Here is a 57,671-nt window from a genome sequence, read left to right on the forward strand (position 1 = left end):
GAAACGCCCAATTTGCTGGCCAAAGGCCCGGACCAGACGCCCGCAGTGACAATGGCAGTGTCACAAGCAATTGTCTCACCAGCGGTCCGCACGCCGGTGACCTTGCCGTTATCGTGTACGACATCTTCAACAGCAGCACGGATGACCCTGCCGCCGTTGACCTCAACATGTGCGGCGAGGTCTTTCACGTACCGCCCGGGATCGGTAATGTGTCCGTGATCGGAAAGTTTGGCAGCAAACCCGATATCTTTGCTGTAGATCGGGTCGTAGGCGTGGAACGCGGCACCCTCTAGTTCTTCCCACTTGAACCCGTGCTTGCGCCGAACACCCCAACCAAAGGCATCGCTTTCGAAATGCTGGCGGTTTTCGTAGAGGAACAGGTAGTCGGATGGCACAATCCATTTCTCGGCCCCCGTACCCTGAGCCAGGGCCTGATGATCGTTTAGGCTGTCTCCGACAATGGGGGTTAGCGCGGCTGCTATACGTTTAACGTCGCTTGCGTTTGCGTGTTTCAGATAGCGTGTCAACCACGGTAAGAGCTTGGGTACATAGCCCCATTTCATGAACAAAGGCTGCGACGGGTCAAACAGCATCCTGGGCGCTTTTTTCAAAAGCCCCGGCACCGTGACCGGAATAATCGAGCAAGAGGCCAGCACACCACCATTGCCATGCGAGGTGCCCTCTCCGGGGCCAGCCTTGTCGATCAGGATGACATCATGTCCGTCACGTTGCAGCCAGACGGCGGTTGAGACACCAACGATACCGGCACCTATAATGGCAATTGTCTTTTTCTCGCTCATGCCGCCACCGCTTTGGAAACAGCATAGTGGTTCAGCTTTGCCTCGTCCGGCTTCCCTCCAAGACCAGGTGTGTCGGGGACTATGACCTTGCCCCTTTTCACTTCGAAAGGCTCCTCAAGAATGTCTTCTGCCAAGAAGTAAGAGGCCTGATAAAACTCGCAGCCCAGCGTGATTTCCGGTGTGGCGGCGATCATGTGAGTGCCTGCCAGATGCGCCAGACCTGCCTCGAACATATCTCCGCCATAAGCACTCAGGCCGTGTGCGGCGGCCATGCGAGCGACTGTTTGCCCGCGCGTCAGTCCTCCGGACTTCATGATTTTGACCGAGACACCGTCGCAGATCCCTTCCCTTGCAACGCGTTCCATATCCTCGGGGCCAAAAACGCTTTCATCGGCCAGTAGCGGCACATCCGTCATTTGCCGTAGCTTCGCCATCATACCGTAGTGATGCGCGCGCACCGGCTGTTCGATGAAATCAGGATTGAACGATGCCACGTCCCGCACCTGCGCCGGTGCGTCCTCGATTGACAGACCTTGATTGTAATCCACCCGCACAGAGAACTGTGGGTAATGCTTCGCCAAATACTCAAGCCGCATGATATCGAAAGCATGATCCTTGAACCCAGTCTTCAACTTCACGATCCGCACGCCGTCATCCTGCAAACGCGCCAGCAGATCGATATCCTGCGCAAAATCGGGGTTAGCGATAGAGCAACTGAGCGGGATCGCGTCGCGGCATTTCCCTCCCAACAAGGCCCAGACCGGAACGGCGCTGATCCTGCCCGTCAAGTCAAGCAATGCTGCTTCCAGCGCCGCTTTAGCCTCGGTGCAATGCGCAACCGCATATACAGCCCGCGCCATGATAGCGGCTCTATCAGCAACCCTCGCCCCCACCACCAACGGACGCAGATACCTATTCAATGCTGCGTAAGTCGCTTCGGGCGTTCCGGTGAATACGGACCAGGGTGAGGCTTCGCCATATCCCTGGCTACCATCCTCGGACGTCAGGCGCAGGACAACGACCTCGCACACGCCTTCGACAGATCCAATACCGTGGTCCCGGCGGGATGTGACGGGCAGTTCAAGGTGCCACAGGTCGTAGCCGATGATTTGTTGTGACAGATCGCCCATTCGTCCTCCCCAGCGGTAGGTGGAAGCCTGCCTTGACCTACATATCATTTCAAATACTATGTTTTCATAAGTCCATCATAAGAAATGATAGGTTAAGCTATGTCTCTGCGCTTTCGTCAGTTGCAGGCGTTCCACGCCATCATGGAAACGGGTACCGTAACAGGGGCCGCGTCGGTTCTGGGAATCTCGCAACCGGGTATCAGCAATCTGTTGGCCCAGCTGGAACGCGAGGCCCGGCTGCCCTTGTTCGAACGCAACAAAGGACGTCTTTTGCCGACGCCAGAGGCAGAGCTTTTGTATCGAGAGGTCGATACCGTGGTCCGCGGGCTGGACCATGTCGCGCAGGCCGTATCGGACCTGCAGAACAAGCATCCCGGGCAATTGCAGGTTGCTGCTCCCCATCTTCTTTCATTTGGTTTCATGCCGCGAGAGATTGCCCGTTTTGCCAAATCGCGCCCCAATCTGTCCGTCAGCTTTCAGTCTCAGTATTCTTCGAAAATACAGGAGTGGGTAACCTCGGGCTTGTTCGAGATCGGCATCGTCGAGATGCCAATACTCCATGACACGCTGAACTTTCAGGTCTTCCAATTTGAAACGATGGCTACGTTCCCCGAGGGTAGCCATTTGGCGACCCATGACGTTCTGACACCAGAGCTGTTGGAGAATGAGCCGTTCATCGTCATGGGCCCCGAACACCAAACCCATCGCAGAACCCGTGACATTTTTCAGACTGCAGAGCGTACCTGGCAGACGCGAATACACACGCATTTGTCGGAAAACCTGCTGAGCTTTGTCAAACAGGGTATGGGCGTCGCGATGATTGATCCGTTCACAGTGACCTTCGATGAAGAGGGCGGATATCAAACCCGCCCTTTCACACCGGCAGTCACGCTGGATCTTGCAATAATCACCGCCAAAGGACGCCCTTTATCGATGATTGCGCAAGAGTTTCTGGCCCAACTGACCCCGTCCATCGCGTCCTATGCCACCCATTCCGACACCGGTGCCGCAGCTTCGTGAAGCTGTTGTGAGTGAATGTCGACCAGCGTTGGGCCATCATGCTCGACAGCTTGTTTCAACACTTTGCGCAAATCGTCCGGGTCCTTCACCGTCCACGATTTGACCCCAAACGCCGAAGCAACAGCGGCGTGATCGGTCCGATTGAAGTCGACGTTGTAGTAACGCTGCCCAAAGCCTGCATCCTGACCCGCTTTGATCCAGCCAAATACCGAGTTCGAGAATACGATCGAGGTAATCGGCATCTTGTGCCGCACCATCGTTTCAAACTCACCGCAAGTGAATCCAAACGACCCATCCCCCATAACGGACAGTGTCTTGACCGATGGCCGACCCACATGCGCCCCCATGGCGGCACCCAATGAATACCCTAGCGCGCCATGCGCCCGGTTGGTGATGAAGTGCCGCCCCGGTTTGCGCCAGCGGTAATGGGCGCTGAAGTAGGGGCATGGGGTGCCCGGATCGGCGACGACAATCGCATCATCGTCCAGAATGTCTGCAAGAGCGGCCATAACGGCTTCGGGCCGGATCGGAGTTTCACGACTTGCCGCAAGCGGAGCGAACGCTTGCAACTTGGCCTCCCAGGCGGCACGGGCTTGGGCCGCTCCACCAAAGTCTGGCAGATCGTGTCGCGCTTTCAGCGACCGCGCCAAAGCCTCTAACGCCAAACGGGCATCGGCACAAATGGCGACTTCGGTCTGATAATTTGCACCGATCACCATTGGGTCGCTGTCTATTTGGATGATAGTGGCATCCCGCCCGGGGCTGCGCCAGCGTTCGGTCGTGACAGATCCCGCGCGGCATCCGACAAACACAACGACATCTGCCTGATCCACAACGGCGCGCGTGGCCGGAATACCACCGTTCGAGCCAACAACCCCCAAGGCCAGCGGGTCCGTTTCGGCAATGGAGCCCTGACCGGAAACTGTTGTGGCAACTGGGATATCCAGCAAGGTGGCAACACGGTGCAATGCCTTTTCGGCCCCGGAAAGAACCGGCCCACCGCCGCAAACGATGACTGCTGATTTGGCTTTGGCCAGGATATCCGCGGCCGCTTCAATGGCATCCAGATCCGGTCCAGCCCGTTCGGCGGGATAGCTGCGGTGGCGTGCATCCGCCCAAACCTCAGCTTCGTCCACCGGACTTTTCTGCGTATCAAAGGGCAGCGCCAGATGTGTGGCGCCTGGCGTTCCGGTCGTCATGGCACGAAACGCAGCCCGCACCATCGCAGGTAAACGCGAGGCGTCGTCCAGTGACGCATTCCACTTTGCCAGTGGCTTGAACAGTGCAGCCTGATCCAATTCGGTCAACGGGTATTTCCCGCGGCTTGTGGTTGCCACGTCAGAAGTGATCGCCAGAATGGGAACCGAGCTTTCGCTGGCCTCGACTACACCCGGCAGTATGTAGGTCGCCCCGCCTCCGGACGGGCCTTCGCAGACGCCCGGCTTGCCAGTAACGCGCGCATATCCGTCGGCCATGTAGGCGGCGTGACGTTCGTCCCGGGTTAGAATGTGCTGAATGCCATGATCCATCCGCGCCAAAGCGTCATAGAATGGCAGCGTTGTATCACCGCACAGGCCGAACATGTGTTTCACGCCGTGTGCTTCCAGCATGCGCACCATCGCCTCAGCACCTGTCAGATAGTTCGTCCCGGTCATCGCTGGTTTCCTTTGATTTCGATCTGCATGCAGAACTGTATACAGTTTTGTATATTGATTTCAAGAGCAGCCTGTGGCACGCCTTGGCAAACGGAAAAAGGCAGTACTTATGGCGGGTCCACGCGTTGACGACATCTATGATCAGGTAAAGGCGATGGCCGTCTCGTTTCACCTTCGGCCAGGTGATCGATTGAATGAAGTGGCACTATCGAAAAAATTGGGTGTCAGCCGAACCCCCCTGCGCGAAGCTTTAAACCGATTGGTGGCGGAGCGCTTATTCGACTTTCGCCCCGGTCAGGGGTTTTTCTGCCGCCCGCTCGACGCCCAGAGCGTGTTTGATCTGTTCGAATTGCGCCAAATCATCGAATCTGCTGCCGCGCGCAGTGCCTGCGACAAAGCGTCAGCCGCAGATCTACAAACAATTCGGGATGAGCTTTACGCGACCGGCATCGACATCACCGGCCTGACCGTCGAAGAAGCTGTCAGCAGAGACGAAGATTTTCATCTGGGCATTGCCAGGCTATCGGGCAACAACGAACTGGTGCAAACCCTGACCCGGATCAATGAACGCATCCGATATATCCGCTGGGTTTCCATGAGCTTGGATCGGGTTCAAAGCTCGAAAGACGAACATAAACGGGTCATGCAGGCCTTGCTGGATCGCGACGCGGATGAGGCCGCGCGCGTACTGGGTGCCCATATTTCCAAACGAATGGATCAGGTGCAGGACGCCGTGCGCCACGGGATATCCAGCATCTACATGGAAGGGTCCGAAGACATCTCGGCCCGCATTATCGAGGAGGCGCACGGATGATCGCCCAAGGTGGTAAATCCATTTACGGAGCGTCGGTGGGCATACTGATGCTGGACGCCCAATTCCCACGCATCCCCGGTGATATGGGAAATGCGCTGACATGGCCTTTTCCGGTGCTCTATCGCATTGTTCGGGATGCCTCGCCGGACCTGGTCGTTCGGCACCGGGCCGAGGGCATGTTGGACGCGTTCATTGATGCCGCGCGAGAACTGGTCAAGGACGGCGCAGACGGCATTACTACCAATTGCGGGTTTCTGTCCCTGTTTCAGAAAGAGCTGTCCGAGGCTGTACCGGTTCCGGTTGTGACCTCATCTTTGATGCAGGTGCAGATGGTGAACGGTATCCTTCCGGCCGGAAAACGCGTGGGAGTTCTGACCATTTCTGCCTCCACTTTGACCCGTGATCATCTGCGCTGTGCTCAGGTACCAGAAGACACACCCATCGGTTCCACCGAAGGTGGGCGCGAGTTTACCCGTGCGATACTGGGGAACGAACTTAGCCTGGATGTCGATAAGGCCCGTGCCGATAACATTGAAGCCGCCCTTGCCTTGCAATCCGAAAACCCTGACCTCGGCGCGATTGTGCTGGAATGCACGAATATGTGCCCATACGCGGCAGATATTCAGCGCGCTACCGGTTTGCCCGTCTTCTCGATTGTGACATTGGTCAGTTGGTTTCAAGCCGGACTTGTGCCGCCGCGCTTTCCCAATCCCTAAAGGGCGCGGCGGTCAGGCCTAAGGTCTCTTTTGCCCACCAATTCGTGCATTGCGCTTACCGGAAAAAGACCGTAAGCGATCCCGCCCGCCGGTCGCAGCCTACCCGGTTATCAAAACAAGGACTGAAAACATGAAAACTACATTGGTCTGCTCCGGCGGACTGGATTCCGTGTCGCTTGCCCATGTGCTGGCCGCGGAAGGAAACCTCTCGCGGCTTGTGTCTTTCGACTATGGCCAACGCCACACCAAAGAACTGACCTTCGCTGCCCTCTGCGCGCAGAGGCTGGACGTGCCCCATCACGTTATTGACCTGCGTTCTGTCGGGGCGTCGCTGACGGGCTCGGCCTTAACCGACGACGTGGACGTGCCCGACGGGCATTACGCAGAAGAGACGATGAAGGTCACGGTTGTCCCCAACCGCAATGCGATCATGCTGACCATCGCTTATGGTGTTGCAGCAGCGCAGGGGGATGATGCGGTGGCTGCTGCTGTGCATGGCGGCGACCATTTCATCTATCCCGATTGCCGCCCGGCATTCACAGATGCGTTTGACACCATGCAGCGCGCCGCGTTGGACGGCTACGCGGATGTAGTGCTGCATGTGCCATTCGTGCACCGCAGCAAAGCCGATATTGTCCGCGAGGGCGCGCGCGTGGACACCCCGTTCGATCAGACGTGGTCCTGCTACAAGGGCGGCGACTTACATTGTGGCCGATGCGGAACATGCGTTGAACGGCGCGAGGCGTTCGAGCTGGCCGGAGTGCCGGACCCAACCAAGTACGACGACGCCGAGTTCTGGAAATCTTCCATCGCAGGAGCAAGTGTCTGATGTACCGGATTACTAAGGAGTTCCACTTTTCCGCCTCACATCAGCTGACCCACTTGCCCGATGATCACCAATGTGCCCGGATGCACGGCCATAACTATATTGTCGTGGTCGAATTGGCCGGGCGCGATTTGAATACTGATGGGTTCGTGCGGGATTACCACGAGCTGAAACCGCTCAAGACCTATATCGACGATGAATTCGACCACCGGCACCTGAACAATGTGCTGAACGTCGTGTCGACCGCTGAAAACCTTGCGCGCCATTTCTTTGACTGGTGCGCGGCCCGCTGGCCCGAAACCGCTGCGGTGAAAGTGTCCGAAACGCCCAAGACATGGGCCGAGTATCGCCCATGACCCTTAGAATATCTGAAATATTCGGCCCCACGGTACAGGGCGAAGGCGCGCTGATCGGTCAGCCGACGGTATTTGTACGCTCGGGCGGATGCGATTTCCGGTGCAGTTGGTGCGACAGTCTGCACGCCGTCGACAGCGCCTATCGCCACGATTGGGCGGTAATGGAAACGCAGGCCGTCTGGTCTGAGGTTCAGCGTTTGACAGGCGGGCGGCCACTGACCGTGTCTCTGTCTGGCGGAAATCCCGCCATTCAGGATTTTGGCCCGCTGATCCGGCAGGGCAAAGCGGAAGGCTATGCCTTTGTATGCGAAACCCAAGGGTCAATCGCAAAGCCGTGGTTTTCCGACCTTGCTATGCTTGTTCTCAGCCCGAAACCCCCCAGCAGTGGCGAGGATATGGATTGGACGGCGTTTGACGCCTGCCTCAACGTGCGCCCTGCGCAAACTGTCCTCAAGATCGTGATCTTTGACGACACTGATTTTGACTGGGCACGCAGCGTAGCCGACCGGTATCCGGACCTTCCGCTTTACCTTCAACCCGGTAACCCGGAAACCGATCCGGCCAGCCCGGTTGATTTGACCAATGCCACCAGCCGTATGGAATGGCTGATCGACAAGACTTTGAATGCCGGTTGGTTCGCGCCTCGCATTCTGCCCCAGCTACACGTGCTGATCTGGGGCAACAAACGCGGCGTCTGACCGCAGGAGAGATAACATGACCGATAGTATCTACAGCAACCTCACCCAGTTGGGCGGAGACACCAAAATGCCAGCCAGCCCGGAAGAGGCGGTTCTGGAACGCGTGCAGAACCCACAGGCTGATGTGGATTACAACGTGCGCTTTACCGCGCCCGAGTTCACCTCGCTTTGCCCGATGACAGGCCAGCCGGATTTTGCCCATCTGGTGATAGATTACGTACCCGATCAATGGTTGGTGGAAAGTAAAGCGCTCAAGTTGTTTCTGGGCTCGTTCCGCAATCATGGCGCCTTTCACGAAGATTGCACCATCTCGATTGCCCGCCGGCTGCAAGAGTTTCTGGAGCCAAGGTGGCTGCGTATCGGAGGCTATTGGTATCCGCGCGGGGGCATTCCGATCGACGTGTTCTGGCAAACTGGCCCAATGCCCGAAGGCGTCTGGATCCCGGATCAGGGTGTGCCGCCTTACCGTGGGCGAGGTTGACCACGATGACTTGAGAGGCGTGAAGGCCCCTGCCTGACAAGCAATCAAAGGGCCCCCCGCACCGGTTTGATACGTGGCGCTTTGGCAGTGGTGGTAATTTTGTTTCGTCCAAGCTTGTGGTTTTGAAACATCATGACAATTCAGCGTTGATGGGTTAGATGTTCTTTTAATGTAAGAACGAATTCCTGGTGACGTTTGTGGAACAGGTGGCTTTTAACTTTGAGATGGGTGTCGTTTGCGCCCTTCTTGCCTTCACCGTATTTCTCTTTGTATCCGAAATCGTCAGAATTGACCTTTCTGCCATACTTGTTCTGGTCCTTATCGGCCTTCTCAGTTATGCGCCCGGGCTCGAAAAGCTCGCTGACGTGCCGCACCTGTTTGATGGATTTGCATCCAATGCGGTGATTTCCATTATCGCGGTCATGATCGTCGGCGCGGGCCTCGACAAGACCGGCATAATGAACAAAGTCGCCGCCGTTATTCTGAAATATGGCGGTACGTCCGAGAAACGCGTGCTGCCGATTATTTCGGGCACCGTAGGGGTCATTTCCTCGTTCATGCAGAACGTTGGGGCCGCCGCGCTATTCCTTCCGGTCGTCAGCCGAATATCTTCCCGATCAGGCATCCCGTTGTCGCGTTTGCTGATGCCTATGGGGTTCTGCGCCATCCTTGGCGGCACAATGACGATGGTCGGATCTTCGCCTCTTATCTTGCTGAACGATCTGATCCAATCGGCCAACAATGGCCTGCCCGAAGGTCAGAAAATGGAACAGTTCGGCCTGTTTTCTGTGACACCAATCGGGATTGTTCTGATCCTGACCGGCATCGCCTACTTTCTGCTGCTGGGTCGGTGGGTTCTGCCGGGTGATGAGGGATCGGAAAACACTGGGACCGGACAGGGAACGCAAGAGTATCTGCAACGTGTCTACGGCCTGAAAGCCGATGTTTTCGAAGTAATCGTTCCAGCCGAAAGCCCTTTGGTCGGGCAGATTTTGGCCGACATAAACCACGAAAACCACCTGTACATCATTTCGACATTCTATCGCGGAAAAACCTCAATGGTTCAGGTCCTGACGGCCGAAATTGCCGCGCCTTGCCGATTGGCGATCATTGGCCGGCGCTGGGTCGTAGAGGAGTTTGCGCAAAAATACGGGCTAACCGTCCTGCCGACGTTGGACATCTTTGTCGAAGAATTCGCACCAACAAATGCAGGCATTGCTGAAGTAGTCATAACACCCGACAGCAAGCTGATCGGGAAATGCCCACGTGAGTTATTGTTCCGCAAAACGTACGGCATGTCATTGCTTGCCATTCATCGCGGCGAGGAAACGCTCAGCCATGTTGAATCCGAAACGCACGAGTCCACTCAAATTGGGCTTGAGGAGTTTCACGCAGGCGACATGCTAGTGGCCCACACACGGTGGGACAACCTGATGCGGATCAAGCGCGATCCCGATTTTGTGGTCGTCACCACCGACTTCCCGCAAGACGAACTGCGCCCGCAAAAGGTCGGTTGGGCGCTGGGGTTCTTTGCCATTTCCCTGTCGATGATCCTGTTCACCGACATTCGTCTCTCTCTCTGCCTTTTGACGGGAGCCGCGGGAATGATGTTGTCTCGAGTGCTGAGCGTTGACGAAGCCTACCGGGCCGTTGGGTGGAATACGGTCTTTCTGCTCGCATGTCTTATTCCATTAGGTCAGGCCGTTCAGAATACCGGCACGGCAGCGTGGATCGCGCAGCAAATCATGATCATTCTGGATGGATGGCCGACCTGGTCCCTTCAGGCAGGCGTTGCGGTTCTGGCTACGGCGTTTTCGTTGGTGATGTCCAATGTCGGCGCCACCGTTCTGCTAGTGCCATTGGCCGTTTCAATTGCAGTGGCAGCTGGCGGAAATCCGGCTGTATTTGCCCTGACAGTTGCCATATCAACATCGAACAGCTTCATAATCCCGACCCATCAGGTAAACGCCCTGATCATGGGTCCTGCAGGGTATAAAGTCATGGACTTTGTGCGCTCAGGGGGGGTTATGACGATCCTGTTTCTTGTTGTTTCACTCCTTATGCTCAATTTGCTGTACTGACCGCTTCGATAAGCAAGAATGGTTCTATGATTACAAAGATTTACAGCTGCAAGCTAACGCTCTCTGAATGCGCGTTCCATTGTCATCTGCACCGGCTTTAACAGGTAGGAAAGCAGGGTCTGTTCGCCGGTCGTCATTTCCGCAACAACGGTCATCCCAGCTTGAAGCGGACGCTCCCACGGGCCCGTGCCAACCTTGGCTTCGGTCAGTTTAAACGAGGCCCTGAAATAGGTTTCACCGGTTTGTTCATCCGTCAGAGGCACAGGATAGATGGATTGCAGGCGTCCTTCGACCTTACCGAAACGTCGGGCATCGAATGTGTCTACGCTTACTGAAACCGGCTGTTCCAACTCAACATGGCCGACCTCGGAATTTGCGATACGTGCTTCTACGACCAAAGCGCGACGGGTCGGCAAAATCTCAAAAATCACTTCGCCCGGCGCGATGACTTCCCCTGGGTTAGGATATGTTACCGCCTGAATAATTCCACGTGCTGGGGCAGAAATACGCAGTGCCGACAATTTTGAGTTTACGACGTCCAGCGATATCTCCAACTCCGCGCGCTTTTGCTCAAGTTCGGCCCATCGAGTTAGCACCTCATCTCGCAACGCCAGGGTTTCTTCAGCTTTGGCTGCACGGGCCAGCATCAATGCGCTCTGGGCTTCGGCAAGGCGCACCTGGGCGTCCGATGCAGCCGCGCGAACCGCGTCCACTTCATCCTCTTCCTCAAGGAAATCGCTCAGGGATTTTAGACCCTGCGTCCGTAGCTGCGCATATCTCTCCAGAATCTCCTCTTTCTTTCGAACGCGGGCCTGAGCGAACTGCGTGGCCCGTGTCAGGATATCCAATGTCCCCTCTTGCTGCTTGATCGTGGCCAGCTGAATGCGTTGGCCTTCAGCATAAAGGTCCAACCTTGCCGCTGCAGAAATCAGGCCCTTGCCTTTGAGCGCATCAATTTCCGCCTTGTCAGGCACAGCTTTGCGATCCAATACCGCCAGTACAGCGGACGCTGTGGCCAAGTCTCGCTGAACCGCAGCAAGCTGGCCCGACGTGACGTCTCTTTCCCGCGTCAGATCCGGGTGATGCAGTTCAACCAGTAAATCCCCCGCCTCAACCAACTGGCCATCGCGGACATGAACAGCCCGGACAATACCGCCGGGCATCGTTTCGATTTGTGGATACGCGCCAACTGGCAGGATCGTCCCTGGGGCGCGGGTTACCTGGGGAACAGTAGTTTGCCCTGCCAGAACCACCAAGCATCCAACCATGGCCGAAACCGCAAGCGAGAGGAAGGCCGCAAATCTAGGCCGCCGCATTCGGCGCCTCCAATTTGCACGTTGCATTGGACCGGACGTGTCACGTTTCTTTGGACCTGATTTCACTGTGCCCTCCCAAGCGTTTTCAATACGGCCTGAAGTCTCTTGCGCCCCGCATCACCAGCGCTGTTCACGACAACCTTGTCGCCATTCAGAAAGATGAAACGGTCGGCGATCTGCATGAATGAGCGATCCGCCGTTGCGATTATCACAGTCCTGCGCCCTTGCTGCGCGCGAATCCAGTTTCTGAAACACATCCGTCGATGATCAGACAGGCCGTTGGTTGGCTCGGAAAACAGATAGACCGAAGAAGGGCGCGCCATGCTGCGTGCAAGAACCAGCGACTTTAAGGTTGCCGATGGCATCTGCGCCAGGTCACTGTCGGTCAAACGAGTGTCGATGCCGTCTGGCAGAAGACCTTGGTCATCCAGCAAATCCATGTCGGTCAAAGCAGACATTATGTTGTCATCAGTAAGAGACGGCGAAGCCAATCGAAAGTTCTGGGCAACAGTGCCGTAGAACATCGACATGTTATAGGTGGCGTAGGTTATGGATTTACGCAATTCGTCCCTGGCAATCTGACGAATGTCGATGCCGTCATGTTCAATCGTACCAGCCAAAGGCGTATTGAGGCCGTCGATCAGATCAAGCACCGCTGTGCGACCTGCCACATCGCGGCCCATGACCAGTACCACTTCGCCCGGATCACAGTTGAAACTGGCTTGCGAAAGGACAGGCGCGTTCAAAGGGTCCGGCCGGTACGTGACAGAGAAAAATGCAATCGCGCCGCTTAAAGTTTTTTGGTGCGTTTGTTCCAGCCCCACTTCGATCTCTTCGCCAAGATCAAGGACGCGATCCGCCTGATTTCGACTGCTTCGGAAGGAAAGGATCTGGGGGAAGCTGGAATATAGAGACTGAATCGGCGCCAGAATTTTGGACACCAACGCAATCGAGGCGATCAACGCACCAAAGCTGATATCACCGCGCAACGCGCCATGCGCGCACAAGATGATTGCCCCCATCGTCGCAAGTGCCGTGACGGATTGAGCCAATGATTGCGCGAGCGCCTGAAACTGACGGCTGCGGCGCGCGGCCGTTTCTGCGCGCTGTGCAAGAGGCATGCAGCGGTCCAACCATTGGTTTTGCATCCCCAGATTTGCAATGGCCCGCTGGTTAAGAATAGCGTCCTGAACGCCCGACTGGCTAGCGGCGGCGGCCTCTGTCGTTTTTTGATCCAACCGTTTTTGATGTGGGATGATGATTGCGCCAAGCAAGACAAGAAAGACCGCCAAGCCGAGCGTCAGCAGCGCGACCTGCGGTGCGAGATATGCAAGGACCGCAAAGGAAATCACCACGAATGGCAGATCCAGAAGGGTCGTCATGACCTGCCCGGTAAATGCATCGCGCAACGATTCGAATTGGCGAAAACGCGATAGCTGTTGGTTTACATCCGTTTTCCCGAGCTGGCTCAGCGGCAGTGACATCAGTTTGCGAAACAGCACAATCATCAACTGACGCTCTCCACGCCAGCCAACATATGCCAACGCCCGCGTGCGCGCATGGCGGAAGCACAGGTCTGACGCACCCACAATCACCACACCGATCATCAGCGAAACCAGCAAACTAACAGAACCCGACGGGATGACCCGCTCATAGATGCCCATGATCAGCAATGGCGCCATAAGCCCCAGAACGTTGGACAACAACGAGGCGATCAGCAGCCAGGGCAACATCGGGCCTAATTCTGCGAATGCCGAGCGGACAGATGTGAACCGCCTGTCTGTCTGGTGATGCGTGAAGCGGTCGATCCGGACGACGGTGCACCATCGGCGGCCGGGCTTGAGGTGGTTCAGATCTGGGTTCAGATCGTCGTTGATTTGCAGCGTGCCGCCCGTCCGGGCCAACGCCAGGTAGCAGGCACCATTGTCCGGTATTATCAATGCCGGGCATTCGTGATCCGTGATCTCGCGTTCACGACATCTGATCTGCGTGTAGGGGATATGGAGGTTTTCCAACGTCTCGAAAATGTCATCCGGGTGGAGCCGATCCAGCACGTGCGGAAACGCCTCAAGCAGCCGGTCTTCACTATTGCGCCACCCACCCGCCGAAAGCAGTCTAAATAGCATCCCGCTTGCAATCTGAGTGTTCATTACGGTCATGCAGCACCCTTTTTCCAGGCTTCCGCGGCAGTGCGTTCAAGATCTGCGTCCACCGCCCATGCCGCCAGATCCAGGGCGTTTGAAGAACTTAAGCGAACGCACTTGTCCGTTATCTTCCTCATCCGAGGGTCCGGGCTTGCCACAAATATCGTGGGCCGCGGTGACACGGATTGGAGGTAATCCGCCAAAGCTTGGCGTTCCGTTGTATCTAGAACCGCTGTTGGTTCATTCATCAAAAGCACCCGCGGCCGCAGCGCCAAGGCCCGTGTCAATGCAATGAGATGCCGGTTCACCGGGTCGGCCTCAAACCCGGTTCCGGTGTTAAGCTGGGTTGCATAACCCATGGGCAAACGGTGAATGCGTTTCTCTAGCCCAAGGGCGACGGCAACTTGCTTGGCGCGATCAACGGTCTCTGCGTCACCAAAAGCGCTGATGTTTTCAAGCAGTGTTCCCGACAGGATCGCGGGCTCGGCTTCGAGCGCAACCAGCGCGTCCTGCCCGCGCAACCCGATCAACTGTGATGCCCGCAAGCCGCCAATGAACAATCTACCCTCATCTGGCTCTCGCTGCCCCGTCATTGCGTCAAACAAAGCTTCGACCATCCAGCTTTCTTCGGGCTCAATCAAAACGCCATGCCCTTGCTCCACCTGTAAGTTGAGGGGCAAGAAAGCTCTCCCCTCTCCTTTCAAACGGCGCATGGACAAACCGGACACCTTGATCTGACCCAAGTGATCGCAGGAAAGCCCTGCACTTTGCCCGATTTCAAGCTGTTCCATTTCGTTCAATCGTGCTTGTGAAATGGCAGAGTTTTCCGACTGAACCCACATCGCCATGAGTTTGGTCAAAGGCTGGATAATTCGGCCATTCAACAGCATGCAGGCAGCCAATTCGGCGATACCGATCAGGTTGATGATCACCAAGTAGGCCCCCAGCAGCCCCATCGCGGCAACAGTCATCTGCGAGAAAATGGCTCCAAAGCTTTGTGCGAAGCTCGAGAAATGGATCAGCTTTTTGCTGATATCGACGGTCTGATCTTCAAGCAATTCAAAGCGGCGGGCCATTTGTGGCTCCATCCGGTTTGCCTTGATCGTGGGCATATTCGACAAAATCTCGGACAAGAACGCGTATCGGCGTGTGTCCAGGGACTTGCGGTGCTTGAACAAAGCCCACTGCCCCCGCTTCATGACCGCTGCGAAGATGATCACAACGCAGAACGCGCCCAATGGCACCAAAATCAGCCACCCCCCGATCAATCCGATCAAAATCGCAAACAAGACTGTAAAGGGAAGATCAATCGAGAGTGTTTGCCCCTGCCCTGAATGGTAGTCCCGCAACTGGCCGATAGCTGCGTAGCGTTCCGCATAATTGCTGGCGGGTTCGCGCGAGAAGGCCAGAGAATTCGCGTTCAGGACTTTGGTCATAAAGCGGCGGTAATTCCAGACCGCTGCCCCCTCAGCCGTGGTTGTCAAAAGGACGGCACGGCACTGTCTCAGCATCAGCTCCATACTGGCACCGATCACCAGTGCCACCGTCAATACGCGCAGCGTGTCTGTAGACTGAAATGGGATAACCCGATCGAATATCAGCAAGATGGAAATCGGCATCAAAAGCGACAGAACATTCATAGTCAGAGAGGCAACCCAAAGCGGGATATCAAAGTGAGGAGCCGAAATGCGACCAACAAATCCACGCGGTTCCATGATGCTTTCCACCCCCTTGGTCATTTCAGCAGGAGTGGTCGGTTTCCGTTTAAGACCCGTAAATTCCCCGGCGCATCTTGCCTAGGATTTACCTTTAAATTTAAACGCTTAGTTACCAAATATCGACGGACGCGTGTTACCAAATTCGGTGAATCAGTTGTTGTTTGGGGAATTGTGCGATGGGTAAACAAGAGAACGACCTGAATTTTCACACAAGGTCCGCACAGGCGGATATGGACGAACAACACGAGATCGCCTCTCATCTTTCCCGCAATGTTGTCGGGCCAAGCGAAGATCCGACGCGCAGTTCGTTACACACAGGCCAACAGTTCTCTGGGACAATGGAACCTAGCACTCGGAGCGAAGGTGCCCCGGAAGAGTTGAACCCACGCACCGTGCATGCACAACAATCCGGCAACGTCACAAACGCTGATCCTGTCGCCCACACTTTGCATTCAACGAGCTCGTCGGCTGGGTCAATTGCACAGAACCCCAAGGCAGAGGCGACGGAAATTGACGAAAGCGCCGCCGGAATGGAAACATTCCGTGCTGCAATTTCAACGCCCCAAACAACCGAAAGTGTGGCAAAAACCCATGTAAGCGGTCCGGCCTCTCGTCCAGAGCCGCCAAGCGTACCCAATCTGGATGCAGCGCCGGCAGTTTCAACCGACACACAGACCGAAAACAACCCGCCACAAGAGGTCACTCTGGAGAACACATCTGTTGCGGAGAACGCCAATGGCGCGGTGATCGGAAACATTTCCATCGTGGACCCGGATGCATCGGACACGCACAACATTGACATCTCGGACGACCGTTTGGACATCGTTGACGGCAAGTTGCAGCTAAAGCCTGGCATTGTTCTGGACCATGAGGAAGCGGCACAGATTGAGGTCGTCGTCACAGTCACAGACTCTGGCGGGGCCAACCTGACCGAGCGTTTCATCGTGGACGTTCAGGATGTGAACGAGGGTCCGACAAGCCTTGTGCTGGACAATACCTATGAAAACCTCATTCAGAATGGCAGTTTCGAAGAATTTGACTTGGATAAAGGCAGGTGGAAAGGCTTTGGCTCGGATGAAAGCGGGTCCTGGCAAGACGCGCATGGAATGGAAATCTGGGATCATTTAGGCGGTACGAGTGCATCCGATGGCGATCAGCTGCTCGAGATGGATCATGGTCGGGGCATCGACAGTATTTCCCAGGTCGTCCAGACAGAGGATGGTCAACTCTATGATCTGGGCGTTGACCTGCGTGAGCGTCTAGCAGGTGGAACCGATACGGTCGAGGTCTATTGGAACGGCAATCTGGTGGCGGAGCTGGACCCGCAATCCGCAGATTGGGAAACGTTCCAGCTGCAGGTCGTTGGGACCGGACAAGACACGCTGGAACTGCGCGAACCTGAGGGACAGAATGATACCTACGGTGCCTTGGTTGATAACATCACACTGACCGCCGCAGAGCTGACCGTAGCCGAAAATGTTGATGGGGCCGTTGTCGGGCAGCTCAGTTTTGAGGATCCGGATCAGGACGACACCCATAGGTTCGAAATCTCGGATGACCGGTTCGAAGTCATCGGTGGTCAACTGCGTCTGAAACCCGGTGTTGCGTTGGACTATGAAGAGGCATCCTCGGTCACCGTTGATGTCACGGTGATCGACGCAGGCGGGTTGCGTCACTCCGAAAGCTTTACTGTCAATGTGGCGGATACGGACGAGATGACGTTTTCGTCAGGGTTTCACGCCAAATATTTCGACGTTGATCATCGTCTTTCCAAACTGGAAGACATCAACTGGACCGCAGAACCGACCCATGAAGAGGTTACGTCCGAAATCAACTACGCTAACGGTCACGACACATTTTGGGATGGAGGCGCGAAAGACACGTTCGGCGTCCAGATCAATGGCAGCATCGAAGTTGAGCAAGGCGGAACATTCACTTTCTTTCTGGGCGCCGATGATGGGGCGATGTTGGTAATCAACGGCCAACAGATCGTTGAAAATGACGGGCTGCACGGGTTTCGAACTCGAACAGGTGAAATTGAGCTTGAACCGGGAACACATTCGATCGAAATCCGATACTTCGAAAATTACGGCCGGGCTGGACTGAAGCTTGAATGGGAGGGCCCAGGTCTTGACGAACGTGAGGTGGTTACAGCCCCAGACGTGTCCGCGGCCCAAACCGTTTCGGGCGTGCCACTTGCCATTGGTGTGGATATGGGAACGCTCAGCGTGACCGATGAAACCACGTTCGAACTGACAGGTCTGCCGACTGGAACAATTGTCGAGGCTGGCGGAACCGCATTCGCGGCAAATGTGGACGGGATCGCAGAGATGGAAGGCTGGCAAGGTGAGATGATCACCATAACACCGCCGCCAGAGTTTGCGGGAACAGTCGAAGCAGCCCTGCATCATTCTACGCCGACCGGTGAAAACAGCAGTCACGACGGCGTACAATACCTGACTTTCGAAGTAACTCAGGCTGACCTGCCCTCACCAGATGCCAAAATTGTGGGCGGATTCCGTGCCAGTTATTTTGACATGGACAACAGGGTGTCAAAGCTGGACGACATCGACTGGTCCGCTGACCCGACGCATCAGGAATTTATGCCTGAAATCAATTTTGATAACAGTCGCAACTCATTCTGGGAAGGCGGTTCAAGGGATACGTTTGGGGCAAAACTCGAAGGTAAAATCACAATAGAAGAAGGCGGTTCTTACACTTTTTTTGCCGGTGCGGACGATGGCGTAGCACTCTTCGTCAACGGCGTTAGGATCGTGGACAATGTTGGTCTGCATGGGTTCCGAACGCGGTCCGGAGAAATCGACCTGGAACCCGGCACTTATGATATCGAAGTTCGGTATTTTGAGAATTACGGTCGTGCAGGATTGAAATTGGAATGGGACGGGCCGGACACAACGGGGCGCGAGCTTTTGCAGGCTGACCCAGCCCCAAATTTCGGCGAAAACGGGGCCTTTGCAGTCGCAATCGAGATGGACCAAGCAAGTGATCAGACTGCTGTATCTTTGGAAGGGCTGCCACCAAATACTTTGCTGATCAGCGGTGAGGATTCACTGATGACAGATGGCGGCTCTGCGGATCTATCCGACTGGGATCTCGACCTTCTTGAGATTTCCCCGCCCCCAGGATTTAAAGGCGCAATCGAAGGGGAAATCTTGGTGACGGACATCGGATTTAACGGGGCGCAATTGACTTCAGTGACTTCCTTTGCGCTGGACGTCGGGCAAACAGATGAAATCGCAAAAGACCTTGCCCCTGATCTGTCCGAAACGCTTGCTGCAACAACACTGGTTGAACCGCCCGCGCCGTGGCACTTGGATTTTGCGCAAAGTGACGCGGAAACCGGCGGCGATGTCATGGCCGAAGCGGTACTGACCAACCCGGGCTCTGAGATCTCGTGTATCCAGACCGAAGCCTATGAGCGCATTGATTGGTAGCGGCACTCAACCATGTTTGCGGGCCACGATCCACGTCGGGTTATATGTCAGGGACACGCCATCATCGTCGCCAAAGTGCCGGACATATTGTTCCGTGAATTGGGAAAGACTGGTTTTGGTCCAGACCTTCTGCGCGCGCCCGTTGACCCCAGTTCTTCGAAGGTGATTGAGAACGCCTCGGGGTGTATCAAAGTGCAGTGCAGAAAGGCTTTCGCCGCAACTGATTATCTCTAACTGGCCTTCGACTGCCGCGGCCAAATCTTCAGATTGGCACAGGCCCGGCGCTTTGGCTGTGGAGCCGACTTTCACCAGCTCCCGGTACTGTTCTGGTCCAAAGCCCGAAACCGCCAACCACCCTCCAGGAGCCAATGCGTTGGCCGCCTTTTGCAAGAAGGTTGCGGGATCGAACAGCCATTGGATCATGGATGCGGAAATGACCAAATTGGGCTGAGATGGCCATTCAACAGTTTTGGCATCACCACACAAAAAGTCCGCGCCGACCGCAGTTGCGGTCTCAGCCGCTTCGGGCGACAGGTCATTGACCGTCAACTGACCAATGTCGAATGCGCTACACACCCGATGCGTGAGGTGGCCGGTACCACACCCAAATTCCAAACCGGCCGGGAAACGATCCGGCGCGCCGCCGGCCCGCATCTCATGGACCAGCCGATCCGCGATTTTGGCCTGCTGGCTCGCCGATCCGTGGTAGCTGCGGAAACTGCGACTGAAACTGCGCTGGACGCGGTCTGCGATCTGCACGTTCATGAGACCCACTCCTGCCAGTTCTGACCGTCGCCAAACGGGACATGCGGGGTGGCAATACCACGCACGGCAGATTGTTGGTGCGCCCATGCCGCCTCTTGCGCCGGCGTTGGGATAATTCGGTCCCGCTGGGGGATCCAAATCCGGTCAAACGCCACCTCGGGTGCGCCACCACGGTCGATCACGGCGTGAAGCTCTGCCTGCGCAGCCTCCAGATCAATTTCGGGAACCGGCCCGTTCAATCCGGCGCGGCGACAGAACTTTGCGAAACTGGCTGCGGTCAGGTTTTCCGCCGTGGCGCGGATCATATCCGGTGCGATGCCACGCTCGGGGTCAGCCGGACATAGCGTGCCGCTGACGGCAATCAGCCGATCGGGACAAAATCCAGTTTGCGTCAGCCAGTGGCCCGCAGATGCGACACCAAAAGAAAAGGCAATCAGATTGACCCGGTCATATTGCGCAATATCAGGCAGAGGATCGTCAAGGTGGCGGAAGTCGTCGACGAATAGCACATCACCGCGCCCTGAAAGCCCAGCAAAAGGCGCAGCCCCCAGCGCCCAACCGCCAAAGATCAGGATCAATTCATCCGTTCCGGAATGCGATAACCACCGCTGTTTCATGACATGCCTTTGACGAGCGAGATCATGGCCGATGTTACACGGCTCAATTCATTCGCAGAGATGATGTAAGGCGGCATGCAATAGATGTTGCGGGCAAACGGGCGCAACCAAACGCCGGTATCGGGTGCCAGCGCATGCGCGACCGCGGGATCAGCCCACTGCTCCATTTCGATGACCCCGATCGCGCCAAGCACGCGCACATCGGCAACGCCTGGCAAGTCACGTGCGGGGGCAAGTTCTTGCTTCATCTGGTCGGCGATCGCGTGCACTTCGGCGCGCCAATCTCTGACCGATAGTTGGTCCAGACTGGCCACCGCGGCAGAACAGGCCAGCGGGTTGGCCATATAGGTCGGGCCATGCATCAGAACGTTTGCTTCGCTTTCGCCAATTCGGCGCGCGACATCTTCAGTCGTGGCGGTCGCGGCCAGAGTAATATGTCCGCCTGTCAGCGCTTTGCCCATGCAGATGATGTCAGGAACCACTTCGGCATGACGCATCGCGAACAGTTCGCCCGTGCGACCAAACCCAGTCGCGATTTCGTCAAAAATCACAAGAATTCCGTACGCTTTACACAGGTCTTGCGCGCCTTTTAACCACTTGGGGTGATAGAAATACATGCCACCCGCGCCCTGCACCACAGGCTCAAGGATCAGGGCCGCGATCTGATCGGCCTTGGCTTCCAGCAGCTCAGCCAGTGCATCCAGCCCATTCAGGGTTGGATCATCCGTCCATTCCTGATCAAACGATATCGGTGGGCGGGGCAGGAAATGTTGGATCGACAGCGCGCCGCTGAACAGCCCATGCATCCCATTCTCGGGGTCGCAGACGCTCATCGCTTTCCATGTGTCCCCGTGGTATCCGCCGCGAATGGTCGCAAATTGCGTGCGCCCCGTGTGACCCAGCGCCATCTGATACTGCACAGCCATTTTCAAGGCGACTTCAATCGCGACCGATCCGCTATCGCTGTAGAAAATGCGATCCAGCCCGTCAGGCAACAGCTCGACCAGCTTGCGACCCAGTTCAATAGCGGGTCGATGCGTCAGGCCACCGAACATGACATGGGGCATTTGCCGCAGCTGTTCCTGCATCGCAGCAGTAATGGCCGGATGACGATGCCCGTGCACCGCACACCACCACGACGACATAGCATCGATCATCCGAGTGCCGTCTTCCCGGGTCAGCCATACCCCTTCGGCCTCGGTGATCAGATGCATCGGACCGGGGTTCAGAACATTCGTATAGGGATGCCACAGGTGGCGGGCATCAAACTCCAGAGCGGTCACAAAGCTCTCCGAATTGTTGCGGTGTCGATCACATGGAAGGCATCCGATAGCGTTTCCCGCGTCAGGGTTTCAAGATACGGCAAGCGTCCCAAATAGGTAACCTGACACATCTCGGCGATGGTCTGTTCAACCTCTGGCTCAGCGTCGCCTACAAACGCTACGCCCAAAACGTTGCAACCTGCACCCCGCAAGGCCATCAGGGACAGGCTTGTGTGATTGATCGTCCCCAACGCGGTCCGGGCCACAAGAACCACGGGTGCCTGCCACCCCGAGATGACATCAAGGAAAAAGGTCTTGCGGTTCAGCGGCACCATGATCCCGCCTGCCCCCTCGACGACCAAGGGGCCGTTGACCTGCGGCAGCGCAAGTCGATCCGGCGAAATCTCGACGCCCATGTCTTCGGCCGACAAATGGGGTGAGGCTGGCATGTTCAGGCGATAGGCTTCCGGCAAAATTTCGGCACGGGAAAGCGCCGCGACGGTTTCTGTGTCCGTTGCATCCTCAAGCCCGGATTGCACTGGCTTCCAATAGGTTGCGCCAAGCGTGGCCGTCAGTCCCGCAGCAAAAACCGTTTTTCCGACGCCGGTGTCGGTGCCCGTGACGATAACAGCGCTCATGCCGCCTCCGTCTGTTGATGCGCCAGTGTTTCGAACAGAGCGCTTATGTCATCCTTGTCCACGTTGCCGGTGATCGACACGCGCAGGCGCGACGTGCCCCGTGGCACGGTCGGCGGCCGGATACCACGGACATCAAAACCTTTGGCCTGTAACGTTGCGGCCATTTCCATGGTTTTGGCGTCATCGCCCAGAATAATGGGGATAATCTGGCTGTTCAGCGCCTCTTGGGGTGTTCCGATCTGACGTGCGATGGTATGCGCGTGGCGGGTTCGGGACTGGGCGTTCAGTATCAACGAACGATCCGTTTGCAGATGCTGCAGCACCGCCCGAACCAAGGCCGCATTGAAGGGCGACGGGGCTGTCGCGAAGATAAACGGCCTCGCGCGGTTGATCAGTGTTTCGATCATCACCCGCGGGCCGCAAATCAACCCGCCCGAAACCCCCAATCCTTTCCCGCAGGTGTGCAGAGTCAGCAGATCAGCCTTCAGGCCATGTGCCAAGCCTCTACCGTTCGGACCAAAAACTCCGGTCGCGTGGGCCTCGTCCACGACCAATATGGCACCATGTTCAAGGGCGAGATCCGATAGCGCGTTCAGAGGCGCAATGTCGCCTTCCATGGAATAGATGCTTTCCACGGCGATCCAGATTTGGCCTGTTCCGCCCTCTGCCAACCATCCCTCAATTGCCAGGCGGGCCGCTGCCACATCGTTATGGGCAAACGCACGTGTTTGGGCACGCCCCATCCGCATGCCTTCATGCGCACTGGCATGAACCAAAGCGTCATAAAGGATCAGGTCTTCGGCTGCTGGGAGGGTCGAAAAAATTGCCTGATTTGCCTGAAAACCCCCGCCCATGAACAAAGCCGCCTCAGCGTTGAAAAACGCGGCAGCCTCATGTTCCAGCGCCTCATGCTCAGGGTGATTGCCCCGCAACAGACGAGAGCCCCCGGATCCCAGTGGCACACCCCGCCCCAATGCCTTTTGGGCTGCATCCCGCAGGAGCGATGATTGTGCCAAACCAAGGTAATCGTTGGAAGCAAAGTCCCGACCGCGCCGAGGTGCCAACACCCGGCGACGATGCCGGGTGCCCAGCAATTCAAGCATCGAGCTCAGACGACTCAATGCCTTCATTCAGCAGCGTCCAGACAGGATTTTTCAACTGACGTTTCTGCCTGTAGACCCAGCTTCTTGAACAGAATGGCGTCAGTGTCTTCTTCGGGGTTTTCTGCCGTCAAAAGCGTTTCACCAACAAAGATCGAGTTCGCACCGGCGAAGAAGCACATGGCCTGCAATTCCTCACTCATATCGCTGCGCCCTGCGGACAGACGAACATAAGACTGCGGCATCATTATCCGCGCCACGGCTATTACCCGCACAAAGTCGATCGGGTCGATGGGCTTCGCGTCTGCCAATGGTGTGTCTTCCTGCGGCATCAGCATATTGATCGGCACTGAATCCGGCGCCGGGTTCATATTGGCCAAAGTGACAAGCATATCGACCCGGTCCTGAACCTCTTCGCCCATTCCGAGGATACCGCCGGAACAGACTTTGATACCCGCTTCCTGCACACGGTTCATCGTGTCAATCCGGTCTGCAAAGGTGCGAGTGGTGATGACTTCGGGATAGTACCGCTCAGATGTGTCGATGTTGTGGTTGTAATAATCGAGCCCTGCGTCGCGCAAACGGACCACCTGATTGTCGTCCAGCATGCCAAGGGTCATACATGTTTCCATCCCCATCTCGCGCACGCCTTCGACCATGGCAACAAGGGCATCCATATCCCGGTCTTTGGGTTCGCGCCACGCAGCGCCCATGCAGAACCGGGTTGCCCCGCCGTCGCGGGCCTTGCGGGCTTCGGTCAGAACGCGCTGAACCTCTATCAGTTTCGAAGCCGACAGTTTGGATCCGTTCCGTGCTGATTGCGAGCAATAGGCGCAATCTTCGGCACAGCCACCTGTTTTGATCGACAGCAGTTTCGATGTCTGGACCTTGTTGGGATCAAAGTTCTCCCGGTGCACTGTCTGCGCGCGAAACAGCAAATCCATCAGCGGAAGGTCATACAGAGCTTGAGCAGCGTCGCGGGACCATATCGGGGAGGTATTTTTCATTTTATAGATACTTTTCGAGAACTCTCATGGCTACACATTCTTTTATAGATAAAGATCGTTATCACAACCAAATTTTACCATCTGCGTCACTCAGGCGGAAAAACGCGGATGCTTGCAATGGTCCGCTGTGCCAACGCCGCTTTAGCAAACGATGCGGAACATTCTATCCCAATGCCGCTGTCGCTATTTCCGCAATATGCACCGCGCGATAATCAACCGTCTCAAATCGACACATGTTGCCATGATTGGGTAAGCAGATCACAATGGGCATCAGTACCAAACATTCCCGCATGCGCCGCGCCGCTGCAAACGCTTTGGATACCAGTGTCACACGGTTGTTTTGTAAGTCATGCAGAAGGCGCGTTAGCCAACATATTGAAAGGTTCCGAATGACCTCCTCCAGCCATTTTTCGATGTCTCGCCGCCAGTTCCTTGCCACAACTACGGCCAGCGCCGCCGCAATTACCCTACACCCGTTTTCGGCCGCTGCTGCCGACAATCAGGCGCATCTTCGGATCATGGAAACCACCGATATCCATGTGCATGTCTTCCCTTATGATTACTACGCAGACAAGCCGCGCGATACCGTGGGCCTGTCGCGCACGGCATCGATCATCAACGATATTCGGTCTGAGGCGACCAACTCGTTGCTGGTAGACAATGGTGACTTTTTGCAGGGCAACCCGATGGGTGATTACATCGCCTATGAACGCGGCATGAAGGAAGGCGACGCCCACCCGATCATAACCGCATTCAATACCGTCGGCTATGACGCTGCGACCTTGGGTAATCACGAATTCAACTACGGCTTGGATTTTCTGGAAAAGTCGCTCGCTGGCGCAGATTTCCCTATCGTGTTGGCCAACATCGCCAAAGAACAAGGTGCAGGGCCACGCGATGATAAGACCCTGGTCAAGCCTTACGCCATTCTGGACCGCGAAATTGAAATGGGCGACGGCAGCAAGCATCCAATCAAGGTTGGCGTTATTGGCTTTACCCCACCACAGATCATGAATTGGGACCGCAAGCACCTTGAAGGGAACGTTCAGGCTCGCGACATCGTTGAAACGGCGCAAGCCTATGTGCCCGAGATGCAAGAGCAAGGCTGTGATCTGATCATTGCCCTATCTCATTCGGGCATCGGTGAGGCCGATCATACAGATGGGATGGAGAACGCCTCAGTCGTGCTGGCCGGTGTTGAGGGCATCGACGCGCTGGTCACAGGCCACAATCACCTGGTCTTCCCTTCGCCCACCTTTGCGGATCGTCCGGGCATCGACGTCGAAAAAGGCACACTATTGGGCAAACCGGCAGTCATGGGCGGATTCTGGGGCTCGCATCTGGGTCTGCTGGACCTGCTGCTGGAACGCGACGGGAATGAATGGCGCGTTGTAACAACGACATCCGAGGCGCGCCCGATCTCAAAGCGCAACGAAGATCGCTCAATCACCGCGCTGGTTGGCGACGACCAGACAGTTCTGGATTCGGTTGCCAAAGATCACGACGAAACACTGGCATATGTTCGCCGCGCCGTAGGGAAGACGTCCGCGCCTTTGCACAGCTATTTCGCGCTCGTCGCGGATGATCCGTCGGTGCAGATCGTGTCGATCGCACAAAAATGGTATGTTGAAGAGATGATGAAGGGCACCGAGCACGAGGGGCTGCCCATCCTATCAGCCGCAGCCCCCTTCAAGGCCGGTGGCCGTGGTGGGCCAGAGTATTACACCGACGTTCCAGTGGGCGATGTGGCCATCAAAAACGTGGCTGACCTGTACCTCTATCCAAACACCGTGCGGGCGGTTCGTGTGAACGGCGCGCAGGTCCGGGGTTGGCTGGAGCGTTCGGCAGGCATGTTCAATCAGGTTGAGCCCGGCTCGGCCGACGCAATCCTGCTGAATCCAGAGTTCCCATCCTACAATTTTGATGTAATGGACGGCGTGACCTATCAGATCGACCTGTCGCAGCCCTCGCGATTTGGACCAAAAGGCGAAGAAGTAAACCCAGACGCGGCGCGGATTGTGAACCTGTCCTTCAACGGCACGCCGGTTACGGATGACATGGAATTCATCATCGCCACCAATAATTACCGCGCGTCTGGCGGTGGGTCCTTCCCGGGCGCATTGGGTGACACGATTGTTTTCGAGGCCCCAGACACCAACCGCGACGTCATCGTGCGTTACATTGTCGAACAGGGCACAATCGATCCAAAGGCGGACGCCAACTGGTCCTTCGCCCCGCTCGCAGATACCACGGTGCTTTTCGAAACCGGCCCCAAAGCGCGCGACTATATGAGCGACGTCAATGGAGTGGTGATCGAAGACGCCGGCGAAGGCGCCGATGGTTTCGCCGCGTTCCGCATCAAGCTTTAAACGCCAGAACTTATGAACCGACCGTCACCCCGACCAATGGGTGGCGGTCGCGCACCAAAGATGACGAATTATTCGATCACTTAAAACCGGGCTTTGGAAAAATCAGTCAAGTTCACCGCTTTCTGACATCAAAATCGCCAGCGGTCGCGTAGAATGGATTTGCGACAAGATGATCATCACCACGGCAGTCAACGGTATCGCCAATATGGTGCCTGCCAGACCCCACATCGCGGTCCAGATCGTCAGCGAAAACAGCACCATAAACCCGCTCAGGTTCACCGAGTTTCCGACCAGGCGGGGTTCAAGGAAGTTTCCGACAAACAGCTGAGCGGCCATGAGCGCGATCAGCGCGACACCGGCGTGCCAGATGCCGCCGAATTGCACGAGGCTCAGCATGACGGGAAACAGAACACCAACAATGGAACCCAGGTATGGGATATAGTTCAAAAGGCCGATCAATATGGCCCAAAACATTGCGAACTCGATGCCAAGCAACAACATGATCACATATGAGATCACAGCCAAAATGACGTTGATCAGGGTCTTTGCGCTTAGGTAGCTGCCGATTTTCTGGTTTATCTGGGCGACAATTTGCAGCGACCGGTCAGCTGTTTCGGCATCACCCAAAGCCTTTCTAACTTTTTCCGGCATATCGTCCAGATCGGACAGGATGAACACAATATAAAGGATTGTCATCAACATGACCGTCCCGAAACCCTGCACTGTGGAAAGCGTCCCCTGCACAAAACCCAAAACATCGAACTTGCCAGCAATCGTCTGCTCGATCGTGGACCAGTCTGGCAGTTTTTTGACACCAAGAATTGCCATTGCTGAGTCAACCAGCGCTTTTAGGTTGGTTTGGTACCGCGGGATATTCTGGGCGACCGCTTGTGCGTTTGCCTCAAGAAAGAACCCTATCAGAACCAACGTTAGAAATATGGCAAGCAGCGCAAGCAAACGGCGCCCGCGGCGTGGTATGTGGCGCAACCCCGGAACACGGCCGATTGTCGAGGCGGTCGAGTCCAGAATGTATATCCCGATTATGCCTAAAAGCACCGGAAGAAGGATACTTTTGCCCAGCACCAGCAGCCAGCCGATGACAACAGCGACGATCAGGCCAGATGCAAGTTTTGTCACATTAAACAGCAGCATATCTTCGCTTTCGGTCGGACGGGTGGTTCCTTTTGTGCCGGGTTCAAGGCTTACATTCAACTTCTTTCACGCGATCTGCGCGCCCCGAGCGCGGTGACGGCTGCCCGGTGCAGGAGGCGTTTCGCGACCACCGGCAAAACACTGGGCGATTGACATCCATTCGGCAGCAACCGGCCCCTCCACCTTCAGCGATGTATCTGCGATGTTGCGGGTTTGGGCTGAGACCTGTGCAAACTCTACCGCAGGTCCCGTTATCCGATTGTCCCCCGGTTCACCGAACTCCCATAAGGCTCCGGAAGGTGCGGTCAGTTCAAGTCGCGGCATCGCCTCGGGCACAGGTTTGTCGTTGACCTGATAAGCCCAACCAAAGGTGTTCACTCCCAGAATGACGATGTTCTTGACTCGGTCCTGTTCGACGCGCTCGACACCAAGAACGTCAAAAATCTCTTGCCCGTGTGCCCAAGTCTCCATCTGGCGGGCCGTGATCGACGAGCGTACAGACATATCCGGACCGGCCCATTTCACCCGGTGCTTGGGATCGAGATCGGCCCAACGTGTGCCAATATCTTTGTAAAGTGTCCGCCAAGCATCGCGCAGCTCGTTCCCACGCAGCAAAATCGCTTCGTTCTCGGCTGCGCGCAGCCCTTCGGCATTGGCTTTGACAAACAATGCGCCAATGCGCGCAGCAAATGCGTCGGGGTCCTGAAGCGACAAATCGGCCATCTGGTTCCAATAGTGCAGATGCACCAGAACATCGTTCAGCGTCCATCCCTTGAACTGGGTTTGGTTTTCCCATTGGTCGCCCGAAATATCGGCTAGAATGGCAATCAATGCCTCGCTTTCTTGCAAAAAATCCATTGCCTGTTGCACTGCTTGTTCCCTCGATTTTGTGTTTGCCTATTCGATGTCCCCGGATGCAGTGCCTGAGCGGCGGTAGCCGACACACACCCAATTCTACCTATGTTTCGTCAATCTCGATCATAACATCCCCCGCCGCCACCTGTTGTCCGATCTCAACGTGTACAGAGGTCACGACGCCCGCAACGGCGGCAGTGATTTGGTGCTGCATCTTCATGGCTTCGAGAACGGCCAGACAGTCGCCATTCGAAACGCTTTGACCAGGTCTTGCCGCCACCTCGACCAGGGCACCCGGCATGGGGGCGGTGACGCGACCGCTAGCGATCGTTCCCGCATCCAATGCACCGGGACGCAGGCGTCGAAACGTCAGGCGCTCGGCGCCGATGGCGATCTGGGCCGTGTCCCGGGTTATGTGTGCGGTGGCGTCGACGGTGTTGTCATTTATGCGTGCCCGGACCTTCCCGCTGCTGCGCTTGATGAACGAGACATCAAACGCGTTGCCCTCAACCCATACCGTCCATCCATCAGGGCGGGCGAGTGCGCGCGTTTGTATCTCTTCGTCCCCATATGTAAGCGTCACGGCGAACGGCGGCAACGCTGCGCTGGACCAACCCAACTGTTCGGCGGATACGTAGCCCGACGCCGCCCTTGCGCGGGATTGATCCGCATCCAACAACAGCGCAGCCGCCAAGGCGATGTCCGGCGCAGTTACCCGGTACGCAGGAAAGCCCCGGGGGTAGGTCCGATCCAAAAATGTTGTCGTTGCATCACCAGCAATGAAATCTCTGTGCTGCAGCACATCTGCAAGAAACCGCGAATTTGTCACCGTTCCCAGCAAAATAGATTCGTTCACAGCCTTGATCAGCCGCGCACGTGCCGTTTCGCGGGTTGGACCATGCGCAATGATCTTTGCAAGCATGGCGTCATAGAAAGGCGATACCTCCTGCCCTTGTTGAATGCCGGAGTCCACACGCACTCCGGGTCCAGTCGCAGCCTGCCAGAAATCAATTGGACCGGTTGCCGGTAGATATCCGTTAGCGGGGTCTTCGGCATAAAGCCGCGCCTCAATGGCGTGGCCGTTCATGGTGACGTCTTCCTGAGAGATCGGAAGGGCGTCACCCTGCGCGACAGCGATCTGTAGCGCCACTAGGTCGATGCCAGTGACCATCTCGGTGACAGGATGCTCAACCTGCAGTCGGGTGTTCATTTCAAGGAAATAGAAAACGCCGGACGGTTCCAATAGGAACTCCACGGTTCCGGCGCCGCGATAGTTCACCGCACGGGCCGCCTCAATCGCCACGGCTCCCATTTTTTCGCGCAATTCTGGCGTCATGGCGGGGCTTGGGGCTTCTTCGATGACTTTTTGGTGGCGACGCTGAATCGAGCATTCCCTTTCGCCCAGATGAATTACGTTCCCGTACCTATCGGCAAAAATCTGAAATTCGATATGGCGCGCATCACCGATCGCTTTCTCAAGGATCAATTTGCCGGATCCAAAAGCGTTCTCGGCCTCGGATCTGGCAAGCGCAATCGCCTCAGAAAGAGCGTCGGCGGATTGGACCACGCGCATTCCGCGTCCACCGCCACCAGCTGCGGCTTTAACCATAATGGGAAAGCCGATCTTGTCCGCTTCTGTGACCAGAGCGGTATCCGATTGATTATCGCCTTCATACCCTGGAACGCAGGGAACGCCCGCGCCAATCATGAGGCGTTTGGCGACGGCCTTGTCGCCCATCAGCCGGATCGCTTCGGGATCGGGTCCGATAAAAGTCAGACCCGCGGTCTCGACTGCCGCTGAAAAACCCGCATTTTCGGACAAAAACCCATAGCCCGGGTGAATTGCCCCTGCCCCGGCTTTCTGAGCGGCAGCAATGGTCTTTTCTGCGTTCAGATAGCTATCACCAATCGGCCCTTCACCGATCCAAACCGCCTCATCAGCAAGTTCGACATGGGGTGCCCGCGCGTCAGCGGTTGTATAAACGGCCACTGTGCGCAGCCCAAGCGACCGGGCGGTTCGCATGATACGCGCGGCGATTTCCCCACGATTGGCAACGAGAAGCGTGTCGAATGTCATGCCTCAGCCTCTGCTATCTGTCTTGGATGTGAATTTAGTGAGCTATGCGGCATGGTCAGAACCTGTGCACCCCGTACGAACTGGGTTTGACCGTTCGCGCGCGACCCTCAAGGCAGGTTTCAAGGCAAAAACCCAGCACGCGCCGCGTGTCGCGGGGGTCGATGACGCCATGATCGATACACCGGCCCGAGGTGTAAAACGCATTCTCCTGTAGTGTGAAATGCGCTGTGATCGCTGCCTTCTGCGCTGCCAGTTTGGCTTCGTCGGGGTCGATCCCTTTGCGTTTGAGCCCTGCGCGCGCAACCAGTTCCATCGTCCCGGCGGCTTGCTCGCCGCCCATCACGCCCGTTGCCGCATTGGGCCAGGCGAACAGGAAGTCCGGGTCATAGGCGTAGCCGCACATCCCGTAATTGCCCGCCCCGAAACTTGCCCCGACATAGAGCGTGATCTTGGGCGCATCGACAGATGTAACGGCCTGAATCATCTTGGCCCCATGTTTGATCATGCCGCTTTGTTCATATTGGGTGCCGACCATGAACCCTGTGATATTGTTCAGAAAGATAAGGGGAATGTCAGCCTGACCACATAGCTGAATAAACTGCGCGGCTTTGTTCGCGCCTGCAGGATCCAGTGGCCCGTTGTTTCCAAGAATACCCACTGCGATACCATTGATTGCGGCCTGCAAACAGACAGTCGCCGAGCCATAGTCGGGTTTGAAATCCTCAAAGTCCGAGCCGTCTACTATGCGGGCCACGACCTCGCGGACGTCATAGGGGACACGGTAATCGGTTGGAACAACGCCTGCGATCTCATCCGCATCATATTTCGGTGGCTGCACTTCTTTGCTGCGACGCACAGGTAAAGATTTGTTCCAATCCAGCCGGGCCATCACGTTCCGCGCCATTTCGATACCGTGCGCATCATCCTCGGCCAGATAGTCGACCAGCCCGGATGTGGTGGCATGCATCTCGGACCCGCCCAGATCGCGGTCATTGGCCTTTTCGCCCGTCGCCGCGTGAACCAAGGCTGCACCGGCCAATGCGGCCATACCATTGTTCTTCACGCCGACAACATAGTCTGCAAGGCCTGGCATATAAGCCCCACCGGCGGTTGACGGGCCATGCAGTACTGCGATGTTGGGCAGGCCAGCGGCCGAATGGCGGGCCAGATTGCGGAACAGTTTGCCGCCATTGGCCCAGAATTCGACCTTGTATTCCATCAGGTTTGCACCGGCGCTTTCGACAAGATGCACAAATGGCAGGTTCTGTTTCAAAGCCATGTCCTGCGCGCTCAGGAATGCTGTCGCTGACATCTCGACCATTGCGCCGGCCTTGATTCCTGAATCGTCGATGATGATCATGCAGCGCACGCCCGAGATGAAACCGATGCCGATGACCAATGACGCGCCCGGAACCGATTGCTCGGGATCGTCTGTATCGACGCAGTAACCCGCCAACCCGTGCAGTTGCAAAAAAGGCATGCCAGGATCCAACAGTTGGGTCAAACGGTCACGGGGTGTGATCTGCCCCCGGGCCTCCATCCGTTCGCGCCGTTTCTCTGACAGGGCGACAGGACGCGCTTCAAGCGCGCGCATCTCGTCAACAAGAGCCAACATATCGGCTCGGTTCTTGGCGAAGCTATCAGAATCGCGGACGACTTTACTGACAAAACCCATCAGTTTTCTCCTCGCTCGGTGTATGAGGATAACTCTGCAGGAATCCTGATCGGTGTGGCTAGCAATATCTGGGCATAACTCTTGCCTTGCGCGTCGTTGCGCAACGAGGCAACGCCACCGCCACCCAGCGCATTGTGCAGCAGAATGTTCATGGAATGCGTTCCTGGAAGATGGAACCGTTCGACCCTGCCGGATAGATGATTAGAAAAAACATCGGCCAGCGTCGTTTCGGTCAACTCAGCCCAAATATAGGGCAAAAAGATAGCATGGCGTGCAATGACCCCAATGTTTGCGGTGTCGCCTTTGTCCCCCGATCTTGCCCAGGCCAAATCTTCCAAAGGGCATGTGATCCAATCGGTCACCTTTTCATCGGCTGTTTCTGGGGCTTTTGCCGGGACAGGTTCCGGGTCTTGTGGGGACGTTTTCGGCGGATTGTAGGCGATCTGCTCCCCATCCATCGTTACGCAATAGGTCAGCGTGTCGTTTGGCACCAAGAAGGAAAACAGGGCAACGACTGGCGAGGGTTTTGGACGCCCTCCTCCGGTAAAGATGTGCAACCCCGGCGGTGCGGCCAGTGCGCACCCGGTCATCTCGCGTAGGAATACTCCAACTGCGCGAGGGTCGTCGTGTTTCACGGCTGCCTTGAACGAGATCTCTTCGTAATCGCCGTCGCCAGGCCGACCTCCGAAGGTTTCAAACGACACCTCGCGATAGTCGGGAGAACCGATCTGGTGGAGGACAGCGCGCGCACGATCCAACCCCGCTTGGGCAAAAGCCTTCGCCTTTTGTCGTGCCTCACGCCCGTTGATCAGAATCGTCATGCCCGCGCGATAGCCATCCGCCCAGGTGGCGGACACTTTGAGCTGCCCTGTCGGCGCGCGGCCTTTTGCACCCGAAACGGTTACATGGTCTGGCTCGGATTGCTTAATCTTGGCATTGGAAAAGTCGCAAATCACGTCAGGCAGAATATAAGACTGCGGGTCGCCGATCTCATACAGCATCTGCTCGCAGACCGAAGCCGGGGTCACACATCCCGTCGTGCCCTGCGGCTTGGTCAGGACCAGCCCGCCATCAGCGTTTACCTCGACAATTGGATAGCCGATCTTGGCGATGTCGCCTGCCAATTTCCAGTCCGTGAAATTGCCTCCGGTGGCTTGCGGACCACATTCCATCAAATGCCCTGCAAGCGACCCGGCAGCCAATAAGTCGTGGTCTTCGGGCCGCCATCCAAAATGATACATGCACGCCGCCAAAGTCAGAGCGCTGTCGACGCAGCGGCCTGTGATGACGATATCAGCACCGCCGTGCAGCGCCACCAATATCGGCCCAGCCCCAATATAAGCATTCACCGAGGCGATCTTTTCGATCAGTGGCATCGGCGCACCGGAAAACATCTCAGTCCGATCGACAAACTCAGCCACACGCGGCAGCAGGTCGTCGCCTTCGACCACTGCAACTTTCAAGTTCAATCCCAACTCTGCAGATTTGCGACGTAATTCATCAGCACAGGCAACTGGGTTGACCCCGCCTGCATTTGACAAGACCTTGACGCCTTGCTCGGCGATTTGGGTTAAATTGTTGGCCATAACGTCAGAGACGAAATCCACCGCATATCCCTTTTGGGGGTCTTTAAGACGGGCGCGGGCCATGATCGACATGGTGATTTCGGCGAGGTAATCGTAGACCAGAAAATCGAGCCCTGGGGCACGCAGCAATTGCTGTGTCGCATGAGGGGCATCCCCCCAAAAACCACTTGCTCCTCCGATCCGCAGAGAATGTGTCACGCCACGTCTCTCCCGCTTGTGTGCGATCCGCGGTTTACAGACCGACTGTTCTGTTTTTATGATCTACTGACTACCTTGGTCAACGAAGATTTACCAATGCGACGCGACGGAAGATGACGGAATCGATGCCAAAAAAACCCTCAGTCCAGGATCAAAGGTCCCGAGATATGCAGGTCAAAATCTGCAATGCGACGGTCACTTGTCTGGATCAGCTTGGGTATGCCGAGACCACTTTTGCCAAAGTACAAGCCAAGGCGGGTATCTCACGCGGGGCAATAACGCATCACTTCCCCACGAAGCAGGCATTGGTCGCAGCGACCGCAATGCGACTATTGGGCAATGCGCAAAACCCGCTCTGGCCACATGATCGCGCGCCTCAGCCCGTCTATGACCTGATTATGTCTGCCTGGGCCAATATCGTAAATTCCGCAGGTGGGCGCGCCATAGTCGAGATTCTGGTTGCTTGCCGAACCGACCCGGCACTGTTCGGAATGCTGGAAAAAAGCCTGAGAGACTGGGACAAATCGAACCTCACCCTGATCTCCGCCCGGTATGTCAGCGCAACGGGTGACCGTGACGACACTGAATTATTGTGGAGTATCGCCCGGAATTTCCTGCGTGGTTTGTTGTTGCATGAGAAATTTGTTTCGTCGCCAGAATACCTTACGCAGATGATGGATCGCTTTGCCCACATGATGGAAAGCCAGCTTCAGGTATTGCCCGAAAACGACGTTGAGGAGGTCAAATGACTCTGCCATCCCCTTTCATGACCCCTGAACGCGAAGCTTTCCGCGGAAATTTCCAGCGTTTTGTCGATGCCGAAATCAAACCTCATATTGAGCAATGGGAGGCGGATCGCAGCGTCCCGTGGGAGCTGCATGCCGCAATTGCTGAGTTCGGCGTATTTGGCTTTGGGATCGATGAGGAATACGGCGGTCTAGGTTTCGACAACGCCTTTATGCGCCATGATTATAGTGAAATCCTGTTCGGCTGTGGGGCATCCGGTATCGGAGCCGCCGTTGGGGGACGTACGATTTCCATCAGCCCAATTGCGAAATTTGCTTCCGAGGAGTTCAAACAGAAAGTGCTGCCCGAGATCATCTCGGGGCGCATGATGTCGGCCCTTGGGATCACCGAACCAGGCGCAGGGTCGGACGTTGCCAATATTCAAACAAGTGCCGAGCGCAAAGGCGGCCGATGGATTCTGAACGGGGAAAAGACCTATATCACCGGGGGTATGGATGCCGAATGGTTTGTGATCGGCGCCCGCACTGGCGGCCCGGGCCTGACCGGTATCTCATTGTTTTTGGTCCCTCATGACGCGCCCGGGTTCAGCCGCACGCCGTTGGGTGGCAAGATGGGTTGGCACAGTTCACAGCAAGCGACGCTGCATTTCGATGATTGCGAGCTGGATTCTACTGCCCTGTTGGGGCCTGAGAACAGGGGCTTTATCGCAATCATGAACAACTTTAACTTTGAACGGCTTGGCCTGACATCCGCTTCGTTGGGTATGATGAAACTATGCTACGATAGTGCCCTGGACTGGGCACGGGAACGCAAGACATTCGGCAGGCGACTGGTCGAACATCAGGTCATTGGCCACAAGTTTGCAGAAATGTCTGCCCGGATTGATATGAATGAGGCATATATCGAACGGATCTGCTGGGCAATTGAACAGGGCCTGATGCCAGTCGCCGAAATTGCAAAGGCCAAGGTTCAGGCCACGACGTCACTGCAATTTGTTGCTTCCGAAGCGATGCAGATCTTTGGCGGTGCCGCATACATGCTGGGCAATCCGGTCGAGCGGATCTGGCGCGAAATCAAAATAATGGCAATTGGCGGCGGATCCGAAGAGATAATGCGCGACCTGGCCGTGCGCCAGATGGGATTGGCCGGGCAATAGTGGCGGCGTTGTGGGTCCGCAAGCGCGTGCTATGGACGTGAAGAGATCGCTGAAAGGCCGAAATTAACCAAATTCTTTGGTCAGCAATTGCCGAAAATGATCAATGCACAATTGCGCAATCATTTTTGACAACCTAAGTTGCGCCAAACTCATCACGCGAGGGAATTATGGATATTTGGTTCTATGTGGGGCTTGGCTTGTTGTTATGGGCTATCAGAGACTTGGTGTTTGGTTCGACCTACTTGTGGGAACGGGTAACCCGCGCTGAAAATCCGGGAACCTACTGGGTTTGCGTTTTGGTTTGGCTTGTCGTTGCATTGGCTATTTTAGCCACGTCACCAACGACCTACTACCTGTTCTCCTGACTGCGCGTTCCGAAATGCAGGCCATGTAACCTGCATTTCCAAATCATAGAGGCCGGTGTTTTCACTATGGATGCAGTCACCTAATCGTTCGCTTGGCGAGCGGACCCGACTGTTCAAACGTCAAAATCCAGTCGGCTGTCCCGTACGAAACGTTGGTCATTGCCTGAAAGCCGGCAAAGGCGGTCCGGACGGGAAAATTCTCTGAAATGGTATGGTGCGGGTGGAGGGACTTGAACCCCCACGCCTTGCGGCGCCAGAACCTAAATCTGGTGCGTCTACCAATTTCGCCACACCCGCAACCCAGGCACTCGGTGCCGGAATGTCGGGGTGAATAGCAAAGCTTGCCACAGAGTGCGAGAGGGAAAATTGAGTTGTGCGCAAGATTATTGATGACATCGGCGCAACATGCTTCTGAACTGACCGTCGTGCACATATGGTGTCTGCCGGACGCTGCCGCTAAGCGGGATGCGGGATATTCTCATGTGTTGCTGTTCGCGGCAGGAAAGCAGCCTGATTTTTGGCGTTCTACGAGTAGAGAGAAAAGATTACTTGGGCAAGTTTGACTAATTTTATTGTTTTGTATTTAGCAACACTCAGGTCCCTTTGGTGAGAAGAAGAAAACTATCTTACGTTGAGTAAAATGCCCCTCATCTAAGGGCGGGCTATGATGAGAACCCAAAGACGAATGCAACATACATATATTTTACAGACGTCCTCTGGGTAGATTTGGTGTCAGGTTGATTTCAAAAGATAGAGTAATTACTGTTTATGAACAGTGCTCTAGACGCACTACCAAAAATACAACACGTGCGCATCGTTGCAAGTTTTCTGCTCTTGAATGCTGCTAACGATAAATGGCGCTGTTCACATTGACGCCGAAAATACGCCCGTAGGTTGTGGTTGAAAAATGTTACCAAACACAATTGCGCCACAATTCAAACGCCAAAAAATCTTATTCGCGTCAAAATAAGACCGCCTTGAAAGTCACTTATGAGCAGTAGGAGTTAATGAGTCTTTTTTGCCTTCGGGCGCTGTACGAGTTTTTTCGCTCAACTCCAGTACAAGGGTCGGAAACGTGACCAATATGATGAACTCCGCTGCTGCCGAGCAAGAAGCCGTTGGCCTTGCGCGTGAAAGTTTTCTTGGTGAACTCAAATCCCTGAACCGCGACCATCCAAACACCGGGTTTGGCGTTTCGTTGCGCACCCGCTCCGGGCGGCGATATTTGCTAGCCAACTCGCGTATGCCGCTGCCCGAAACCAAATCCGAGGGCTTTCCGACCGGGCGTCGTCTTGCCCGCCTTGAAAACAGCGAGCGATTTAGCTCGATCGAAGTTCTGGCGGATTGCCACACCTTCGAATCGATTTCGCCGGGGGCCGAAGCTGCGATCCTGGGCAATGCCCTGAATCTGATCGCCCGAATCGACACCATGACCAGCACGCCGACAGACACGTTGGCCGCGACAGGAACCGGAGGCTGAACATGGCGCGCAACGACCATCTTTTGTCAGTTGGCAATGAGGCACTGACGCCCATGACGTCAGCGATGAACTCGCTGACCGCACAGATTGATCAACTGACAGAGGTGGCGGATGCACGTTCGTCCGCACGTCTTGCCACGCTCAAGACGCGGATGGAGAATTTCTCGGCCAGCGTTACAATGGTCGGGCAGGTCAAGGCTGGTAAGTCCTCGATCGTGAACATCCTGGCCGGGCGCCCTGCCCTGCTTCCATCGGATGTAAACCCGTGGACATCGGTGGTGACCACGTTGAACATCAACACCCGCACCGAAGGCGACAAACGCGCCAAGTTTACCTTCTTTGAACAGGAAGAATGGGACAATCTGATGGTCGGCGGCGGCCGCCTGGGTGAGTTGGCAAACCGCGCCGGAGCCGATGACGAGATGGATGACATTCGCCGCCAAATCGGCGAGATGAAGGCTAAATCCGAATCCAGATTGGGCCAGCATTTCGACCTGATTCTGGGGCAGAGCCATCAATATGATTACTTCGACGAAGAGCTGATCCAGCGCTATGTCTGTCTGGGTGACGAAGATGACCCGGACATCAACCCCAAGACCGGGCGGTTCGCCGATGTGACGAAGTCGGCAGAGCTGTATATGGATATCCCGCAATACCCGATTGCGCTCAAACTGTGCGACACGCCGGGTGTCAACGATACCTTTATGGTCCGCGAACAGATCACCCTGCGCAGCTTGCGCGGATCTGAGGTCTGCGTTGTTGTTCTGGCTGCCAGCCAGGCGCTGACGACAATGGACATGGCGCTGATGCGCATTATCGCGCAATTCGAAAACCGGCAGATCATCCTGTTTGTGAACCGAATTGACGAATTGGCGGATCCGGTCAATCAGGTGCCGGAAATCCGCGACCGCATTCAGGATACACTCAAACAGAACAATATCGACGCCAATACCAGTGTTGTCTTTGGCAGCGCCTTGTGGGCCGAGGCCGCGTTGACGGGCAACCCTGAGATTCTTTCCGATGAATCCCGCGAGGCGTTGAACACGTTCTATCTGGCCGCCGGTTTTGGCGATCAGGCACCCTCGCTCGACAAGATTTGGGCACTGTCCGGCTTGCCCGATTTGCTGTTGGCCATGAACGAACGCATCGCCGAAGGCGCAGGCACCCGGTTGCTGGATCGCGTCCGTCACCGCGCCCGCAATATCGCCAGTCAAATCCGCGCCACGGCCGTTGCCAAGACCCTTTCGGGCGGCGAAGGCCTTGTGCGTGATTTGGACGGGGTATCGCCAGAGGAAGCGATTGCCACACTCTCGGATCAATATGAAAAGAAAGCGGTCGAATTGACCGCATCCCTGCGTGCGAAGGTGTTGGAGCGACTGAATTCAGCGGAATCGAACTTTGTCAAACGTGCAACGGATTCGCTGATTGCCCACCTTGAGCTGAACGGCGAACAAGGCACATGGCAGTATGACCCAGCGGGGCTGCGCACCTTGCAAAAGGCCGCATATTTCAGCTTTGCGCGGTCGATGCGCAAAGAAGCAAGTGCGCTGTACAATACGGCGGCCGCAGATATTGAGACGCTTTATCAGAAGATACTGGGCAACCACCTGGGTGAGTTCAGTATCGAAGCGCCCATTGTTCCGCGTGTCCCACCCCCACTCGGAATTGGGCGAACAATCGCTTTGGACTTGCAAAGCACCTGGTGGCGTCGCTGGTGGCAGCGCCGCAAAGGGTTCGAAGCTTATGCAGCCGACTATACGCGCCTGATCGCGTCCGAGGCGAATTCGATCACCAAGGATATCGAAGAAAATCAGGTCGCAGCCGTATTGGAAAACGTACGTGCCGTCCTGTCGGATTTCATGCGCGAGCAGAAAGAGACGTTGCTTAGCATTTCGGCCTCGGCCGAGAATGACCCAAGCCGCAACGCAGCTCTGATGGCAGGACTGACACCACAGAAATCGCGTGACGATATTCTGGGCGACATCCTGAAAGATCTTAGTAACGAGGCAGCATAAGTAGCGATATGGCAAAAGACTCACAAACCCGTTTCGTCTCGCCCAAAGCATGGGAACGCATCGAGCAGTGGTCCCGCCGCAAGCCGGTCTTTGCCCTTATGGGAGAGTTCAGCGCCGGCAAATCGACGCTGATGAACTTTCTGCTTCGGTCGCACGCGCTGCCAACCCAGGTGACGGCCACACAGTTACCGCCGGTCTGGTTCAGCTGGGGTAAGCAATCAGCCTATGTGCAGCGCCATGATGGTATGCGCGAGAATATTGAACTGGATGCGTTGGAATCGATCGGCGTAAACGACGCCCAATTCATTCGTATTTTTCTTGAATCCGATATCCTCGAAGCGGTTGATCTGATCGACACGCCGGGTATCTCGGACCCCAAGATTTCAAACGATGTTTGGCGTCGCGCCGTAGGTCAGGCCAATGGCGTGCTGTGGTGCACACATGCAACCCAAGCCTGGCGCGAGACCGAGCGGGCGACTTGGGTCGCCCTGCCCGAACGGTTGCAGCACAACTCGCTGCTGTTGGTAACACGTGCGGATACACTGGGTCCGAAAGACCGCCAAAAGGTGTTGCGCCGGGTCAACCGCGAGGCAGGGCATCTGTTCAACCGGTCGATTTTGTTCTCAGCTCGCGATGCGATCACCGCCCGCGACAAGAGCGGCGATGCCGAACTGTGGGGACGCAGCGGTGGCGGCAAGATGGTAGACAGCTTTCTTGAGATCACCGAGCAGATCATGGACAATCGCGCAGACATGCTGGCGCGGTACCAGATCGACAATAGCCTTGCTGATGGGCCACGTGTCCAACCGATCCCCCCACGCAAAACCACTGAAAGCGCAGAACAGCCCACTCCACTAAAGCTGGTCAATCCCGTTCAGGACAAAAATGCGCAGGACGAAGTGGTAACAAGCTTTCCTGTACGCCCTGCCCGCGTTGAAGCACGCTCAAACGATACGGAACGTGTCCCCCGGATTGATGCGGATGAGGCTGAACGGTTGCGCGCTGAGATGACCGCGATATCGGAAGAAACCAAACCTGAGACCGAAACCGATCAGGACGAGCTGCGTTCTTTCTTCCGGGAAACGCCCAGTCAGCCTCTGAATTTGGCCGATGTTGCCGAGATCCCTTCGGAAGAAAACGCGTTTCTTGAACTGGATGACGAGGATTTCGACGAAGAAGAGACCTTGGAACTGGAAGCCGAGGGTGAAGGCGAGGCAAATCAGCCTGACACCGGCTCCGATGGTCAGGATCACCTATTGGCGTCGATTGAGGATAAGCTGGCTGACGCAGCTGAAGATGCTGTATCCGAAAACACCGAAGCAGACGCGCACCGCGCTGACACATCTGTGTCGTCAATCGTTGCATTGCTCGCCGAGCAATCGGATGGTACGGCCGATGAGTTCGAACTGGAACCAGAGACCAGCGGCCTGATCGAAACACAGGTCGTGCCGATGTCAAACGGAACGTCCGAGGCCGAGCCTGAGTCTGAAACCCTTGAGAAATTGCTGAATGCGGACGCCGGATCAACACTCAGCGCATCGGCGATGTGGCGCGAGATCACCGCTGGTGAGGATCTTCCCGAAGACTCCGAAGGCCTGAAAAAAGTTTTTGTGGCCTTCCTAGAAGAGTTCGACAAGATCGCCGCTGAACACGGCGCCCGCGACGCAAAAAAAGACGTTTCAACGCTTCCGAAAGCCGGGAACAAGGGCGGGGCTGAATGGCATGTTTTATAACGTGAAATCAAGGTAGAAGGACGGGAAGCCCGATGTCTATCGAAGCCGCATTGAAATCTGCGATGGAAACGATACCCGACTGCGTCGCAGCCGGGTATATCGACATGGAAACAGGGATGTTATTGGGGACCAGTGTCCGCGATCAAGAGGACGCCGAAGTGCTGGACAGTCTCGCGCTTGCGGTGGCGAACCTGTTTCAGGGCGGCGGCGTGGGCGCTTTTGAAACATTGCTGCGGCAATCAGGTAATACTGATGCCGAAAATCCGGGATTTGGGGAAATCGCGGTGTTTTCAAAGGATCGGTTGAACATTTTCTTGCGGACGCAGGCCTATCCGGATCATGTGGTCTGCTACATCTGTCGCAACAGCGCGAATGTAGGGTTGGCACTGACAAAATCGCATCTCAGTCTGGGGCCCGTCGCGGCCGCAGTTTAGACGGGACCAGAGGGGGTCACGGCATGATGGATACAAACATACTCGATTTGCTCGAGGACATTGGGCGATCATCGGTTGCCCGACTGGAGCCAGCCGTCGCGCTTGCTGGAGACACTGCGCTTGAGCGCCGCGAAAAGGTATTGCAGTCCATCCGTGGCACTGTTTTGCCGCGCCGGTTGGAGTTTACGGCTGCCAATGGCGATTGTCTCGCGATTGAGGTCAACAGCTCTCGGGTTACTGATGTCTTTCGTGTCCGGTCCGGCGTTGCGCCTGATTTCGAGACCGAAGAACGCGATACGCTGGCTGGACAATTGGCGCAACTGGTAACCGATATTGCCGCGGCGCCTGCACCGCTCAGCCTGATATCCCTACGGCCGGACGCCACGCTGGAAGCGGACGATGTCGGAATCACTTTTAGCGAAATCGCTAGTGCTTGCACGATGATCGAAATGCCCGCTGAACCCGTCATAGCGGTTGTTCCGGACACTGCCGAGCCCGCAAATGACGTAGAAACAACAGACGATGCCAGCGATTTGGCCAACCAGTTCTATCTCGGTAGCCAGCGTTTGGCTGTTGGTCGCATCCGGGTCAAAGCTGAAGGCGGGGAAATGGTTCAGTCTGACGGCGATTGTAGTGAAGATCAGCCATTACATGCAGATGAAACTTTGCTGGCGCAGTTCGCGAGTGACCTGTCGGGCTGGGATGATGACGCGGCCGCCGCGCTGGATCATCCACAACTGATCGTCATGCGTCCGTCCGGTGGCAAGGGGTCTGGTTTGGCCGTCCTGAATGACGGTAAAGAATTTTCCATGGTCGTTCACGAGGCGCGCAAGCTAGGCGCCATTGTGAATCTGTGGACATCTCTGACGGAGCGTTCCGAATGAGCGCGCCCGTAATATTCAATTTTTCGACTAATTCAATCTGTGATTGCAAGTGCCCAGGGTAACAGTATGAGTGAAAATAACCGTCGTGAGTTAATAAGAATCGCCGAAGATATGAACGGGGTCAGCAATGACGAGACCCGCCAGTTCATTTCGCGTATTGTCGGGGACCTTTCAAATCTAAAACCGTCAATCGCATTTGTCGGGCAGATCAAGGCTGGCAAGTCTCGCCTGATCAATGGCTTTACCGGGCAGGCCGAATACCTGCCTTCGGATGTGAATCCGTGGACGACCGTAATCACCGATATGCATTTCGGTCACCCCTCGGGTCGGACCGAAGGGGCCGAATTTCATTTCTTCGATAACCGTCAGTGGCAGGCGCTGATCGCCGAGGGCGAAGAGCTGCGCAACATGTTCCCCGACGATGAGGACAGCTATAAACGCGAGATGATCGAAGAGCAGGTCGACGCGATGAAAACCCGCGCCCAACTGCGATTAGGCGACAGCTATGAGCAGTTGCTGGGTCAGCATCACGATCTGGAGCATCTGAACTCGGACGATCTGGCCCGCTACGTTTGTGCCGGTGACGATCCAACTGACGGTGAAGAATACGACCCCGGTTCAGATCGGGGACTATACAGTGACATCACGCGCAAGGCCGAGGTCTACTTTGACATTGGCCATTTTCCGTTCCCGCTGACGGTCACGGATACGCCCGGTGTCAACGACCCGCTGCTGATCCGCGAAGAAATCTCGCGCCAATACCTCAAAGAATCCGATTTCTTTGTTGTGGTTTTGTCTGCTCATCAGGCCCTTTCACGGGCAGATCTGAAGCTGTTCCGCCTGATGCAGGCGCTGGAACTGGGACAAATCGTCGTGTTCATCAACCGTGTGGACGAGTTGGGGGGTGGGGCCGAGGATGCCGGAAAAGTCCGGACGGATGTATTGGAAGGCCTGGAAAAAGCCCTGGGCAACTCGGACATTGATGTTCTGATGGGCAGCGCCCAATGGGCCCATTATGCCTTGACCGGCGACGATACCGGCGTGAACCACGATCACGTTCTGGCTTGGCTGCGCGCCCACCCAGAGCAGATGAAACAATATCTGGACGGTGTAGAAGAGATCAAACAAGGTCCCGGCCCGATCAGCCGTGAGGGCGTGTTGCGCTTTGCCGCAATGATCGCCTCGGGTCTGCCCGATCTGCGCCGCCATGTTACCAACGCCTTGACGCATGGGCCCCGTGACGAACAGCTCAAGATGGCCTGGCAGCACCTTAACAGTTTTGCCCAAGGAGAGCTGGAACGGTCCAAGGCCCATCTGCGCGTAATTGACGACGAAAACTCCGCCGACATGACCGACGGCGACGAAAACGACAAAACATTGGCCGAGCTGCGCGCGCTGGTTTCGGAAAAAACCACACAGATCATTGACGATATGGATGATGTGTTGGCCAATCTTCGCGGCGTCATGGATGACACTGTGTCCGAGGCCGTTTCTGCTGTTGTCCGAGGGCCGAATGGCGATTCCCCTTTGCTGGCCAAGGGCGGTGACACCGAATTGAACTTTTCGCCGCTGCGGGACCGCATGCGCGAGCTGGTTCAGGGTGCGACACAGGTGGTGCGGCAGCGAATGCTCAGCGAGCTTTATGCTGTCGACATGAACAGCAATGCCGCACTTCGCGCCCTGCCCGGCTGGCAAGACCCGACCGACAGTCGGATGAATACCAGTGCGGTTCGGTGGTTCCGTCCGGATACCACCGCACTGACGCGTGGCATTACCGTGGAACTGCGCGTCAGTTGGCTGTCCCGCCTGATTTCGCGTAAAAGTGTGGTCGCTCGGGCCGAACGGATGATCGTTCAGGAATTCGAAATGATCGGGGACGATCTGGTGGACACGGCGCGCGCCGATCTGCTTGAGCGTCTGAACACCGTTCTTGATCACTATCTGGCCTTGTTGGCCGGACATCTTGAACAACGCGCCGGAACCGGCCAAACCAATGTTCGTTCAGAAGCACAGGCAGCATTCGATCAGGCACAACGTGTTGCAGATGATCTGGATGCGGTATTTGGCGGCAATAGCGCCGACAAGAAATTAGCAGAGGCTGCGGAATGATTGAATTTCCCGGAACCGAACAGGAAGTACGCAAGCTTGAACGCTTCCTGACCGCCACCGAAAACCTGCCTTCAGAGGCGGGTCTGGACAAGATGCGCGAGCGAGCCTTGTTCCATGCCGAACGGCTTTCGAATGCGGTAAACATCGGTTTTGCCGGGGAATTCGGGGCCGGAAAATCCAGCCTCGCAAACATGCTAGCCGGGGCGGACATTCTGCCAACCGGCCCTCAACACTTGAAATTGCCATTGGTTATCGTGGCCTATGCGGATGCACCGGAAACCACCGTTGGCTGGTGGGACAAAGAGCCCAAAGTTTATTCCGGCATTGCGCTGGAAAAAGCCGCGACAGACGACCCGGACTTTATCTCGATCGGGCTGAATACCCCTGCCCTGCAAGAGATCTCATTGTTCGATCTGCCGGGAACCGGCGCATTGGATGACACCTACAAGTCCACTTTGGACCTATTGTCCTATGTCGATTGTGCCATCTGGTGCACGAACGGAACCAATGCCTGGCGTGAGACTGAGCGCCACCTGTGGGCACAAGTTCCGCAAGAGTTGCGCTCGAATAGCTTGCTGGCCGTAACCCACGCGGATCTCCCCCCGGTTCGCGACGCGCTGGACCGTGTTCTGAACCGATTGGAAAAAGAAAAAGGTAAATTCTTCCGGTCTGTCGTGCCTATCGGCACACCAGTCGCGGTCAAAGCCATGGCGCAAGAACCCGAGCCCGATTTTGATCTGTGGGAGACCTGTGGCGGTCAAAATTTGGCCGAACAGGTCCTGCAAGTAGCATCCGAGCGGCGTTTGAAGGATTTGGAAGCTGCCCGAAATGACATCGAGCAAGAGTTTCTTCCGTATCTCTCCACCCTGAACATCGCAGAAGCTGAACCAGCGCAGGTCGAAGCGCCCTCGATTCATGCGACGTTGGAATCCGCCCTTCCCCCACTTGAAAACCCAATCCTTGAAGACTGGCTGGCGGCAATTGCCAGCATCTATGACGACTTGCGCGAGACATCAGATATAGAACCGGCCGCATTCCTGAACAGTTGTCAGGAAATCGTCGAAGATTTTGCGGAGCGTCTGGAGCAAGGAGGCGAAATCGCCACTGAAGCCGACTGGATCCCCGGTGAGTTTGAAAAGGCCACCGATCTTCTTTTGCTGCTGCAATTCGAAAGCGGTGACGCGCCACTGAAGGACGCAATCAGCATCCTCGCCCAGCTAAGCGACAACCTCGCCTGGGCCGGCAGCCGCGTCGATTCCGTTCAGGCAAAAACCGGAACCTGACGCCTACCCGTTTTAATTGAGCCGCAATGCAGCGATTCGAAGCCCTCAGAATCGCGCGTTTATTGTTTCGGATTTAGTGACCAATCCGCAAAAAACAGGCACTCAGTCCGCAAGTTTTACCGGTAAAAAATCAACATTTAGATTCACGCGCACGCAATGGCACCATATGTGCATTTTCTTGGCGCTGGGTTCTTAGTGAAGCCATCAGGCGGCCCCAATAAAGTCAAATTTGAAACGTCTAACGTACTTGAGTGTCCTGCGGTTGTGTTTGGTTGTGAGTTCGCGGGCTGAAAGCCCAGTTAAGTAAGCCGCAAAACGATTAGAACGGGCGGAAAGAAATGAGCCACAACCAGGCCGTCGGCGCGACGCACGACGAACCGAAAATTGAAGGTCTTCAACCAGGCGCCAAGCTGTTGCGCGGGCAGTATGAAATACTGCGCTTTATCAGCAATGGCGGGTTTGGGATCACCTATCTAGCGCGTGACAGCCTGGAACGCGAAGTGGTGATCAAAGAGTGCTATCCCGGTGCCCTTTGCCGTCGCAATGGCGACTTGGTTGAACCGGTTGAACCGGGCTACAAAGACGATCTGCGCGCGATCATCGACCTGTTTATCCTCGAAGCGCGCAATCACGCCCGTCTGGTGCACCCCAACATTGTGGATGTACATCAGGTCTTCGAAGACAACGAGACAGCCTATATCGCGATGAACTACATCCGCGGCTGCGATCTACTGGATTATGTCGAGAACCCCGAAAACAAGGCTGGCCCCGATTTTATCGTTCAGGTCACTGAAAAGATGCTGTCGGCGGTGTCTTTCATCCACCAAAGTGGCATGCTGCATCGGGATATTTCGCCAGACAACATCCTAATAGACGAAAACGGCGATCCGGTTCTGATCGACTTTGGTGCCGCGCGTGAGCAGGCAGCGCACCAGTCTGCCGCGTTGATGACCCTGCGTGTCATCAAGGATGGGTATTCACCGCACGAATTTTACGTGCGCGGCGCAGAGCAAGGGCCAAGCAGTGACCTTTATGTTCTTGCGGCGACGCTCTATCACGCAATCAGTGGCGAACGTCCGATCGACGGCCAAACCCGCCTGAACGCCTTCAACAACAGCCAGCAGGACCCCTACACTCCACTCGCCGGGCGCTTCGAAGGCTATCCCGACGGGTTCCTTGAAGCCATCGACAAGGCGATGGAAGTTCACTCAACGGACCGCCTGCAGACGGCACTCGATTGGTTACGCATGTTCCGCGGCTCCAGCGTGATGTTCGACAGCTTTGACTATCGGCCGGTGTCTGTGATCGTGGCGATGGACCAGAAAGACGAAGAAGAAGAAAAGGCCAGGATCAAGGCTGAAAGCGAAAACGCCGAAGCCGTTGTCACCGCATTGCTTGCCGGAAACACAGACATTGCACTGGGCAATGAGGACAAGAACGACGACGGGCTCGCTACGTTCACATCGAAGGATGAAGCTCCGGTCGCGGTGGATACCGTGGTCAAAAGCGGATCCAGTGGTGCAGGCAAAATTGTTGCGGGTGTGGCCGTGGTCGCCGCTTTGGCGGCAGGCGCGTTCTTCCTGATGTCCGGAGAGGAAACTCCGGTCGAGGACACCGCATCGACCCAAACACCCGTGGTGGCGGAACCGGTGGAAGAAACCGCCGCAGTCGAAACATCTGAGCAGGAACCGGTCGAGCAAGTGACCGCAGCCGAAGTGGAGCCGGCACCAGAACCAACTGAGCCCACGCAGGCCGAAGTCGCATCCACTCCAGAGCCTATCGAGCAAGCGCAAGAAGACCCGGTCGCCACGGAGCAGGAAGAAGCTGCGGCGACGGAAACGGCCGAAGCCGCGACCGTTGAGCCGACGCCGCTTGTTCCGGCGGAACCGGTGAACCTGGCAGAACAGCAGATCGCATTCTCTCACTGGGACGTTGACATCCCGTTTCAGACATCACGCCGTCGGGCTTCGACCGGCAACGTGATTGCGATAACCGGTGTTGACCAGGATATGGACGCGTCAATTGTGGGTGAGTGGGTCAAGCGCGGCGCCACGATCTTTACTCTGAATGGCACACCGGTGCAGGCGGATACGACTTTTGCCGCTCAGGTGTTGAACGATCTGAAGGTGGACCCGGACGGCTACATCCGCGTTTCTGCCCGGTATCGCACATTGGGTGAAACCCGCCCTCAGAACGGATTGTTGGCACTGCCCGCGATGCGCGTGCTCGGCCTGGAAAATGGCTACGTTTTCACAATTCAGAACAAAGACGGTGCGGGATGGAAAACAGTCCTGAGATCGGTTCCGCCCGAGGCGACAGGCAGCTTGCAGGAAGGGGATGTCCTGGTCGCAGAGACAAATTCGGGAACTGGCATTGATGGCTCGGACAGCCTTGATGTTTTGTTGGCCAAACTTGTTTCCGAAAACCAGCCGCAGGCCCGTTTCAGCGTTTTGCGCAGTGGGGTCGAAACGAATGCTGACATGCCCTTAGCGCAGGAGTGATCTGACCGGTTCGTGTGTGATCTGCCAGTAAGTGTTTGCTGAGGGTTGTGTCAAATTCGGCACCCCTGACGGGAACCGGCCCGTCGCGGAAGTAGAAAGTGACTTGTTATCGCAACTATCCATGCCGTTGTGCAACCGCGCACAGAGGTAAGAAGCAGCCCCATGGGACCGTTGTCCTGTGCCAAGAAATAAAGGTGTCGACACCATGTTCAAATACAAAAGCCCTCTTAGCCGGCTTCTCGAAGGTGCCGGCAAACCGAAAGAGAACGAAGCCGAGGAAGCTGTAACGCCAGAGGCGGAAAAGACCGAACCAATCGCCGATTTCAATGCCCTGCGCGAAGCGCTGGCAGGCGGCAATATGACCTCGGACAGCTACGAAGAAACCGATGAGTTGGTACCCGAAGAGAAAATGCCAGATTTCTCTGAGGAAGGCGCGCTGGACACAACTGAGGCTGAGGATGAAATCGTCGTCGCTGAAGTTATCGCAGAAGTTCAGGACGTGGAAGTTCAGGACGTGGCGGACGAGGCACCCACGCCCGAAGCAGAGACCGTGTTGACGCTGCACTCGGCAGTTGAAGAAGAGGTCGAAGCGATCACTGAAGAGGTTGTCGAGCACGAGGTAGTTCAAGTCGTGGACCCCGAGCCGGAACAGATTATCGAGGTTGTCGCTGACGAACCCGCCGCAGAACCGGTTGCAGAAACACCGGTCGCCGAAGAACCACTGGTTGAGGTTGCACCGGTTCCGCAACCCGCGGCTGCCGAAGATCGTCGTGGTCGCGTCAAGACAACCTTCCTGGGTTTCGAACGCGCCGATACACATGTGCAGGACCTCATTGAGACAGCAGAACCTGCAGCCAAAACCGACAATGCCGAACAGTCTTTCCCGGTTGGTTGGCTGGTCATCACTGGCGGTCCGGGTCGGGGTGCAAGCGTAACGCTGACCGAGGGCTTGATGCAGATTGGACGCAATGACGATCAGGCCATTCAACTGGACTTTGGAGACACTGGTATTTCCCGCAGCAACCATGCGGTGATTGCCTATGATCCCGAGGACCGCAAATGTTACTTGGGACACGGCGGCAAGGCCAACCTGGTGCGCCTGAACGGCAAGCCGGTCCTCAGCACCGTCCCACTGTCCAGCGGGGACCTGATCCGCATCAGTGAAACCTCAATCCGCTTTGCCGCCTTCTGTGACGATGGCTTTGACTGGCGGGATTCCTGATAGATGCTGGCGACACCGGCATATGATATTGCGCTGATCCTGGACAAGGGCCAGCGTGACACGCAGGAGGACGCGGTTGCCTCGCGCATGTTCGATGCGGCGAACGCAAGCTATGTCGTCGTCGCTGACGGCATGGGCGGGCATGCGGCGGGCGAAGTCGCCTCTGACCTTGTGATCCAGGCCTGGCGTGACGCGTTAGATGCTGAGCTTGAAGGTACAACAACACCCGAGTCCGCATTGATCGACGCGTTGCCCCTGGCGGCGATGCAGGCCAATGCCTCCATCGCCCGCTATTCCGAGGAACAAGAGGCTGGATTCAACATGGGTTCGACCATGTTGGGCACTTTGTTGCTGGGCCAACGGCTGTTCTGGATTTCGATCGGCGACAGTCCACTATACTTATTCCGGGACGGAGAGCTGTCGCAGATCAACGAAGATCACTCGATGGCACCCATGATTGATGCGCAAATGGCCGAAGGCACTTTGACCGAAGCCGAAGCGCTGGCGCATCCTGACCGCAACCAACTGACTTCGGTCATCATGGGTGCTGCAATTCCAAAGGTCGATTGCCCGGAAACCCCGTTGGACCTGACACCTTCGGATGTTTTGGTTCTGGGAAGCGACGGCCTGCAATATCTCAGCAACGCAGAAATTCAGGCCATTCTTCAATCCAATGCCAGCGGGCTTGCACAAGACATAGCCGGGGCGCTGCAGGCCGCGCTGAACGCTAAGGGCGACCCGGATCAGGACAACATCTCAATCGGTGTTGTCAAACTTACAAAAAACTAAACAAGGCAAAGCAACAGGACCCATGAGAAACCATCTGATCATATCAAGCCTGGCACTTGCTGCCGCAGCGGGCACTGCCTCGGCGCAACAGGCGTGCTCAACCTACGAAATCCAACGCGGCGACAGCCTGCGAGAGCTTACGATCGAAGTGTATTCGACCGAAGACTTTCGTATCATTTACGATGCAAACCGGGACGTGATCGGCAACAACCCGAACATCATCCGGGTGGGTGACGTTCTGACCATGCCTTGTCTGGAAGAGATCGGCCGTGCCCCGGCCGCTCCGCAGACCGAAGCCGAGGCAATGGCCGCGGAAATGGCAGCCGAGCTGGTCAAGGCCGCCGAGGATCGCGCGGCGAAAGCCATCGCCGAGGCGGAAGCCCGCGTTGCCGATGCCGAAGCAGAAGCCAAAAAGGCAAGCGAAGATGCAGTGATCGCCGCAAAAGCGGCAGCCAAGGACGAGATCGAAGCCGCCCGGGCAGAAGCCGCAGCGCTGATCCGTAATGCAGATGCCGGCGAACGCCCGGAAATCCGTGACCGTCAGTTGTTGCTTATCACTGGCGGTGACTATGCGCCGTTCACCGACGAGGCGCTGCCCAATCGCGGGCTCTACACCTACCTTGTCGAAACAGCGATGCTGCGCGCCGCGCCCGAACAGTCCTATAAAATCCAGTTCGTCAACGACTGGTCCTCGCATCTGGACCTTCTGATGCCGACACTCGCGTTCGATGCCACCTTCCCCTGGTCGCGTCCAAACTGCGAAGAGGCCGGGGCGCTTTCTGAAAAAGATCGCGCGCGGTGTGATACATACAACTTCTCTAACCCATTCTACGAAGTTGTGGACACGTTCTTTGCCCGCGACGGCTCGGGCTACGAGCAAACGCTGACCTATGCCGACTTCGCCGGGACAACCATCTGTCGCCCGGAAGGCTGGTCTCTGTCGCACATGGATACGGTTGGATTGTACGAACCGGCAATCTCGCTTTTGCGTCCGGTTTCACCCGATGACTGCTTTCACGCGCTTATGAACGGGACGGCCGATATCGTTGCGATCGAGGCCCACCTGGCTGTCGAGGCAATCGGACGTCTGGGCTATGAACACCGTATCATCGAGAACCCCAATCTGGCGGCTATCAAGTCGCTTAACGTCATGACCCACAAAGACAATCCGGATGGGGAAACGATCCTTGAGACGCTCAATCAGGGTCTGGCGATCATGCAGCAATCCGGAGAGTGGCGAGACATCGTGGCAGCCGCTCTGCGTCATCAAATGGAAAACGGTTAAGGCCCCTTTTGGCCTAACTATAAGAAAAGTCTAGAGGAAGTGGAAATGTTTGAATTCAACCTTAAGAAAGTTGTAATGTCGGCCACCGCCGTCACCGCTCTGAGCGCCGGCGCCGCGGCTGCGCAGGAAGCTTGTACCAACTATACCGTTGCCGATGGCGACACGATGGCAACTATCGCGATCGCAGCTTACGGCACATCGAACTATCAGCCGATCTTCAACGCGAACCGTAACGTCATCACCAACCCGAACGCGCTTGCGCCGGGCCTGGTTCTGGCCCTGCCCTGCGAAGACGGTAGCCTGCCGAACGGTCAGACCGCCCAGGAAATCATCGCGGCGGAAGAACAGCGGGCTGCGAGCGTGCAACGCTCCAGCGTTTATCAGCCGCCGATCAAGCTGGTCACCGGCAACGGTTGGGCACCTTTCGCTGATGAATCACTGAATGGTGGTGGCGCGATCACTCGTCTGGGCACAACCGCGCTGCAGCGTGGCGGCAACGCACGCGACTACTCGGTCAGCTTCGTGGATGACTGGAATTCGCACTTGGAAACACTGCTGCCGCTGGGGGCGTTCGACGTCTCGATGGCCTGGAACATGCCGGACTGCACCAACCGCACATACGAATGGTCCTGGGAAACCGAAGTGCGTTGCACTCAGTTCGACTCGTCGGTTCCGGTTTATGATATTGTCGTTGGCTTCTACACGCTGCCGGAAAGCCAGTACGCAAGCGCCACTACTTTCGATGAGCTTCAGGGTTCCACAATCTGCCGTATGGACGGCTGGTTCATCCATGACATGGAGCAGGAAGGCCTGCACAACGGCGATACCATGACGCTGATGCAGCCGATCACGGCGCGCGAATGCCTTGACGCCGTTCTGACCGGCACCGCAGATGTCGCTACTTTCGAAGTTCAATTGTTCTCGGACACCATGGTAGAAATGGGCCTGAACCAGAACGACCTGATCGAGAACCCCTTCGTCACCTCGCTGTCGTCGCTGCGCTTCATCAGCCACCGCAGCAATCCATTCGGCAAGCAGTATTTGGCGATGCTGAACAAAGGTCTGAACGAGATGCGTGAATCCGGTGAATGGTACGCCGTTGTCTCGGACACATTGCGTGAACACAACGAAAAACTGATGGCAGCTTCCAACTGATAATTCGGAAATCCGAACGCCTTGGGCCGGTCTTCTGACCGGCCCTTTTTCATTTTTTATCGGAATTTATGAGAAGTTTGGACCTTAAAACTCGAAGGTTACGGGAATCCCCTAATTTCCAAGAATTGTGGATTGGTTAACATGAAATCAACTGCACCGGTGAGGCTTCGGCCTGACCACTCACTCAAAAAAGGGGCGACTTTGGGGGTCGCCCCTTTTTTCTATTGATCTCATCAATCCAAAAATACCCACGCCGCAAAGCGTGGGTACTGTTTATCAGCCGATGATCGCGTTCAGTGTTGCGCTGGGGCGCATTACCGCTGCGGTCTTCGCAGGATCGGTGTGGTAATATCCACCGAGATCCGCCGCAGCACCCTGAACGGTCGCCAATTCAGACAGGATCTTGCCTTCGTTGTCCGCCAGCTCTTTTGCAATCGGCGCAAATTCTGCTGCCAATTCAGCATCATCGGACTGCGCGGCAAGGGCTTCGGCCCAATAACGCGCGAACCAGTAGTGGCTGTCGCGGTTGTCCGGCTGTCCAACTTTACGGCTGGGGGATTTATTGTTGTCCAGGATGCCTTGCGTGGCCGCTTCGGCCGCAGCACCTAAAACACCCGCTTTGGCGTTGCCTTTGTTGTCGGCCAGGAAGTTCAGCGATTCACCCAAAGCACAGAATTCACCCATCGAGTCCCAGCGCAGGTGGTTTTCCTCGACCAATTGCTGCACGTGTTTCGGAGCGGACCCACCCGCACCAGTTTCGAACAGACCACCGCCATTCATCAGCTTTACAATCGACAGCATCTTGGCCGACGTGCCCAGTTCCAGAATCGGGAACAGGTCAGTCAGGTAGTCGCGCAAAACGTTGCCCGTGATTGCGATGCTGTCCTTACCTGCCGTGATGGTTTCCAACGACTGGCGGGTCGCCTCGCGCGGAGGCATAATCAGGAACTTGTCGGCAACCCCAGCCGCCTCAAGCGCCGGTTTGACGTATTTGATCAATTCCGCATCGTGAGCGCGGTTTGCGTCCAGCCAAAAGATCGCTTCGGATCCGGTCAGGCGCTGACGGTCCATGGCCAACTGGATCCAGTTTTCGATCGGAGCTTTCTTCACAGTGCAGGCACGCCAAATGTCGCCCTTTTCAACGTCGTGTGAATGCAACCTTTCGCCATTGGCCAGAACGATACGGATGGTGCCGTCGGCCGGCGCTTGGAACGTCGTCGGGTGCGAACCGTATTCTTCCGCTTTTTGCGCCATCAGGCCGACGTTGGCGACAGCACCGACAGTGGCTGGGTTCAGCGCGCCATTGACTTTGAAAAAGTTGATGCTCTCATCATAAACCGATGCATAGCAGCGGTCAGGGATCACACAGTTGGTGTCGCCCTTGGCACCGGCCTCGTCCCAGCCTTTGCCGCCTGCACGGATTACGGCAGGCATCGAGGCATCGATGATCACGTCCGACGGCACGTGCAGGTTGGTAATGCCTTTGTCACTGTCGACCATATACATGGACGGGCGATCAGCCTTGATCGCGTCAATTGCCGCCATGATTTCGGCATTGTCCTGAACGCGTTCCAGCAAATCGCCCAGACCCGAGTTTGGGTTCACTCCCAATGCGTCCAGCTCTGCGCCAAATTTCTCGAACACCGGAGCCAGCCACGCTTTGACAGCATAGCCAAAGATGATTGGGTCCGAGACCTTCATCATCGTGGCTTTCATGTGCAGCGAGAACATCGTTCCGTCTTTCTTTGTGTCCTCAATCGCATCTGTCAGGAAGGATGACAGCGCCTTGACGGACATGAATGTGGCGTCTGCAACGGTGCCCTCGGCCAGTGGCCAGGCGTCTTTCAGGACAGTGACGCTGCCGTCTTTGCCGACAAATTCGATCTTGGCATCACCGGCCTGAGCGGCGGTAATGGTGGCGGACTTCTCGTTGGCATAGAAATCATTGCCAGACATCGACGACACTTTGGTTTTGCTGTCCGACGCCCACTCCCCCATCGAATGCGGGTTCTTCTGAGCATAGTTCTTCACCGCACGCGCCGCGCGACGATCCGAGTTACCTTCGCGCAGAACCGGGTTCACGGCCGAGCCTTTGATAGCGTCGTAACGCGCACGGATCGCCTTTTCCTCATCGGTCGATGGCTCTTCGGGGTAGCTCGGGATGTCGTAGCCTTGTGACTGCAGTTCTTCGACGGCCGCTATAAGTTGCGGGACCGATGCCGAGATGTTGGGAAGTTTGATCACGTTGGCGTCCGGCGTTTTCACCAGCTCGCCCAATGCGGCCAAATCGTCGGTGGTGCGCTGTGCGTCAGTCAGTTTTTCCGGAAAGGTCGAGAGAATACGACCGGCCAATGAAATATCCTTGGTACCGACACTGACACCTGCGGCACTAGCAAACTTGCGAATGATGGGCAGAAACGAGGCGCTGGCCAGTTCGGGCGCTTCGTCTACAATGGTATACAATATGTCGAAGTTCGAGTTATCTGCCATATTCTTTTACCTTTTTTAAACCTTTCGGGGCGTGCGATCCAAGAGTGTTCCACTTTTGCGTGGCGTAGGTGGGGCGCGTTTCTCCTACCGCCCCGACGGTGACTCTGATTTGACAGGGCCTCCCATAAATCAGGAAGGGCCTGGGATCAATCATCTAAAGCGCGCGCATATTGCCACGGGTAGTCAGATTTACGGATTGGACCATGGGTATAACTATTGATCAGTAATTTTGCGGGTAGTTATTGATCCAGCTTTTTGCCGGTCCAAAACGCCTTGAACCCGCCTTCGTTTGCAATTTGGTTCACGTGATCTTCAATTGCGGTGTCCAAATGCTCAACAGAACCAGCGTCCGCCTCGCGTGGAACCGAGGTTCCCGCTCCCCGCATGACTCGGGTCGAGATCCAGAACCTTCTCAAAACCATGAATAGCGGCAGATGTGTTTCCTTGATCCCAGTCGAACTGGGCCTTGTGAAACAATGCCTCAGTGCTGCTTGGGGCAAGCGACAGAGCTTTTTCATACGCTGTTTCAGCAGATTGGACATCGCCCGTCGCGTGATAGGCAATAGCACGCCACAAAGTTGAATGTGGGTCGTCGAGAGCGAGAGCCAAAGCACTGCTATAGTCCGAAATTGCCTTTTCGTACTGTTTGCCGCTGTAGTACGCCCAACCACGAGATCTCAGCAGCGTGCTCCGGTTTTTTTGGGGTAACATCCACGCCATTCATCAAAGTTGTGCAGGCCGCAACCACATTTGCCATGCCGCCTTTGTTGCCAAGGCATTACTGGGCCAGCTGCGTGTAGTTTGGTCCAGATTTTGATGGTGAATTGAAGGACAGCAACAACGTGGCGATCACAACAGCCAGGACGGCAAGACGAATGTGCATTACACCTCCAATCTGTTCAAAGCACTCACCTTAAGGTGGCAATCCAGAACCTATACTCAAGGAAACGCGTCGCCAAATTTCTGTAATGAAACGGAAAAGACACAAGTGCAATCGCAGAGTTTGATCAAACGCCCCAAGTGTCACTCAACCGATACCCACCCGGCCAGGGGTCGTCTGGATCAAGCATGTGCTGATGGGTTCCGGTGATCCAGCCGCGCCCGCTGATTTCTGGGATGATAGCAGGTTGGGCGCCAACATGAGTCTCGCGAACAATGCGCCCAGTAAAGCGCGAGCCGATGATCGAGACGGCCTCGAAGGTTCGCCCGACCGTCATCTGCCCTTTGGCCGCCATTAGCGCCATGCGCGCAGATACCGCTGTGCCAGTGGGCGAGCGGTCTACCTTTCCGGGCTGGATGGCAACAGCAGATTTACCGCGCCAACCAGTCGGTGTTTTTTCAAGCGGGCCACAAAAAGCGCAAAAGGAAATGTGGGGCCAATCCGGATTCTCGGGATGCGAAAACCCCAATTGCGCGTTGGCGGCATTCGTAATTTCAACGCCGGTCCGGGCGATTTCACGGGCTTCGTCTTGGGTTATGTCAAACCCCAGCTTAGCGGCATCTACAACCACG

At 56.1% G+C, this 57,671-nt stretch carries 45 protein-coding genes and 1 tRNA gene (2 of these 46 cut by a window edge); 25 read left to right on the forward strand and 21 right to left on the reverse strand.

The features are described 5' to 3' along the window. Together AC2FI8_RS07705 and AC2FI8_RS07710 are read right to left on the reverse strand one after the other, a co-directional pair. A protein-coding gene (locus AC2FI8_RS07705; protein ID WP_496778226.1) for an NAD(P)/FAD-dependent oxidoreductase crosses the window boundary here: on the reverse strand, positions 1–800 show its 5' portion. 451 nt of this gene lie to the left of the window's left edge; only the first 800 of its 1,251 coding nucleotides appear in the window; it begins with the start codon at positions 798–800; its stop codon lies beyond the left edge, outside the window. Beyond that, complete coding sequence (locus AC2FI8_RS07710; RefSeq protein WP_496778228.1) at positions 797–1,930, reverse strand: enolase C-terminal domain-like protein; 1,134 nt, start codon at positions 1,928–1,930, stop codon at positions 797–799. Before AC2FI8_RS07710 ends, AC2FI8_RS07705 begins: the two co-directional genes overlap by 4 nt. A gap of 99 nt (positions 1,931–2,029) precedes the next feature. Between AC2FI8_RS07710 and AC2FI8_RS07715 the strand changes: the two genes are divergently transcribed. Then, a complete protein-coding gene (locus AC2FI8_RS07715; protein WP_496778230.1) occupies positions 2,030–2,950 on the forward strand; it encodes a LysR family transcriptional regulator in 921 nt (306 codons plus the stop codon). Here the strand turns inward: AC2FI8_RS07715 and AC2FI8_RS07720 are convergent. Beyond that, the gene (locus AC2FI8_RS07720; RefSeq protein WP_496778232.1) at positions 2,911–4,605 is read right to left on the reverse strand and encodes a thiamine pyrophosphate-binding protein; all 1,695 of its coding nucleotides are present in this window, start codon (positions 4,603–4,605) and stop codon (positions 2,911–2,913) included. The two genes, AC2FI8_RS07715 and AC2FI8_RS07720, sit on opposite strands and share 40 nt — an antisense overlap. A gap of 109 nt (positions 4,606–4,714) precedes the next feature. Between AC2FI8_RS07720 and AC2FI8_RS07725 the strand changes: the two genes are divergently transcribed. The 7 genes from AC2FI8_RS07725 to AC2FI8_RS07755 all read left to right on the forward strand — a co-directional run bounded on the left by AC2FI8_RS07725 (position 4,715) and on the right by AC2FI8_RS07755 (position 10,577). Beyond that, the gene (locus tag AC2FI8_RS07725; RefSeq protein WP_496778234.1) at positions 4,715–5,419 is read left to right on the forward strand and encodes a GntR family transcriptional regulator; all 705 of its coding nucleotides are present in this window, start codon (positions 4,715–4,717) and stop codon (positions 5,417–5,419) included. Further along, a complete protein-coding gene (locus AC2FI8_RS07730) occupies positions 5,416–6,135 on the forward strand; it encodes an aspartate/glutamate racemase family protein (protein WP_496778236.1) in 720 nt (239 codons plus the stop codon). The genes AC2FI8_RS07725 and AC2FI8_RS07730 overlap by 4 nt, the downstream gene beginning before the upstream one ends. Positions 6,136–6,265: 130 nt before the next feature. Next, complete coding sequence (gene queC, locus AC2FI8_RS07735; RefSeq protein ID WP_496778238.1) at positions 6,266–6,964, forward strand: 7-cyano-7-deazaguanine synthase QueC; 699 nt, start codon at positions 6,266–6,268, stop codon at positions 6,962–6,964. Beyond that, positions 6,964–7,317 carry a 6-carboxytetrahydropterin synthase QueD gene (gene queD, locus AC2FI8_RS07740; RefSeq protein WP_496721555.1) on the forward strand — a complete coding sequence of 118 codons (354 nt, stop codon included), beginning with the start codon at positions 6,964–6,966 and terminating at the stop codon, positions 7,315–7,317. The genes queC and queD overlap by 1 nt, the downstream gene beginning before the upstream one ends. Further along, a complete protein-coding gene (queE, locus tag AC2FI8_RS07745) occupies positions 7,314–8,015 on the forward strand; it encodes a 7-carboxy-7-deazaguanine synthase QueE (RefSeq protein ID WP_496778240.1) in 702 nt (233 codons plus the stop codon). The genes queD and queE overlap by 4 nt, the downstream gene beginning before the upstream one ends. Before the next feature lie 16 nt (positions 8,016–8,031). Next, complete coding sequence (queF, locus tag AC2FI8_RS07750; RefSeq protein ID WP_496724662.1) at positions 8,032–8,496, forward strand: preQ(1) synthase; 465 nt, start codon at positions 8,032–8,034, stop codon at positions 8,494–8,496. 224 nt (positions 8,497–8,720) lie between these two features. After that, positions 8,721–10,577 (forward strand): SLC13 family permease, encoded by a 1,857-nt coding sequence (locus tag AC2FI8_RS07755; protein ID WP_496778522.1) that lies wholly within the window; start codon positions 8,721–8,723, stop codon positions 10,575–10,577. 53 nt (positions 10,578–10,630) lie between these two features. Here the strand turns inward: AC2FI8_RS07755 and AC2FI8_RS07760 are convergent, their stop codons facing one another. The 3 genes from AC2FI8_RS07760 to AC2FI8_RS07770 form a co-directional block, all read right to left on the reverse strand. Continuing rightward, positions 10,631–11,893, reverse strand: a complete 1,263-nt coding sequence (locus tag AC2FI8_RS07760; RefSeq protein WP_496778242.1) for an HlyD family type I secretion periplasmic adaptor subunit — start codon at positions 11,891–11,893, stop codon at positions 10,631–10,633. A gap of 62 nt (positions 11,894–11,955) precedes the next feature. After that, complete coding sequence (locus AC2FI8_RS07765; RefSeq protein WP_496778244.1) at positions 11,956–14,052, reverse strand: peptidase domain-containing ABC transporter; 2,097 nt, start codon at positions 14,050–14,052, stop codon at positions 11,956–11,958. Next, entirely contained in the window at positions 14,049–15,752 is a 1,704-nt protein-coding gene (locus AC2FI8_RS07770; protein ID WP_496778246.1) for an ABC transporter transmembrane domain-containing protein, read from the reverse strand. The genes AC2FI8_RS07765 and AC2FI8_RS07770 overlap by 4 nt, the downstream gene beginning before the upstream one ends. 179 nt (positions 15,753–15,931) lie before the next feature. Here AC2FI8_RS07770 and AC2FI8_RS07775 point away from each other — a divergent pair, with 179 nt between their 5' ends. Further along, a complete protein-coding gene (locus tag AC2FI8_RS07775; RefSeq protein ID WP_496778248.1) occupies positions 15,932–19,210 on the forward strand; it encodes a PA14 domain-containing protein in 3,279 nt (1,092 codons plus the stop codon). A gap of 6 nt (positions 19,211–19,216) precedes the next feature. On the opposite strand, the gene AC2FI8_RS07780 is transcribed toward AC2FI8_RS07775, so the two are convergent. The 6 genes from AC2FI8_RS07780 to bioB are packed head-to-tail and all read right to left on the reverse strand — an operon-like array spanning position 19,217 to position 24,599. Next, a complete protein-coding gene (locus AC2FI8_RS07780) occupies positions 19,217–19,975 on the reverse strand; it encodes a methyltransferase (protein ID WP_496778250.1) in 759 nt (252 codons plus the stop codon). Beyond that, complete coding sequence (locus AC2FI8_RS07785; RefSeq protein WP_496778251.1) at positions 19,972–20,592, reverse strand: pimeloyl-ACP methyl esterase BioG family protein; 621 nt, start codon at positions 20,590–20,592, stop codon at positions 19,972–19,974. Before AC2FI8_RS07785 ends, AC2FI8_RS07780 begins: the two co-directional genes overlap by 4 nt. After that, positions 20,589–21,875, reverse strand: a complete 1,287-nt coding sequence (bioA, locus tag AC2FI8_RS07790; RefSeq protein WP_496778252.1) for an adenosylmethionine--8-amino-7-oxononanoate transaminase — start codon at positions 21,873–21,875, stop codon at positions 20,589–20,591. The genes AC2FI8_RS07785 and bioA overlap by 4 nt, the downstream gene beginning before the upstream one ends. After that, positions 21,872–22,492: a dethiobiotin synthase gene (gene bioD / locus AC2FI8_RS07795; RefSeq protein ID WP_282119389.1), complete on the reverse strand. Its 621-nt coding sequence runs from the start codon at positions 22,490–22,492 to the stop codon at positions 21,872–21,874. Before bioD ends, bioA begins: the two co-directional genes overlap by 4 nt. Next, a complete protein-coding gene (locus tag AC2FI8_RS07800) occupies positions 22,489–23,622 on the reverse strand; it encodes an 8-amino-7-oxononanoate synthase (RefSeq protein ID WP_496778255.1) in 1,134 nt (377 codons plus the stop codon). The genes bioD and AC2FI8_RS07800 overlap by 4 nt, the downstream gene beginning before the upstream one ends. Then, on the reverse strand, positions 23,619–24,599 hold the full coding sequence (bioB, locus tag AC2FI8_RS07805) for a biotin synthase BioB (protein WP_496755924.1): 981 nt from the start codon (positions 24,597–24,599) through the stop codon (positions 23,619–23,621). Before bioB ends, AC2FI8_RS07800 begins: the two co-directional genes overlap by 4 nt. A gap of 389 nt (positions 24,600–24,988) precedes the next feature. On the opposite strand from bioB, the gene AC2FI8_RS07810 reads away from it, so the two are divergent. After that, positions 24,989–26,968: a bifunctional 2',3'-cyclic-nucleotide 2'-phosphodiesterase/3'-nucleotidase gene (locus AC2FI8_RS07810; RefSeq protein ID WP_496778257.1), complete on the forward strand. Its 1,980-nt coding sequence runs from the start codon at positions 24,989–24,991 to the stop codon at positions 26,966–26,968. A gap of 102 nt (positions 26,969–27,070) precedes the next feature. Here the strand turns inward: AC2FI8_RS07810 and AC2FI8_RS07815 are convergent, their stop codons facing one another. The 5 genes from AC2FI8_RS07815 to AC2FI8_RS07835 form a co-directional block, all read right to left on the reverse strand. After that, positions 27,071–28,180, reverse strand: a complete 1,110-nt coding sequence (locus AC2FI8_RS07815) for an AI-2E family transporter (RefSeq protein WP_496778259.1) — start codon at positions 28,178–28,180, stop codon at positions 27,071–27,073. 6 nt (positions 28,181–28,186) lie between these two features. Then, positions 28,187–28,978, reverse strand: a complete 792-nt coding sequence (locus AC2FI8_RS07820) for a TIGR03084 family metal-binding protein (protein ID WP_496778261.1) — start codon at positions 28,976–28,978, stop codon at positions 28,187–28,189. Positions 28,979–29,078: 100 nt separating this feature from the next. Continuing rightward, positions 29,079–31,052, reverse strand: a complete 1,974-nt coding sequence (locus AC2FI8_RS07825) for an acetyl/propionyl/methylcrotonyl-CoA carboxylase subunit alpha (RefSeq protein ID WP_496778263.1) — start codon at positions 31,050–31,052, stop codon at positions 29,079–29,081. A gap of 55 nt (positions 31,053–31,107) precedes the next feature. Beyond that, a complete protein-coding gene (locus AC2FI8_RS07830; protein WP_496778265.1) occupies positions 31,108–32,727 on the reverse strand; it encodes an acyl-CoA carboxylase subunit beta in 1,620 nt (539 codons plus the stop codon). Continuing rightward, a complete protein-coding gene (locus tag AC2FI8_RS07835) occupies positions 32,727–34,511 on the reverse strand; it encodes an acyclic terpene utilization AtuA family protein (RefSeq protein ID WP_496778267.1) in 1,785 nt (594 codons plus the stop codon). Before AC2FI8_RS07835 ends, AC2FI8_RS07830 begins: the two co-directional genes overlap by 1 nt. 167 nt (positions 34,512–34,678) lie before the next feature. Between AC2FI8_RS07835 and AC2FI8_RS07840 the strand changes: the two genes are divergently transcribed. From AC2FI8_RS07840 to AC2FI8_RS07850, 3 genes are all read left to right on the forward strand, one after another. Further along, complete coding sequence (locus AC2FI8_RS07840) at positions 34,679–35,260, forward strand: TetR/AcrR family transcriptional regulator (protein ID WP_496778269.1); 582 nt, start codon at positions 34,679–34,681, stop codon at positions 35,258–35,260. Next, positions 35,257–36,414: an acyl-CoA dehydrogenase family protein gene (locus tag AC2FI8_RS07845; protein WP_496778270.1), complete on the forward strand. Its 1,158-nt coding sequence runs from the start codon at positions 35,257–35,259 to the stop codon at positions 36,412–36,414. The genes AC2FI8_RS07840 and AC2FI8_RS07845 overlap by 4 nt, the downstream gene beginning before the upstream one ends. Positions 36,415–36,581: 167 nt before the next feature. Next, on the forward strand, positions 36,582–36,779 hold the full coding sequence (locus tag AC2FI8_RS07850) for a hypothetical protein (protein ID WP_496724700.1): 198 nt from the start codon (positions 36,582–36,584) through the stop codon (positions 36,777–36,779). 212 nt (positions 36,780–36,991) lie between these two features. Here the strand turns inward: AC2FI8_RS07850 and AC2FI8_RS07855 are convergent. Next, positions 36,992–37,076: transfer RNA gene (locus tag AC2FI8_RS07855), tRNA-Leu, on the reverse strand. A 787-nt stretch (positions 37,077–37,863) separates the two neighbouring features. On the opposite strand from AC2FI8_RS07855, the gene AC2FI8_RS07860 reads away from it, so the two are divergent. From AC2FI8_RS07860 to AC2FI8_RS07915, 12 genes are all read left to right on the forward strand, one after another. Beyond that, complete coding sequence (locus tag AC2FI8_RS07860) at positions 37,864–38,259, forward strand: hypothetical protein (RefSeq protein WP_174822482.1); 396 nt, start codon at positions 37,864–37,866, stop codon at positions 38,257–38,259. Positions 38,260–38,261: 2 nt separating this feature from the next. After that, complete coding sequence (locus tag AC2FI8_RS07865) at positions 38,262–40,274, forward strand: dynamin family protein (RefSeq protein ID WP_496778272.1); 2,013 nt, start codon at positions 38,262–38,264, stop codon at positions 40,272–40,274. Between the two features lie 8 nt (positions 40,275–40,282). Continuing rightward, positions 40,283–42,007: a dynamin family protein gene (locus AC2FI8_RS07870; protein ID WP_496778274.1), complete on the forward strand. Its 1,725-nt coding sequence runs from the start codon at positions 40,283–40,285 to the stop codon at positions 42,005–42,007. A gap of 32 nt (positions 42,008–42,039) precedes the next feature. Next, on the forward strand, positions 42,040–42,441 hold the full coding sequence (locus tag AC2FI8_RS07875) for a hypothetical protein (protein WP_496739044.1): 402 nt from the start codon (positions 42,040–42,042) through the stop codon (positions 42,439–42,441). 23 nt (positions 42,442–42,464) lie between these two features. Then, a complete protein-coding gene (locus AC2FI8_RS07880; protein WP_496778276.1) occupies positions 42,465–43,325 on the forward strand; it encodes a hypothetical protein in 861 nt (286 codons plus the stop codon). Between the two features lie 66 nt (positions 43,326–43,391). Then, the gene (locus AC2FI8_RS07885) at positions 43,392–45,434 is read left to right on the forward strand and encodes a dynamin family protein (protein WP_496778277.1); all 2,043 of its coding nucleotides are present in this window, start codon (positions 43,392–43,394) and stop codon (positions 45,432–45,434) included. Beyond that, positions 45,431–46,717, forward strand: coding sequence for a dynamin family protein (locus AC2FI8_RS07890; RefSeq protein WP_496778278.1), 1,287 nt, complete (start codon positions 45,431–45,433; stop codon positions 46,715–46,717). The genes AC2FI8_RS07885 and AC2FI8_RS07890 overlap by 4 nt, the downstream gene beginning before the upstream one ends. 338 nt (positions 46,718–47,055) lie before the next feature. Next, on the forward strand, positions 47,056–49,218 hold the full coding sequence (locus AC2FI8_RS07895; protein WP_496778279.1) for a serine/threonine protein kinase: 2,163 nt from the start codon (positions 47,056–47,058) through the stop codon (positions 49,216–49,218). Between the two features lie 205 nt (positions 49,219–49,423). Then, on the forward strand, positions 49,424–50,440 hold the full coding sequence (locus tag AC2FI8_RS07900) for an FHA domain-containing protein (RefSeq protein ID WP_496778281.1): 1,017 nt from the start codon (positions 49,424–49,426) through the stop codon (positions 50,438–50,440). A gap of 3 nt (positions 50,441–50,443) precedes the next feature. After that, on the forward strand, positions 50,444–51,229 hold the full coding sequence (locus tag AC2FI8_RS07905; protein ID WP_496766413.1) for a PP2C family protein-serine/threonine phosphatase: 786 nt from the start codon (positions 50,444–50,446) through the stop codon (positions 51,227–51,229). Between the two features lie 22 nt (positions 51,230–51,251). Next, entirely contained in the window at positions 51,252–52,514 is a 1,263-nt protein-coding gene (locus AC2FI8_RS07910) for a type 2 periplasmic-binding domain-containing protein (protein ID WP_496778283.1), read from the forward strand. A 45-nt stretch (positions 52,515–52,559) separates the two neighbouring features. Next, positions 52,560–53,669 carry a peptidoglycan-binding protein LysM gene (locus AC2FI8_RS07915; RefSeq protein ID WP_496724719.1) on the forward strand — a complete coding sequence of 370 codons (1,110 nt, stop codon included), beginning with the start codon at positions 52,560–52,562 and terminating at the stop codon, positions 53,667–53,669. A gap of 276 nt (positions 53,670–53,945) precedes the next feature. Here AC2FI8_RS07915 and AC2FI8_RS07920 read toward each other — a convergent pair whose 3' ends face one another. The 3 genes from AC2FI8_RS07920 to AC2FI8_RS07930 form a co-directional block, all read right to left on the reverse strand. After that, positions 53,946–56,159, reverse strand: a complete 2,214-nt coding sequence (locus AC2FI8_RS07920) for an NADP-dependent isocitrate dehydrogenase (RefSeq protein WP_496778285.1) — start codon at positions 56,157–56,159, stop codon at positions 53,946–53,948. 333 nt (positions 56,160–56,492) lie between these two features. After that, a complete protein-coding gene (locus tag AC2FI8_RS07925; protein ID WP_496778287.1) occupies positions 56,493–56,870 on the reverse strand; it encodes a tetratricopeptide repeat protein in 378 nt (125 codons plus the stop codon). A gap of 296 nt (positions 56,871–57,166) precedes the next feature. Further along, on the reverse strand, positions 57,167–57,671 hold the end of the coding sequence (locus tag AC2FI8_RS07930) for a trans-3-hydroxy-L-proline dehydratase (RefSeq protein WP_496778289.1). Its footprint extends 521 nt past the window's final position; the window shows 505 of its 1,026 coding nt (coding positions 522–1,026); the start codon falls outside the window, past its right edge — the gene reads right to left on this strand; its stop codon occupies positions 57,167–57,169.

The organism is Ruegeria sp. CDSB029, assembly GCF_059611125.1.

Bases quoted from the DNA above. Each gene is read 5' to 3' on its own strand.
- queF (WP_496724662.1), top strand. From the start codon at position 8,032: ATGACCGATAGTATCTACAGCAACCTCACCCAGTTGGGCGGAGACACC.
- AC2FI8_RS07785 (WP_496778251.1), bottom strand. From the start codon at position 20,592: ATGAAACAGCGGTGGTTATCGCATTCCGGAACGGATGAATTGATCCTG.
- AC2FI8_RS07800 (WP_496778255.1), bottom strand. From the start codon at position 23,622: ATGAAGGCATTGAGTCGTCTGAGCTCGATGCTTGAATTGCTGGGCACC.
- AC2FI8_RS07850 (WP_496724700.1), top strand. From the start codon at position 36,582: ATGGATATTTGGTTCTATGTGGGGCTTGGCTTGTTGTTATGGGCTATC.
- AC2FI8_RS07910 (WP_496778283.1), top strand. From the start codon at position 51,252: ATGAGAAACCATCTGATCATATCAAGCCTGGCACTTGCTGCCGCAGCG.
- AC2FI8_RS07830 (WP_496778265.1), bottom strand. From the start codon at position 32,727: ATGGGTTTTGTCAGTAAAGTCGTCCGCGATTCTGATAGCTTCGCCAAG.
- AC2FI8_RS07880 (WP_496778276.1), top strand. From the start codon at position 42,465: ATGATGGATACAAACATACTCGATTTGCTCGAGGACATTGGGCGATCA.
- AC2FI8_RS07840 (WP_496778269.1), top strand. From the start codon at position 34,679: ATGCAGGTCAAAATCTGCAATGCGACGGTCACTTGTCTGGATCAGCTT.
- AC2FI8_RS07905 (WP_496766413.1), top strand. From the start codon at position 50,444: ATGCTGGCGACACCGGCATATGATATTGCGCTGATCCTGGACAAGGGC.
- AC2FI8_RS07760 (WP_496778242.1), bottom strand. From the start codon at position 11,893: ATGCGGCGGCCTAGATTTGCGGCCTTCCTCTCGCTTGCGGTTTCGGCC.
- bioD (WP_282119389.1), bottom strand. From the start codon at position 22,492: ATGAGCGCTGTTATCGTCACGGGCACCGACACCGGCGTCGGAAAAACG.
- AC2FI8_RS07920 (WP_496778285.1), bottom strand. From the start codon at position 56,159: ATGGCAGATAACTCGAACTTCGACATATTGTATACCATTGTAGACGAA.
- AC2FI8_RS07890 (WP_496778278.1), top strand. From the start codon at position 45,431: ATGATTGAATTTCCCGGAACCGAACAGGAAGTACGCAAGCTTGAACGC.
- queC (WP_496778238.1), top strand. From the start codon at position 6,266: ATGAAAACTACATTGGTCTGCTCCGGCGGACTGGATTCCGTGTCGCTT.
- AC2FI8_RS07730 (WP_496778236.1), top strand. From the start codon at position 5,416: ATGATCGCCCAAGGTGGTAAATCCATTTACGGAGCGTCGGTGGGCATA.
- AC2FI8_RS07755 (WP_496778522.1), top strand. From the start codon at position 8,721: ATGGGTGTCGTTTGCGCCCTTCTTGCCTTCACCGTATTTCTCTTTGTA.
- AC2FI8_RS07810 (WP_496778257.1), top strand. From the start codon at position 24,989: ATGACCTCCTCCAGCCATTTTTCGATGTCTCGCCGCCAGTTCCTTGCC.
- AC2FI8_RS07725 (WP_496778234.1), top strand. From the start codon at position 4,715: ATGGCGGGTCCACGCGTTGACGACATCTATGATCAGGTAAAGGCGATG.
- AC2FI8_RS07775 (WP_496778248.1), top strand. From the start codon at position 15,932: ATGGGTAAACAAGAGAACGACCTGAATTTTCACACAAGGTCCGCACAG.
- AC2FI8_RS07825 (WP_496778263.1), bottom strand. From the start codon at position 31,052: ATGACATTCGACACGCTTCTCGTTGCCAATCGTGGGGAAATCGCCGCG.
- AC2FI8_RS07710 (WP_496778228.1), bottom strand. From the start codon at position 1,930: ATGGGCGATCTGTCACAACAAATCATCGGCTACGACCTGTGGCACCTT.
- queD (WP_496721555.1), top strand. From the start codon at position 6,964: ATGTACCGGATTACTAAGGAGTTCCACTTTTCCGCCTCACATCAGCTG.
- AC2FI8_RS07925 (WP_496778287.1), bottom strand. From the start codon at position 56,870: ATGTTACCCCAAAAAAACCGGAGCACGCTGCTGAGATCTCGTGGTTGG.
- AC2FI8_RS07860 (WP_174822482.1), top strand. From the start codon at position 37,864: ATGATGAACTCCGCTGCTGCCGAGCAAGAAGCCGTTGGCCTTGCGCGT.
- AC2FI8_RS07770 (WP_496778246.1), bottom strand. From the start codon at position 15,752: ATGGAACCGCGTGGATTTGTTGGTCGCATTTCGGCTCCTCACTTTGAT.
- AC2FI8_RS07820 (WP_496778261.1), bottom strand. From the start codon at position 28,978: ATGGATTTTTTGCAAGAAAGCGAGGCATTGATTGCCATTCTAGCCGAT.
- AC2FI8_RS07900 (WP_496778281.1), top strand. From the start codon at position 49,424: ATGTTCAAATACAAAAGCCCTCTTAGCCGGCTTCTCGAAGGTGCCGGC.
- queE (WP_496778240.1), top strand. From the start codon at position 7,314: ATGACCCTTAGAATATCTGAAATATTCGGCCCCACGGTACAGGGCGAA.
- AC2FI8_RS07875 (WP_496739044.1), top strand. From the start codon at position 42,040: ATGTCTATCGAAGCCGCATTGAAATCTGCGATGGAAACGATACCCGAC.
- AC2FI8_RS07915 (WP_496724719.1), top strand. From the start codon at position 52,560: ATGTTTGAATTCAACCTTAAGAAAGTTGTAATGTCGGCCACCGCCGTC.
- AC2FI8_RS07720 (WP_496778232.1), bottom strand. From the start codon at position 4,605: ATGACCGGGACGAACTATCTGACAGGTGCTGAGGCGATGGTGCGCATG.
- AC2FI8_RS07895 (WP_496778279.1), top strand. From the start codon at position 47,056: ATGAGCCACAACCAGGCCGTCGGCGCGACGCACGACGAACCGAAAATT.
- AC2FI8_RS07780 (WP_496778250.1), bottom strand. From the start codon at position 19,975: ATGAACGTGCAGATCGCAGACCGCGTCCAGCGCAGTTTCAGTCGCAGT.
- bioB (WP_496755924.1), bottom strand. From the start codon at position 24,599: ATGAAAAATACCTCCCCGATATGGTCCCGCGACGCTGCTCAAGCTCTG.
- AC2FI8_RS07845 (WP_496778270.1), top strand. From the start codon at position 35,257: ATGACTCTGCCATCCCCTTTCATGACCCCTGAACGCGAAGCTTTCCGC.
- AC2FI8_RS07715 (WP_496778230.1), top strand. From the start codon at position 2,030: ATGTCTCTGCGCTTTCGTCAGTTGCAGGCGTTCCACGCCATCATGGAA.
- AC2FI8_RS07765 (WP_496778244.1), bottom strand. From the start codon at position 14,052: ATGACCGTAATGAACACTCAGATTGCAAGCGGGATGCTATTTAGACTG.
- AC2FI8_RS07870 (WP_496778274.1), top strand. From the start codon at position 40,283: ATGGCAAAAGACTCACAAACCCGTTTCGTCTCGCCCAAAGCATGGGAA.
- AC2FI8_RS07885 (WP_496778277.1), top strand. From the start codon at position 43,392: ATGAGTGAAAATAACCGTCGTGAGTTAATAAGAATCGCCGAAGATATG.
- AC2FI8_RS07865 (WP_496778272.1), top strand. From the start codon at position 38,262: ATGGCGCGCAACGACCATCTTTTGTCAGTTGGCAATGAGGCACTGACG.